Raw genomic sequence first — 57,671 nt, forward strand, 5'->3', positions numbered from 1 at the left:
GCAATGGCGCTAAATTATGCTTTGAACAAACCCTGTGGACAGCAGCGGATAAACTACGCGGTCTTATGGATGCGGTCGAATACAAGCACGTTGTTCTGGGGTTAATATTCCTCAAGTATATTTCCGATGCGTTTCAGGAACAATATCAGTTTCTGAGTGTGTAAATTCCGGGGGCGCTTGTCGCCCCCGGAACCCCTCAACTCAAGCGAGGAAAGATGCTAGCAACACCTTAAAAAGGAAGACGAATACGGCGAATTCTGTCAACAGTATCAAGTGCCCGATTCACCGTGTTTAAGGTATTGTTGATGTCGTCAATTTTATCGCGGGAGTCTGGTTTACCACTCGCTTGATAAGGTGCCCCTAATTCTGGTGCTGGGGAATTCTCCACTTTTACACCTAGAAAAATGCCAGCTTGAGGGGCAAGTTGTAAATAAGTGTTGATGGGAATAGCATAATTAAAACCAGGTTTAATTAGACTGGCAACTCTAGCTGCTGCCTCCGGACTCATTCCCTCAGAACCAGCAAGTCGTCTGGCATCTTCTGTGTCGCCTCGACCATGAATAGCAATGACGCGACCACCAGCATCAAAGACAGGTCCCCCACTCATACCTTGGCGAGTAACATTAGTGTAAATCATTTGGTAGCCATACACTGGCTCTGTTAAAAATCCGGAAATACGACCATCGGTAAATTGACGAATAAGTTGTCCACTGTGTCCTGGTGCAGGCCAACCGGAAACAAAAACATCTTGACCTTCACTGCTAAGTTCAGAATTTGCCAAGGTAGCAACCTGGTAATTTTTGTCGCTAGTGAATTCCACTAAAGCTAAATCAACATCGGGTAAAAATTTAACTTTATTAAGAGGTATTTCGTAAACTTCTTTGTCGGGGGCAACAAGTAAAGCTTTATCCAAACCATACATTACATGCACATTGGTTAATGCATAGTAGGTATTGCCATCCTTGGCAATAATTACACCAGAACCATGTCCTTGGGCGTTGCCCTGTTGTCCTACAATTAACACAGTCACAGCGCGCGCTACTTCATTGACTTGGGTGCCAGTTAGGGCTTGAGCATTTGGGGGTAAAGTAATAACAATTGCACTAGTGATGGCAGTACCAGCAAGTAAGGCAGACAATTGATGGTTAAATTTCATCTAATTTTGAGTTTACTGAAAGGAGAGATAGAATTTTGGTGTTGGCTTCCTTCTAGAAGCCATCGCCCATAATGTTATCATGTTTTACAGCGATTTGAAGCAGCTTAGATGAAGCGATCGCGATTCGGGATGAAGTCGGCTTTTTCCAAGCGATTCGAGCTGCCATGGCAAAACATACCACAACTGGAGGCAAAAGTCCAGAATATTTAGATGCCGCCGTGCGCCAAATTGTCTCCAAAGCCGTAGCATCAGAACAAGTCATCGATTTATTCGCCGCCACGACGCCTCAGAGAATGAGCATCAGCGCTTCTGTCAAAGTTGTGGCTCACAATTGCTGCTGAATAGATTCCTCCTATTTTTTCGCACATCCTTACTCATTGAAGTGATCGCGGGCGATCGCTTCGATAGCGGCTTCAAGGTTTGATAAATCCCGTGTGACGACATCCCAGACTGTATCAGTATCAATTTCCATATACTGATGTGCCAAAAAATTACGAAACGATTTGATTCCATTCCAATCGACTTCAGGATGTTCATCTTTCCAAGCCTGGGGTAATAGACTGGTGGATTCTGCCAAGGTTTGTAGATTGTACAATGTTGCTTTGATCAGAACAATATTTTTCTTAAATTCCGTTTCTCCTTGGAGCGTCCACTGGCGAATTTCCGAGATAGCATTGCGAATGTAGATAAGATGGTTGACGGCTCTACTCATGCTTTACATTCATTTATAATTCGATCGCCTCTTGGAATACATTCTCAGCAATTAGTGGACTTAAACCCCGAACAGTTGTAATGTCCACCTTACTGTTCAAGAAAGACTCTAAATCATTGATTAATCCCCCTGGAAACCAAGCACTCGTGCAGTTTCGATCATAATCAATCAAAAAATCAATATCGCTCTTATCGGTTGCTTCTCCCCGTGCGACAGAACCAAATACCCGTACACTATGAGCGCCATGTTTGGCAAAAATGGCAAGTAATTCATCCCGGCGTTCTTGTAAGTCTTGAATCGTTCGGATTGCGGTTGAGCAGCCCATATTCACTCCTTATCGTAATCTGTAAGGGTACGGCAATGCCCATTAGTGTCAACTTAAGGTAGAAAACCAATGCTGGCAAGGTTTTAAACCGTGTCTAAGCTTTTATGCATTTAAATTGGGTATTAGTAGCGAGCAAGATGCTCGCACTACAAGGATTTCACCATTATTGACATTAAGGTTTAAATGCCGAACAGCTTATCTACTCCTCAACATTTTCCCCCTCATCCCCTAACCCCTTCTCCCACCGTGGGGAGAAGGGGAACCAGACTCTCTTACTCCCCTCTCCCCTGCCATAAAAGCGAAGCATCCTTAGTCATCCCCCCTCTTGTAGGGGGGAACGAGGGGGGTTGGGAGAGGGGCTGGGGGTGAGGGGTTGAGCTTAAGTTGACACAGGTGAGCAATGCCATACCCCTACATCAATGGTACGCTGTGGGACAGATAGCGGCGGGTTCCCCCGGCTGTTGAATCGTAAACGGTGAGGGGTTAAACCCGATTCATTTATAGTGAGATAGGTAGACTGTCGCTATTCTATCGCCACCTATGCCCCTTTGCATTAACCCCACCTGTCCAAAACCTGACACCTCCGAGAATGAGCATCAGCGCTTCTGTCAAAGCTGCGGTTCAGAGTTGCTGCTGAATGGGCGTTATCGGGTGATGCGCCTGATTAGTGATAAGAGTGGCTTTGGCAATATCTACGAAGTCTACGAAGGAAGTACACCTAAAATCCTGAAAGTTCTCAAGGATCATCTTAACAGTGACGCCAAGGCGGTGGAACTGTTTGAACAAGAGGCGGTGGTGTTAGGGCGACTGAACCATCCTGGTATTCCGCAAGTGGATAGTTCGTTCCTCTATCAGACGCGGAATGGGTTGGGGTTGCACTGCTTAGTGATGGAAAAGATAGAGGGACCCACCTTAGAGCAGTGGTTAGAACAACAGCACAATCGACCCATTTCTGAAGCGCAAGCGATCGCGTGGTTAAAACAGCTTGGGATTATTCTACAGCTTATTCATGATCAGCAGTACCTGCATCGGGATATTAAACCCTCTAATATTATGCTCCGCCCTGATGGGCAGTTGGTGTTAATTGATTTTGGTACAGCGCGGGAAGTTACCCGCACCTATCTGGCGAAAGTGGGCGCAGGTGGCGGGATTACAGCGATTATTTCATCTGGGTATACCGCCCCCGAACAAATCAATGGGGAAGCGGTAAGACAATCGGATTTCTTTGCTTTGGGACGTACTTTCGTCTTTTTGTTAACCGGACATCATCCCAGCCAGTTGTATGATGCTCAAACGGATACACTAAACTGGCGTAATCACACCACCGGGATTTCCCCAAACCTATTGCAGTTAATCGATGAGTTGATGGCGCGACAGGTTCGCGATCGCCCGCCAACTGCCCAAGCTATTTTACAACGCCTAGACGCCTTAGAGCATCAACCCGCCACATTGACCGAAACCCTGAAAGTGGGAGTCGCTCCCCTCCCTCAATCCGAACCCACCCCAGAACGCCACTCTGGGCGCTGGCAAGTGGTGATTTTAGTGTTAGCAATACTGGTTATTTTAGGGATTGGAATTATCGGTTCAGGCGGGTTAAATTCTCAATGGGTTTGGATATTTACCCCAGCGCAAGCACCGCAACGAAAGGGAGATGTGGATTATTTTCCTTACGTGGAGGGAGCCGATAGTGAAGGGAGAACGGCTGAATTTAGTGTAGCCGTACTGTCGCGGGAATATAAATGGAAACTGGGGAGTACGTTTCAAGTTAACTATAATCAGCAGATGATCCCTATTGATGCGTTACGGTCAAATTTGGAGGAGGAAGGGATACAGAGTCTGATGGAAAATCCCAGTGAAATTATTTCGGTGGGAACTGCTTCCTGTGAAGGAACTCCCGTGGGAGAAGAACAGCGAGCCTTTCAACGCGCCGAGCAAATCCAACTGTTAGCCAAAAAGTTATTTCGGGATGTAGCCTCAGTCGAAAATTATCGCCTATTAAATTTGGGTCAATTTAACGGAGACAATTGTCAGCCGGATCAAGATGCCACGTCTTACCAACGGAGTATGATTATTATCGGCGTGAAAAATAAAACCCCTGGTGTGATTGTCGATGAAGCCTTGCGATCGCGCTTGGAACAGACACCCTTTGGGGATTTTCGCCTAGAGGATTACTCCCTGGGTTCGCCTGAGCGGTTTCAAACCATATCCAGTCAGCTAGAGAATCCGGAAACGCCGGAAACGCCAGATACACCAGATACACCAGATACACCAGATACGCCGGAAAACCAGGAGACACTGGAAACACCAGAGACACCGGAAACGCCAGAGACACCGGAAATACCAAAAACGCCAGAATTGTAGGCGTGATAAGTAGCTAAGACAGGTTAGGAAATTCTTGACTGTTAAGAGTTGACTAACTGATGTCCTGTCCGTACCTCGTAGTGCTATAAAGGCGGATTTGGTATAAACTCCAGTTCCAAGCCACAACGCCAAAAAAAAATAGTACACAAAAAAATAGTAGAGGCGTTAACTGTAACGCCTCTACCTTTAATCTTTTAATACCCCCAAGGGAATTCGAATCCCTGTCGCCTCCGTGAAAGGGAGGTGTCCTAGGCCTCTAGACGATGGGGGCTTGTTTCTCAGACCTTAATAAATATAACGAACATTTTTGGGCTTGTCAACTCCTGAGCCAAAAAATTAATCGGGAAAATTTATTTCTCCAACTGAGTGACCAGATGAATCAACTCTGGTAGAATAAGCTTCTCCATGGCAAGAGTGACCGCTCCCGTAGAACCAGGAAGGGAGAAAACTAGCTTACGGCGATACACTCCAGCGACAGCCCGTGACGCGATCGCGCGTGAGCCAATCTCTTGGTAACTGAGCCAACGAAAGACCTCACCAAATCCGGGTAAGGTCTTCTCTAATAAACTCGCTAAGGCATCATAGGTGGTATCTCGCGCCGCAATCCCTGTACCCCCGTTAACCACAACCGCCTGAATATCCGAACGCTGGGCGAGGACTTGCAGATACGTCTGAATCTGGTTCGGTTCATCCTTCAGAATCTCATAAGCGACAACCGCATGACCCGCATCACGCAGCAATTGCTGGATGCAGGAACCACTGCGATCAGAGTCGGGCGATCGCGTATCACTAACAGTTACCACCGCACAAGCGATCGATCTTGAGCCTATATTGGGATGAGGCTGATGAGTCATATCACATCCTCTATTTTCCCTAGAGGGACGGGTTTAGTACAGTTATCAGTTTTTCCCCCAGTGTTATCGGTGAAACCCGCCCCGAAAAAACGGGTGGAAAACTTCTGTCGTGGCTACTGGAGAATCAAGATTTACTGAATCCTAAACCATTCTCCTCAGCATAGCGCTCCATGAAACGCATAAAACGATCCCATTCGTCTTGCGATTTCATGATCACAATTGCTTCTAATGCCGTCGGTTGTCCATTGACAAATTTGCCTTTAACCTCTCGGCTAACTAGCTCTCCTTCTTCGTCCATCAGGTATATACCTGTTATTTCTTCACCATAGTTGCCATTAAGCGCCTTGGGATTATCAAAATAAAATGTTGCCGTACCATTGCTGCCATCACGAGAGCGAGTCAGGCGCACATCAGGTACAACTTCTTCGTCAATGCCTTTAATAAATTGAATTTTAGCCATGAGCCGTTCAATCAAAATTTAAGAAGGTTATCACCAATTGAATAATCAGCCGTGCTTGCCATTTGCACAACGACTGGAGTTGGAAATTTCCTCAAGGTGTGAATCCAGTTCTACGTCCAACCCCGAGGAACTGCTGCGTCTTGAGCTTCCAGACACTGATCACCGATTGTTTAATCTCCGCCCATCTAGTCCTACCTGAGAACAGCAAGCGATTTTGGCGTTTAGATTTCATAAGTGATTTTAGCAAAAACTTTACAATTAACAAAAAAATACCGTTTTCCTGCCATAACGACCGAGGTAATGGCAAAATTGATAGAGCAGATCATCAAAAAATTATCAATCGCCTCCTCATTGGCGTTAGCGTAGCTCGGTAAATCCTGGCTCACCTTACCCCCCTTAGAGGATACGGTTTTTCAGGTTCCTGCCAAAAATCTGCACCGTTTCACGGCGATTCCTCCAGCGCTTGACCCGAAAGCAGGTACAAGCCTGGGACTATCGCCACCTTTGCTCTTCCAAATCCTTAACCAATATCAATGGGCAAAAAGCGCGTTCTCTCTGGAGTTCAACCAACTGGCAATCTTCATCTGGGTAACTATCTCGGAGCAATCCGTAATTGGGTAGAAGCCCAGAGTCAGTATGAAAATTTCTTTTGCGTCGTCGATTTACACGCGATTACGGTTCCCCATAATCCAGCAACTCTAGCCACCGATACCTACACCATCGCGGCGCTATATCTAGCCTGTGGCGTGGATTTGAACGATTCAACGATCTTTGTTCAATCTCACATCCCCGCTCACTGTGAACTCACCTGGCTGTTTAACTGCGTCACGCCTATAAATTGGCTGGAACGGATGATTCAGTTTAAAGAAAAGGCGGTGAAGCAGGGCGAAAATGTTAGTACGGGTTTACTAGACTACCCGGTGCTGATGGCAGCCGATATTTTGCTGTATGATGCCGATTTAGTACCCGTAGGAGAAGACCAAAAGCAACATATCGAACTGACTCGTGATATAGTGATTCGGATTAATGACCAGTATGGCAGCAAGAAAAAGCCTGTGCTGAAACTGCCCGAACCCTTAATCCGCAAAGAAGGAGCGCGGGTGATGAGTCTCACCGATGGCACTAAAAAAATGTCCAAATCTGACCCCTCGGAAATGAGTCGGATTAATCTGCTGGATTCTCCAGAGGAGATTCAAAAGAAAATTAAGCGCTGTAAAACTGATCCGATTAAGGGGCTAGAATTTGATAATCCAGAACGTCCAGAGTGTCATAACTTGCTCACGCTTTATACCCTGCTTTCGGATAAAACCCAGGAAGCTGTCGCCGCCGAATGTCAGGATATGGGGTGGGGACAGTTCAAAACGGTGTTAAGTGAGGCAACGATTGAAGCTCTTAAACCGATTCAGCAAAATTATCAAGCCGTGATCGAAGATAAGGGTTATCTAGAGTCAGTCTTACGTCAAGGGCGGGAGAAAGCAGAAGCGATCGCTCTCTCAACCCTATCCAGAGTCAAGGCAGCTATGGGCTATTCTACACCTCTGTAGAGACGTGCCATGGCGCGTCTGGGAGATGAGGGGAATGAGGGGGATGAGGGAGCAACGAATGACAAATGACGAATGACGAATGACAAATGACGAATGACGAATGACAAATGACAAATGACGAATGACGAATGACAAATAACAAATGACAAACCTTACTCAACCCTCGTTCCGAGACGCGGTTAAATCAGGGGAATTCTTAATTACGGCAGAGGTTAGCCCCCCCAAGGGAGGTGACGCTAGCCAGATGATTAACTTGGCAAAACCACTGAAGAATCGTGTCCATGCCGTTAATCTTACCGATGGATCTAGGGCAGTGTTGCGGATGTCTTCTTTAGCCGCTGCCGCTATTTTAGTCCAACATGGGATAGAACCGATCTGTCAGATGGCTTGCCGCGATCGCAATCGATTGGGGTTACAGGCGGATCTGATGGGGGCGCAGGCTTTGGGTATTCGTAACATTCTTGCCCTCACGGGTGATCCGGTAAAAGTCGGTGATCATCCTGACGCCAAGCCCGTTTTTGATCTAGAATCAGTACGTTTGCTCCAGCTAATCAGTAAACTCAATAACGGTTTCGATGCTAATGACAAGCCATTGTCGGATGGAAAGACAGAGTTATTTGCTGGAGCCGCCGTTGACCCTCAGTTAAAAAGTTGGTCTGGATTACAACGTCGGTTTGAGCGTAAACTAGAAGCGGGTGCCCAGTTTTTCCAGAGTCAACTGATTGCTGATTTCCAGCGGCTGGAAATGTTTATGGATAAGATTGCGGCTGACACCGATAAGCCGATTTTAGCGGGGATATTTTTGATTAAATCGGCGAAAAATGCTCGATTTCTGAATAAATACGTTCCCGGTGTTAATATCCCCCAATCAATTATCGATCGACTGGCAGAAGCCGCCGATCCACTGCAAGAAGGGATGAAAATTGCCGCTGAACAAATCAAACTCGCGCAACAATTGTGTCAGGGTGTGCATATTATGGTGATTAAGCGAGAAGATTTGATTCCCCAGATTCTGGATTTAGCGGAAATCCAACCTCTGAATCGGTAAAATGAATTTCATAGACCGAAATGTTTTCGGTTGCGATCGCGATTTTCTAGATGTGCCATGGCACGTCTGGGAGTAGGGAAAGAGACAGTAATCGTGATTAAGAGTAGGTCTTTCAGCATTCGTCAGGAGATATTGGCTGATAGAGTGGGCAATGGCTCACCTTCCAGGCAATGTCCTGATTGACCGACTGGGAATAAGGATAAATCAGGTGTAGCTAAAACGTCAAAAATCATCCATTGAACAGCAAGGGTGTTGACGTTTAATTTTTGGGTTTATATTCAAGCTCTGAACTAAGGTTAGGGGCTTGATTTGAGGACAAAGGAACGGATGAATAAGACGGTAGATACCGAAATTTGTAACGTTACAGTGTATGATAACCAGGCGCTAGTCACGCGCCGAGGGGTTGTGCAGCTAACGGGTGAGGAACGGGAACTGGTGATTGCTAATTTGCCCGTAACCCTGCTGAGTGAGTCCGTTCAGGTGTCGAGTACGGGTCATGCAGGGGGGCGATTATTGGAGGTACGGACGGAAAAAAACAGCACTCGTGAAGGGACTCATCCCAAAGTTAGCCAACTGTCTGAAGAAATTGGTCAGTTAGAAGATCAAAGACGTCAGGGACAAGATATGCTGACGTTGCTGAATTTACAGCGGAATTTTATCAAAAATTTAGGCAATCAGTATCTAGAACGCTTGACAAAATCCCAAAATCCTGAACCGTTAAACTTGACTCAAATCGGGGAATTGCTGGATTTTGTCGGAGAACGGTGGCAGAATTTATCGGGTGCGATCGCGCAACAGGATCAGGAGCAGAAACAGGTTAACACTCAGTTGCAGGCGGTGCGAGGGCAGTTTCAGCAGCTCTCTACTCCCCAGATTCATGACAGTTTTAATATCATTGTCACCCTAGAACCAGTGGGGGCGGGTGAATTGGCGATGGAGGTTTCTTATAGGGTTAAGGGAGCAAGTTGGGAACCTGTCTATGATGTCCATTGGCAAGATAGCCAGCAAACCGCCCGACTCAGTTACCTGGCTCAAATTACCCAAAACACAGGTGAGGATTGGTTAGGTGTAGCGCTTACCCTTTCCACCGCTCAACCGGGGGTAGGGCGGCAAATTCCCCCAATTACGCCTTGGTATATTGATCTGCAACAGCCTAGCGCTTTGGCAAATCGGACAACAACCAACCCAAAGGAGCATAACGCACCTCGCCCCACATTGGTGAATATGCCCTTTGCGGGGATAGCGCCAGAACCTGAACCGACGATAGATGACGAGTTAGAGCGGTTGAGAGCCCAAAAGGAACTGGAGGAAAGTCCGGGACAAAAGGGTATTGTGACGTTTACCCTTGACAGTAAAGCAACGATTCCCAGTGATGGGGTGAGTCACAAGGTTGCCATTTTCCACAGAGATGATTATCCCTGTAGGGCTGAGTATGTGGCGATGTCGCGCCAACTTAATTTTGCTTACCTGAAAGCAACGGTGATGAATCCCTTGAATGGCGTTACTTTATTACCGGGACAGATAACTATCTTTCGCGATAATACGTTTATTGGTACTAGCAAAATCCCAAATATTGCCCCCGGTCAAGAGTTTCAAATCGATTTAGGTGTGGACGATGGGTTGAAAATTGAGCGGTATTTGGTGGAACGACAGATGGATAAGAAGCTGATTGGCAATCAGCAGCGGGAAGCGGTGACGTATGGGTATCGGTTAACGGTGGCGAATTTACGGGAGCAAGATGTCCAGGTTAAGGTGATGGAACAACTCCCAGTAAGTTGTCATTCTCAACTCAAAGTTCGGCTCACTGATGCTAATCCTCATCTGGAAATCGGTGAGTTGGGCGTGTTGGAATGGTGGCTGACTTTGCCTTCCCTTTCGTGTCAGGAGTTGTCCTATCAGTTTACAGTGGAGTATTTGCCAGAATTTAGGGTGATCGGATTGGATGTTTAGCAATTTTTGTCAGCCACTTAATCACTCCCTAGCACTCTAAGGATCAATTATACGTGTGAATTTGGGGATAGTTTTGGAATACGAAGAAAGCACAATGATTATAAAGAAATATTTATGCCAAGCGAGTTAACTGCTGAGATTCTAAGACAACATTCTGTCAAGGAGCGGAAAGCCCTAATTTTAGAACACGCCTCTTTAATTGATGCTACTCACATAACAGATGAAAAGTTGCGTAAAGCCTACAAATTAGGGACAATTATTTCCTCATTATCAAAAGATTATTTTTACTACCAAATTGAACAAAACAATCAATTAGAACAACAATCTCAACTCATTCAAACGAAAACAGATGATTTTGCCACAAATTTTATTGACTGGTTAGAAAAAGACTTTGAAAATAAAAAACAAATACTTGATCGGCATCCTAACCCACGCAATCTATTTGAGCTATGCGGAGCAAAATTACTGGTGACAAGCAATTCTGTCACCAGAAGTCTCAGCACAAAAATGGGACGTCTTTGGGAAGAAATATCCAACATTAGTCCTTACGTCATTGTACCAGAGTTTGAATTTAATATTAAAATCACTGGTATTGATATCGTCATTTTTTCAAACGAAACAGTTTATCTTGCACAGTTAAAAACTCTAAAAGGTACATTAACAGGCTCCCAAAAAACCAGAGCTGAAAAGGAGTTAAGTATTCATGAAAACCCCCTATTTATAGCTGCCTTTGATTTGGGTCAATGGACATTCTCAAATAGCAGTCAAATTCCTCGAATCGCAGGTTCAGAATTTTGGCAGAAAATTTGTATGGATTATAATTTTGTTGAAAACCATGTCAGAACTATGTTGCAGAGAATTGACAAGGCTTTCTCTCAATTGGCTGCCAGCGAAACTTCAAATAATTCTTAACTTGATTAATCAGTGCAATGAGCTGATACAAAAGCTAATCTTATACCAAGTTGCAGTCTAAGGTAGAATCTGTCATGCTGAGCATAACGCAGTGAAACGGAGTGACGCGAAGCATCTGTCCAGATTCTTCGCTTCGCTCAGAATGACATGATAGAACGCAACTTTGTATTAGCCTTTTTTAATCACTGCTCTGTAAATGAAATGGCATAAATTTTATAAAGGGAAAAGTGAGAGTTGTTCAACGAGTTCTTTCCCTGGCGGTTTATCTCCTTGAATCAAACTGTAAAGATAAGTCCCAATGGCTTTTGCTAATCCAACAGGTACAGCATTCCCAATTTGTTTATACTTAGACGTTATTGAACCATGAAAAATCCAGTCGTCAGGAAAGGTTTGGACTATAGCACACTCTCGCACAGTCAAAGGACGCAGTTCGACAGGGTGACACATATCTGTGGCTTTTTGCTGTGGACTTGTCGTCACAGTAGGTGAAGGCTTATCCCAGGACAATCGCCTGTAAAATCCGACTTTACCACCCCCTGACTTGTAAGCGCCCCCCATTGCTTCTTCTTTCAAATTTTCGGGTAAATATCTCCAGTTTTGTCCTGATTTGAGGAGTCTCAAATACTTTAAGCGCTTTTCTGAGTAAGGTGTAAACTCTGGATTTTGTTCAACTAAATTTGTTAACGCATCTCGTAAAGTACGCCACTTGGGTAAATCTCTACCGCATTGAGAATGGGTAGCCAAAGGAAATGTAATAGATTCACTATCTCTGGAACCAATAAACACAACACGCTCTCTATTTTGGGGAACCCCATAATCGGCAGCTTGTAAAAGGTTGTACACCACCTTGTATCCAAGTTCGTGCATTTCTGCCAGTACCACCTGAAGGGCTGCACCTCTCATTTCGTCCGGTTCTAAAGGTGGATAATCTGCGCCCCGTTGGTTAATGGGTCGGTGACGAATAGCAGCAGAAAGTAACCCTTTCACATTCTCCATCACGAAAAATCGGGGTTGAATGTCTCGAACAACACGGACAAACTCCATAAATAAACTGCCACGAGGGTCTAAGACTGAAGCCCTTTTTCCTGCTGTGCTAAAAGGCTGACAAGGTGCGCCACCTACCACCAAATCCACCTCATTCGGGCGTAATGCTCTCTCCTTACCTAAAACTCGACCCCCTTCTAAAAGTAAATCTTGGGTACTGATTGTTTCAATTGCTCTTGGGATAGCACTTTCATGAAGATAGGGTCGGTTAAGGGCTATGGTTTTTACCGAATCACGGTCTTTCTCAACCACGCTTACGGTATGAAATCCGGCTAGCTCTAAACCTAGGTCTAAACCAAAAGCTCCTGAAAACAGAGAAATAGAAATAGCTTTGCCATCTATCATGGCTGTCACTCCTACGCTAAATTACCCTTCTTTTTTTACGCCTTATCGTCTCCCTGGGCGCTTTGTCGTTGTAGTTATTGTATTGTAATGGTTTCAGGCATTTTTATTCAGAGGCGACTAGATAAGCTGTCATGCATATAAATTAGGTATAGGTAGGGGCTGCTGAATAAGTCTTGTGGTGGGGAGGCTCGCACTACAAGGATTTCACCATTATTGACATTAAGGTTTAAATGCCGAACAGCTTAAGACTTCTAGTCCATTTTAATGGACTTAAGCTATTAGCCCGGAGTTTGAACTCCGGGCTTTTGCTTTATTGAGACATTACTATTGACAATCCGACGCTTGATCCGCTCGTTTAACTGAGGCGCGATCGCTTGAGCATCGGCTGGATCAATAAGCTGAAGAAAGAGACGCTGGGCATCAATGCTGGAGTTCTCCACCGTTAGCTTTTATTGTGTCCACCTACTTATTGTAAACTTAGGGTTAGCATTGTCTACCCTAAGTTGATCAGTAGCGTTGAAATGAATAATTCGAGAACAGTGTTCGATCAAACAGAAATGGTTTCCGGAGTTGGAGTCCTCTGAACCCGCTGACTTGTAACCACCAATTGCACATCAGTGGGGGCTGAAACTAATCCTCGACGTACAGGACGCACGGGACGGTTATTCGCTAGCGCTAATTCACAACTGGACAAAATCTTGGCGAGTACTATTTTCATTTCAAATTGAGCAAACGCCATACCAATACAACGCCGTGCGCCACCGCCAAACGGCAAATATTCATAAGGAGAAAAATGATGTTCGAGAAAACGTTCTGGCTTGAATTGTTTCGGTTCAGGGTATAAATCCTGCCGTTGATGGGTCAAATAGATGCAGCCCACCAAGACTGTATCGGGTTCAAGTTGATACCCCATTAACTCCACAGGCGATCGCACCACCCGTGGGAAGGTCAACATACCCACTGGGTAAATCCGCAGGGTTTCTGAGCAAACGGCATTTAAATAGGGCAAGCGAAACAGGGTACTGGGGTCTGGGTTATCTAAACTATCCAGTTCCTCTAACAGCTTCTGGCGTACTTCTGGCAGCTTGTGAATCCAGTACAACGCCCACGTTAGAGCCGTCGCTGTGGTTTCGTGACCTGCGACTAACAACGTCATTAATTCATCTCGTAACTCCGTATCAGTCATGGGTTGTCCCGCTTCATCACGGGCAGACATGAGCATACTCAAGATGTCTGTACGAGAGTCGTCCGGTTGGTCTCGACGTTCATTGATTTCATCATAGATGAGTTGGTCAATTTGCTGTCGTTGGCGCAAAAAGCGTCCCCAAGGACTCCATGCCCCTAAATCTTGTCGCAGGATGGGAAAATAAAGCGCACTGACCCTGCCAGGGGTACTGCTTTGGTCAAGCATCATACTTAGAAGTTGCTCAAGTTTATGGTAACGCTCTCCCTCATATAAGCCGAACACAGCCTGTAATATCACCCGTAGTGAGATTTGCTGCATGAACGAACGAACAGAGAAGGATTTCCCAACTTCCCACTGGTGTAAAACTTGCTCTGTGATCTCGGCAATTAATTCTCCATAAGCTTTCATTCGTTCTCCATGAAAGGGAGGCATCATGAGCTGACGCTGACGGCGATGAGACTTCCCACTTAAGGTGATCACCGATTGGTTACCCAACATGGGTTCAAATAGCTCATTGTACTCTCCAGAAGCATCAAACTCTTTTGTCTCGCTGGTTAAAATCTGCTGAAGCGCTTGGGGATTGCTAACAAAGACAAGAGGGGTAAATTTCTTGCCCAGCGGAACTGTAAAAATGTCGCCATAGTTTTGATTACAGGCTTCCATATAGGAAAATGGCTTGGCGATCCAGTGGATCATCTGTAACATAGCTGGAGCCTGCGGACCGTCTGGGAGTTGCATAGTAGCTTTTCCTTAGAGATTTTCTTCTTAAGATATCAGAGGTGCAACAAATTTGAATGGCACGACTAGAAGCGATCGCGCCAAGGTGTTAATCTCCAGAGTACTCTAGTTAATAGCGATCGCAATAATTATAGGGGTTATGAATGAAACTGTTTGTGCCAGGTCGCCTTTGTCTGTTTGGTGAACACAGCGATTGGGCGGGAGGCTACCGCCGCCTGAATCCTCAGCTTGAAAAAGGCTACACCATTATCACAGGAACCAACCAGGGACTCTATGCCAACGTCAAGCCCCACCCTAATCATTTCATTCTTCACGCTTCCCTGAGTGATGGTATTCGTCCAGAACCCATTCAGTTACCCATGGAACGCTCTGTTCTCCTTGCTGAAGCCCAAAAGGGAGGATTTTGCAGTTATGCGGCTGGCGTCGCTTATCATTTTCTTACCTATTTCCAAGTAGGTGGCGTAGAAATCGATAACTATCGCACTGATTTACCCATACAGAAAGGGTTATCATCCAGTGCCGCTATTTGCGTTTTAGTCGCACGCGCCTTTAATCATTTATATGATCTGAAAATGAATCGGCGAGGCGAAATGGAATATGCTTATCTGGGTGAGACAACTACACCCTCTCGCTGCGGACGTATGGATCAAGCCTGCGCTTATGGGAATCAACCAATTGCCATGATTTTTGATGGCGCATCGGCGGATATTATCGAGCTAAATGTTCCAAAAGATTTGTTTTTTGTCATTGTTGATCTGGGCGCGAGTAAAAATACCCAAGAAATTCTCAGTCGGCTGAATCAGTGTTATCCCTTTGGTACTGATAACGTACAGAAGAATGTACAGCACTATCTCGGCACTATTAGTTATCAAATTACTCAAGAAGCTGTTGAAGCACTGCAAGCAGGAGATGCTCCCAATCTGGGTCAGTTGATGACAAAGGCTCAAGCTGAATTTGATCGCTATCTCATCCCCGCTTGTTCCCAACAATTGATGGCTCCCGTTTTGCACCAACTGCTCAATTATGAGCCGATTCAACCTTATATTTTAGGGGGGAAGGGTGTAGGTTCTCAAGGTGATGGCACTGCCCAATTTATTGTAAAAAATAAGACTAATCAACAAAAAGTTATCCGAATTATTCAGCAAGACTTTCCCCAAATGCATCCCTTGACGCTAACTATTCATGCCAATTCCGAGTAGTCTTGACCCTTCACTTTGCTAGTTGGGCATTCTGATCATGAAAAAATATAAAAAATTACAACAAACGATTTAAGGTTCATTTAGTGCAAGCAATAAGCCTTGATAGGTAAAAAACTGACACAATAGCGAGCGAGACGCAAAGCCTGCGGCATGGCTTCGCTTAACGCACTACAACAACCTCTCCCTGTTCCTTGTTCTCTCCCCTCACCCCCATACTGATTCAGCAACCCTTAACTAGAGTTCACCCTAGTTATTAGATTCCAGGAATCCTTGTTCAATGAGAAACTCTTTCGCTACCTCACCCGGTTCCCGTTGTTTCCCAGTTACCTGGTAATTGAGACGTTGCATTGTCTCATCTGTAATTGTTGCCGAAAGCTTGTTGAGTATCGTGGCAATTTCTGGGTTTTCTTCTAGGACTTCCTGACGCACAACGGGCGCAACTTCATAAGGAGGAAAGAAGTTTTTGTCATCTTTAATTCTGACCAAATTGAGAGCGCTGACTTCTCCATCTGTAGCAAATCCAACGGCAATATCAGCTTGATCTTGAGCCAAGGCTTGATACCTCAATGCGGCATTCACGGCTTTATACTCTGCTAGTTTAAAATCACCGTACACTTGCTTCAGCCCGGATAATCCATCGGGACGCCCTTGGAACTCATAGGTGCCAACCATCTTCAGTTCATTAGCTTGAGGCACTATATCAGAAATCGTTTCAATTCCATACTGTTGGGCATCATCGGGCGTCATAAACAGCGTGTATGTATTATTCATGGGAGCGGGTTCCAGCCATTCTAAATTAAACTGTTCCGCATACTCCTGGGAAACGATTTCATAGACTTCTTGGGAATCGCTATTCCGGGGACGCTTCAAAATTGTGATCAATCCAGTCCCTGTATATTCTGGATATAAATCAATTTCTCCCGATTTGAGACTCTCATGAGTCACCTGAGTCCCCCCTAAGTTAAGTTTGCGTTCTACGGGAAAGCCTTCCTCTTCTAATACCAGCGCATACATTTCTCCTAAGATAAATTGTTCAGCAAAATCTTTTGAGCCAACTCGAATCGCTCCTGATTCTGCACTATTACCACCGCAACTGCTGAGGGTGGCGATCGCGAAAAGAGTTAGTAATGGTAGAATTACCAATTGACGGATTTTTTGCATTATGCAGGTTTTCTGGGTTTTCTTCCAAGGGTTTAGCCAACACAATTCTAGCTGTAGAGACGCGCCATGGCGCGTCTCTACAATACAATGAGGACCAATGATGATTCAATTACTGAATCTCTAAGGGCATTTGCCCAGATAGTAAGGCTTTGGTCGAAGACTCACCTGCTTTTTTCAACTGTCGCGTTAGTTGCAGATTCAACAAGACTAAAGCCAGGGATTGACCAACGAGGGCGAATAATACTGATGTTCCCGCCGTATATTCGATGCTAGCCCAAGGAAACGCCGAAAATAGCCATACCGCAGGTTTTACTAATGGGGACATGGACAAGACTTCCAGAATAATTGGCGGTAAGATAATCAGTCCACCAACCACCGTTGCAGCCCAAACCGCCCGCTTCGGTGTTTTCATCAACAGCATAAGCTGTCCAATTGAAGCATAGAAAACGATGAGACTGACAGTTACTAATAGTCCCAAAATCGCGGGTGTCTTGTATTCACTGGGCGACCACAGCAGAATCCATGGCAGTAAAATAGCAGACGCGATCGCTAAATTCAAGAAAATCGCCACAGGCGCTGGACTGGTTCTGCCCCAGATTAAGTCTGCCATAATTCCAGCCTTGCGGGACGAGCGTTTGGCATGGCGGTAACGCGCCCAATCTTGCATCGTTTGACGATGGGGACTCAACGCTGCAATTAACCCTAAAAATAGGATCAAGTTAAACACCAGCAGGATTTCTAGATTCTCAAACAATCCTTCAGCATAACTTTTCCATTCATGTACCTGAGGATTTAGGGCAAATCCGAGAATCATCACTTCAAAGCAAGCCGTTAACCGATAACTTTGTCGCTTACTCAGTAAGGTAGCCGTGGGATTGTGAAAATTTCGATTTAATCCCTGCCAAATCCAGTAACTCCATAAACCCGCATTGAGAATGGCAAATCCTGCCATCATCCAGATTGTCTGTCCGAGAGAGAGATAAAACCAACCCAAGTCCCAAAAATCACCGTTTGGATATGTATTAACGACATTGAGAGAACTCGAATCAATCAGGTACGGTAACAAAATTGCCGGATTAAATAAGGTCAGCCAATCCGTGGGGTCATGGTTCATACCCCCGTCAATAACGCTGGTGCTAATCGACAGGAATAGGAGAATTGCGCCACCCCCCAACCACGCTTGAAAACCGCCCAACCAATTACCGACTAAGCCAAAAAGTAACGCCCCACTGAAAAAGAATAGGCAACTAGCACCTAGAACCGTGTAGAACGCTAGAATTTGACTCAAAGCAATGTGACCTGCCAAACCCGCCACCAGATGCAAGGGCAAGGCGAGGGCGGCGACTAGATAAAGTAACAGGGGGACTCCCAATAATTTGCCGCCTAAAATACTCAGCGTTGAACCCGGAGTCAACCGTAGAAAATTCAGCGTACCCCGACGTTCTTCCTGAGACAAATCACTAATCAGCATATAAGTGCCCACGACTAACAGGGCAAAAATACCGATTAGGCTGAGTCCCAAAAATACATCCTGCCACCAGAGTGACCAATTGATCACAAATCCACCCAAACCATCGGATAGACAGGCGGGAATTGTAGAATATTCCTCAGTTGAACCTGTACAATAACGGTTGTAAACCATCATGGTATCTTTAGCTACGGGTAATTTACCCGCGAAAGCCATCAGCAGCAGTAACTGTCCCAGGAAAGACATGGGGACGGCAATTAAAATATTGCGGGGTTTAAGCCGTCCTTTGATTTCCCGAAATAACTGGGGATTCCATTCGCCCAGTTGGTTAACTAAATTCAGTGCCATCGTAATCTCAGTCTCCGTAGGTAAAAGCTTATAGTGTTCTAACTCGATAAGTTTTGTGCGTCCTCCAGTTCGTTCCCGATGAGCGAATACTCAACAACTCATCATTACAAGTCGTTCTTCTCCTTCTCAATTAATCACCTCTCCCCCAATCCCTAATCCCCATCTTCCCGACAAAATTCCAAAATTGAAACATTGATTCCGGTCAGGGGGGTCAATTAGCCGTTATCATAAGAGACTGCCTGGTCAGTCATAAGGTTCAGGTGTCCACGTTTTGAAATTGTCCCCAAGATTACACGATAAGTTATGGCACAGCAGCACTACCGCATTACCCTTTTGCCCGGTGATGGCATTGGTCCAGAAATTATGGCAGTCGCGGTAGATGTGTTAAAGGTGATTGGCGCACAGTTCGACCTTAGCTTTGAGTTCACTGAAGCCTTAATCGGAGGGGCGGCAATTGATGCTACTGGGGAACCCCTACCGACTGACACCCTGGAAAAATGTCGCCATAGCGACGCTGTTTTACTGGCTGCCATCGGCGGTTATCAATGGGATAACCTGCCGCGCCATCAACGCCCGGAAACGGGTTTGTTGGGATTACGAGCAGGATTAGGTTTATTTGCCAATTTGCGACCTGCCACCATATTACCCCAACTCATTGATGCCTCAACCTTGAAACGGGAGGTGGTTGACGGGGTGGATATTATGGTGGTGCGAGAATTGACAGGCGGGGTTTATTTCGGTCAGCCGAAGGGTATCTTTACCACTGAAACGGGGGAAAAGCGCGGTGTAAATACGATGGCGTATACCGAAGCCGAAATTGACCGCATTGGACGAGTGGCATTTGAAACCGCTCGCAAACGCCAGGGTAAACTGTGTTCGGTTGATAAAGCCAATGTTCTCGAGGTATCTCAATTATGGCGCGATCGCATGACTCAATTAGCGGCTGAGTATCCGGATGTGGAGTTATCTCATCTGTATGTTGACAATGCTGCCATGCAGTTAGTCAGGGCACCTAAGCAGTTTGATACGATTGTCACGGGCAATTTATTCGGAGACGTGCTTTCTGATGCGGCGGCGATGCTCACTGGAAGTATTGGCATGTTACCCTCTGCCAGTTTAGGGGAAAAAGAACCCGGCGTTTTTGAACCCGTTCACGGTTCCGCCCCGGATATTGCTGGACAAAATAAGGCAAATCCCTTGGCTCAAGTCTTGAGTACGGCAATGATGCTACGCTATGGGTTGAATCAACCAACGGCGGCTGACCAAATCGAGCAAGCCGTTTTTAAAGTTTTAGAGAAAGGTAACCGTACAGGGGATATTATGTCAGCAGGAATGACCCTTGTCGGTTGTCAGGAGATGGGAAATGCTTTGATTGAGATTCTCAAACAGCCATAAGTTAAATCAACCAGGAGCGCAGCGACTCGCTCTACAGCGAAACGTCCGACAAGAATCATGGTGGTGAATTAAACAATAGGGTTAGGCGGGTGGTATACACATCACAGCAATGGCAAGAAGAGTATCAAGACACTCGGACAGGGTTACCGATGTTGTTAGACCCGGGTCTTCTCAGAGCCGCTCGGCAGATATACCATACCTATTATGAAGTCCATCCCCATCTAACCCAACGTCCCATGGGTGTGGCAATTGACCGTTTTACCTATCGTGGCAAGTTGATTTTTCGGGCGAAACCGATTCTTTTACCGCAAGAGTGTTTTGTACCACTGAGTCAGCTTGAGGCGGAAATGTATTAGTCATTTGTCATTTGTCATTTGTCATTGGCAACCAGTGAAATGGTGCTTGACACTGCCGAAACGGTATGACCTGTTTTCCAACCTAAAACGATCATACCGTGAGAAATGTGAAGCCTCGCGTCTTAAGACCGAGGCGTAACATCAGCTCAGAATCCACTCTCTTTTAAGGAGTGGAGATGTCAACCGACAATGGCAGTTGCTAGGAACATGACTCCCACCGAGCAAATTGCCAAGCCGAAAACCCGCAGGATAGCCAATGCATTCTCACTCCATCGCTTGAGGATAAGTTGACTTGCCATCATCGCGCCGAAAGCAATAATCCCTTGAATGAGCGTAAATCCCAGCAGGTATGCCGCTATCGGATTCATCTCGGCACCAATAATGGCTTCTCCATAAGCATAACCATGAAACAATCCCGCGATCGCAGCCAGTCCAGTTAACACTTTATAATCTAGACGGTATTGCCCTATCAGCATTGCCCCAAACAAAACCACCGAAGCGGCAATTGCCAGTTCAGTCATCGGCAAATCAATCGCTAACAGGTGAATCCCTGTACCTACCATTGCCGTTAACAAAAAGGCAACCGGAATAAAACCACCCCGAACAAGATTCGCGGCTAATAAACCCACAGCCACAACAAACGCCAAATGGTCAAATCCGATAACTGGGTGCGCGAATCCAGAGAGCAACCCTTCCCAGACATTGGCAGGGGTTCTACCCCCAACCGGGTGGTGAGCGGCGGCACGTTCAGCCGCCCCTAAGACACCAATCCAAACCAACAGAGCAATCTGAACCCAGTCAAATCCTGGTTTTTTTAGAGTAGAGCGTTTTAACGGATAGTGCCGCATAGTAGACTGTTTAAACTTCAATCGTTCACACCTCATCAATGACATATTTGGGAAAGGCGGATTTATTATAGCGGTTCTCAGTGTCGGGGCGGGTTTAGTTTCATCTGGGATTAAGGATAGCTGGGGAAGCTGGAGGAGATGAGGGTGTCGCAACACTCAACACTCAAAACTAAGTCAGGGCGGGTTTTGCACAAACGTTACCACCAATAGCCAAGCTGAAAATCCCTAAACCCGCCCCTACACACTCAAAACTTCCTCATCCCTGATTTGCCATCACAAAATTAGAAAAACTGAGTTGATTTACCTGATGCCATTGGTAAATCTGTTCGCGAAAGCCCTTCCACTGCTCGTAAACCTCTTTAAACGTACTATCTTGAGCAGCATTCTCCTCATATATCTCAAAGGATGCCTTCTGAGCCGCTTGCATAATCTCTTGAGAATAGGGCGTCAGCTTCACCCCAGCCTCCAGCAGTTTTCCTAGGGCTTGTTGATTTAAGGCATCATACTGTGCCAGCATATTTAGGTTGGCGTCCATGGCTGCCGTTTTGAAGACTTCCTGATACTCTTTGGGCAATTTATCCCACTCTGCCTTATTCACTTGCACTTCTAAGGTTGCTCCTGGCTCCCACCAACCGGGATAGTAGTAAAATTGAGCCGCATCCTGCAAGCCCAGCTTCTCATCGTCATAAGGACCCACCCATTCAGCCGCGTCAATTGCCCCCCGTTCTAGTGCCAGGTAAATCTCGCCACCGGGTAAAACTTGGGCATTGACTCCTAACCGGGACATCACGTCACCCCCTAATCCAGGAATCCGCATGGTCAAACCCTGGAGTTCCGCCACTGAGTTAACTTCCCGCTTAAACCAGCCGCCCATCTGAGTTCCCGTATTCCCAGCCGGAAAGTTAATCACGCCGAAGTCACTATAAAGCTTGTGCATCGCCTCTAAACCACCACCATGGTATAACCAGGCATTCTGTTGTTGGGCGTCTAAACCAAAGGGAACAGCCGTGCCAAATGCCAAGGCGGGATTTTTGCCGATGTAATAATAGCTAGCGGTGTGACCACATTGCACCGTGCCAGTTTGTACTGCATCTAGCACCTGTAATCCGGGTACAATTTCACCAGCAGCAAAGGGCTTAATCGTGAACCGTCCATTGGTCATTTCACTGACACGCTGGCTGATGGTTTGGGCGCCGCCAAAAATAGTATCCAACGATTGGGGCCAACTCGTTGCCATGCGCCATCGAATTCTGGGTTGGCTAACGCTTTGCGCCCCTGAATTAGTGGCGGTTGGGCGACACCCCGCTAAGGCGGCGGTGCCTGTTGCACCAATAACAGCATTCCCGATAAATTTTCTGCGTTTCATATTCGTTATTTGTCATTTGTCATTTGTCATTTGTCCTTTGTCCTTCGTCATCCTCAAGGGAGCGCCAAGCAAGTTATATCATGTCCGGTTGAATACTCACATTTAGGTGGAGACAAGGCAGAAGGCAGAGGGCAGAGGGCTACCCGGTTTTCCAGACGTTCCGCCGGAACGTCTCTACCATAAGATGTGTTGTAAGCTGTCCTTAAAATTGCCTTTGCCCTAGAAATCCTCAAACTCCTAGCCGAACCACCGAGCAAGCGCCAGGATTGAGAGTATGTCGCGATCGCTCTAACCAACCGATTTGTTAACCTGGACAAGAAGAGACACTCATTCTATGATGTGAATAAGCTGATTTTTGGCGGGACGAAGCGGGGGCGCATAACCCCTACTCAGGTCAATTTGCTCGAAATACCCTTCGATACGGGCAAACAAAGCGGGGCTTTCTTCGATATCGATCTCGATAGTGTTAGTTTGGGTAAGAGTCGGGGAACAATATTGCGTTTTTTGTTCCTCACTCAAACCCTTCTCAGAGAGTCGCTGTAGGCGATCGCGATATTCTGCCAAGGTATTCTGACTGTTAGGATAATCTAGTATTGCATTGTCGAGAATCGCGATCGCGCCGTCCCAATCCTCGATACAAATAGCTTGATTCAATTGTCCCGTGGTATCTTGGGCTTGACTGGGTAAGCCAATCAAACTCGCCAGACTTCCCAGTAAAATACCGCTACAGAGTTGTTTCCAGTTCATTATTGTGTTTTTTAGTAATTGATAGTTTTGCCAGCTACAATCGCGAAAAAGTCAATTCCGCGATCGCGTCTGGGTTTGCCAATAGAGTATTTAAGTATCACTCACTATTGTTATCTATCGTCGTATAAGCAGCCAGCCTGGTGGAGTGATACACGATCGTTGTTTAAAGTAAGTTCAACCATCTCACTTTTAACGTTGCTAAAAGAAACGTTCAGCGTGCAATTATTAGGATCGGGATCGGTTGCTTCTGCAAACTGCCACTCATAATTAACCCAGTCTGTCTGCATTTCGGGTTCTCCTAATTCCTGCAAAAGCTGTTCTAAAACGGCTCGATCGTTCATACCTTTTTCAAAACGGACTGCAATCTCTTTAAACTCAGTCGCAGGAACAGGAGTGGTAATATCAACAGCGACACAGCGAGGATTGTTGTCTTCACAGTCCCTAATCTCATCAACATTCAAATTATCCAACTGGTCGTCAGAAAACTTGGCAGAGAGGAAATTGCCATGCTCATCTCTCCATATATATGAGGAATAAAGCCTATTTATTTTCCCCGGACGACCGATAATTGTAGCGACTTCAGCGTAGCTCATGCCAACGTCAATTTGCTGGGCATAGCCTTCTACACGATCGCTCAGAGGTGTTTCTTCAGTCTTGGGGAGCGATTCGTTAGTACAGTCATAATCTAATTGATGTACATCGCTTAACCCTGTTTCAGAAAGTTGTTGGAGGCGATCGCGATATTCTCCTAATGTAGTTTGACTGTTAGGATAATCTGAGATTAAATCGTCGAGCAGGGCGATCGCGCCGTCCCAATCCTCCATACAAATCGCCTGATTGAGTTGATCAGTTGTGTCGTGGGCTTGACTTGGCGATTCCTGACAACCCAGGAGTCCTGCGATTAAAATTCCCGTAAGGTAAGGTTTCCAGTTCATCATTGCGTTTTTAGTAATTGATAGTTTTTCTAGCTACAATTGCGAAAAAGTTAGTTCCGCTAATTTAACGATGTTCCCAAGAGGTTAATAACAATTAATAATTGAGCCCGTCGCGTGTAATCCATACCCTGACCTGCATTTCCCTTTTTGCCCTCGTTCGTTTTATTGCGATCGTTTATTGTGACTTGATATAACTCGTTTTCCAACCGCCTCGCAATAACAAACCCCGTCTTATTGAAAAATGGCGAAGGTATTGTTGGAGAAACCGGGTTTCTGGCGAAGGATTTGGGTTCAGACCTCGATCGCCTCCAAATACTCCGACAAAAAATCAATCAGGTCCATCGATTCAGCGATAAAGCCCATCGCATCGCTAAATTTGGGGACTTGAACCAGGGAGGAAAAATGAGCGATCGCCTCCTGTTGTTTGGCTTTCTGGAGATACTGGAGATATTTCAACAGATTCTTCCGGGCATTATCCGCCTTTTTTTCCGGGCAATGCCCAGAATTGAGCCAGAGCAAAACCCGTTCGTTCAAACTGGCAAAGTCCTGAATTTCCATGTCTTTAAGCTGTTTGGAATGCTTAGAATATTGCAACAGGAGTTGCTCCGGCCCCAGACCCCGTTGGGTCGCGAGGCTTTGGCGAAAGGCTAAACTGGCGCGAGTCCCCACCATACCGGCAATCAGTTTGAAGTGAATCTCCTCCAACTGTTTATGGTTGCGAACAAAATCCGCAACTTTCACCCAAGCGCGGCGATCGGGCCACCAGTAGGGGGGTAAAAAAACCGATCGCCCCGTTTTCTCATCTTTGTGCAGCAAGCCAATCAAATCCCCCGGATCGCTCATCTGACCCAAGAAGAACGGGATGACGGGCAGTTTCTGGCGCTGACGGTAGAAATGGCTAATAATTTCTGATTTGCCAATCCCATGCTTGCCCACCAGGAGGATATTTTGCTCCGGTGGGGTCAGTTCCAAAACTTGATAAAGTTCGCGAGCATCAATACGAATCATTTTCTTCGATACGCATATTCAATTCAAGAGTTAGCAAAAATCTAGAATAATCATAATTTAACAGATTTTTAATTGAAATTCATTCGATTCCATAATGCCATAAAGCGATCGTCAGTCCGAGTCTTTTTATCAATTTGTGTGCGGGTCAAGTTGATGTCATTTCCACAAACACCTAATTTAGCACCCCGCAAGTCCGCATCCGTCAAATTTGGAGAACCTAAACTTCCCAAATCCATCTGCATTTTGCGTAAATCTGCCCCCGTTAGATCGGCATAACTAAATCGACTCATGGACAACCGAGCCGATTGAAAAATTGCCTTTTGCATCGTACTATTGTGAAAATCAACATTCTGAATTAATGCTTCATAAAAATCAGCATCGGTAAAGTTTGCCGCCGATATCTTGGCGATATTTTCCAAGGAAGCATTTTGAAAGTTGGCACGGGTAAAATTGGCGCGATCGAGGTTTGTCCGGCTTAAAAATGCCCCGGTTAAATCCGCATCCGTCAAGTCTGACTGACTGAGATTTGTATTCTTCAAACCAGCTTGAACTAACTTTGTTCCTCGTAAATCACAACCAGATAAATCAATATTGCTTAATTGCAGTACGCTCAAATCTTGTCCGACTAAATCGGTTTTGGGATTCAAACCTGCCAATTTTAACTGTTCTAATAAACCGGGCGATCGCGATTCTCGGAAGGTTTGAATAATTTCTTCAATGGAAGGGGACATGCGATCGCCAAACTTAGCATCTCGGGTTTTTGCAGAACTCAAATTTGCCCCTTCCAACTGCGCTCCTAATAACTGCGCTCCTGTCAAATTCGCCTCAGTTAAATCGGCATTTCGTAAATCCGCACCATTCAAATTCGCTTGCGTCAAATTTGCTTGTACCAAGTTAGTCTGATTTAAGTTAGCATTCTCTAAATTAGCCCCTTCTAAATTAGCACCGCCTAATATCGCCCCTGCCAAATTCGTCGATTGTAAATTGATGCCCTGCCAATCCACCCTCACCAAATATGCACCTGCCAAATCTTGCCCCTGTAAATCAACGCGGCGGTTTTGATTGGCAATTTCCCAAATCACCTGATATTTTTCATCCCACTGAGTCGAATCATCAATCTGACAATCTGCAAAATGGGCTCCCTGTAAATTAGCACCCCGTAAATCAACGCCACTGAGGTTGACACCTTGCCAATAACTTCGAGATAAATTTAAGCCCCGAAAGTTAGCACCCTGCAAATTTGCACCCCGCAATGCCACCTCAACAAATTGCGCCACTTTTGACAAATCTGCACCTTGTAAATTCGCCCCTTGAAGCTCTACATTGTCTAACTTTGCACCCGTCCAATTGATATTTTTTAGATTGGCATTACTCAAATAACAACCCTGTAAATTCGCTCCCTCCAAATCAGCATTTTCTAAATCAGCTTCTTCTAAATTCGTTCCATCATCACTCCAATCAAAGGTGACGTGACAAAGCCTCGCATCTCGCAGACAGGCTCCCTGTAAATATGCACCGTTAAAAGTCCCATGACTGAGGTTTGCACCCGTTAAATTAGCTTCAGAAAAGCTGCTATCTTCAAATTCTGCATAGCTCAAATCTGCACCGACAAAATTGGCACCGCAAAAATTAGCATAGTTGCCTTCAAGCTGTTTTAGATTTGCACCGTTTAGATTGGCATTTTCTAGATTTGCTTCTTCTAAATTTGCCCCTTCCAAATTGGCATTTTCTAAGTTGGCGTTTTCCAAGTTTGCGGCTGTCAAGTTGGCGTGACTGAAATTGCATCCCCGCAAATCCATCCCAGCAAAATTTGCGTTTTCCAAATTGGCATTTTGGTAATCTTTTCGATCCGAAGATGGGTTGGCAGTTTCCCACAGTTCCCGGACGCGATCGCTCACATTTAACGCCCCAGAAATCGCTGTTCCAATCAAATTTGCTTCTTCCAGGTTCGCCCCTTCTAAATTGGCATTTTCTAAATTTGCATGACTTAAATCGGCTTGTTCTAAATTCGCATTAGTGAAATTGACACCCGTTAAATTTGCACCGCTTAACTGACATCTTTCCAAGTATGCTTCACTGAGATCGGCATTCGTCAAATCTGCTGCAAAATCCTCTTGATTAAGAAGTTGCCAAACCAACCGCCATTTCGGATCGAGTTGGGTGTTTTGATTGATTGTCGTTCGGGTTAAATTGACTTGATTGAGATTGGCATCTCGCAGATCGGCATCATTCAGATTTGCGCCTGCTAAGTCTGCACCAGTGAGGTTTGCATGACTAAGATTTGCACCGAATAAATCAAATAACTTGTGATTCTGAAGATTGGCATGACTGAGGTTTGCTTGTCGGCATGATAATGGCAAATAGCCTATCACTTTCTCTAACTCGCCCCTCATTTTCTCTAAATTGGCACGGCTGAGATCGGCGCGATCGAAGTTTGTTTTGAATAGATAAGTCCCTTTTAAATTTGCCCCAACCAAACTCGCGCCTACAAAATTACAGTTGCTCAAATTAGCATTTTCTAAGTTCGCACCATCCCAGTTAACTCCTTGGAAATCCTGATCTCTCAAATCCATTCCCTGGAGATCCTGTCCCGAATAACTTTCGTTTTGTAATTCCCACAAAATCTGTCCCATGCGATCGAATTGAGTTTGGTTATCGATCGCCGCATTTTTGAGATTGGTTCTGCACAGATTCGCACCCCGAAGATCGGCACCGCACAGACTTGAATGACCAAAATCCGAGTGTCCTAAATCGGCATTTTGGAAGTTGACACGGTTACAAATTGCCTCTCGAAAATTCCCTTGTGGCAGTTTGGCGCGATCGCAATTTGCACCCGATAGATTGGCTTGGCTGAAATTTGCATCCGTAAAATTAACGTTTTGAAAATTGGCATTTTGTAAGCTAATTTGACTGAAATTAACTTGATGACAGGAAATGAGGGAAAAATTAGCGCGATCGCAGGTTGTACCCTGCAAAATTGCCCCCGTAATGGCTACCATTTCTAAGTTAGCATCCTGTAAATTTGCCCCCGTAAGATCGCTGCGATTCAGGTTGGCTTGGCTTAAATTCGCCCCCGATAAATCTGCATGACTTAAATTTGCTTCTCGTAAATTAGCTTCGCTGAGATTCTGATTGCGTAAATTTTGGGAACTGAGATTGCCGTTACAAAGGTAAACTTTGACGAGTGTTGCTCCCTGCAAGTTCATCTCGTGCAAATCTGCACCGGACATCTCTGCATCCGTCAAGTTTGCACCCGAAAAATTGATTGAATTAAATTTTGTTCCTGTAAAATCAACAGATTCTAGATCGGCTTGACTAAAATCAATTCGAGTTAAAGTTGAACTGTTAAAACTCCCTTTTTTTAGATTCGCACCACTAAAGTTAACATCGGTTAATTCGAGGGCGATTAATTTTAATCCCTGCAAATCTTGTTCCTGGAGTTCGAGGTTTTGGGTATCTTGATTTGCTAATTGCCAAAACAATTTCCATTTCGGATCGAATTGGGTATTTTCATCAATAACGCTGAGTCTCAGATCGGCTCCCGTCAGGTTCGCGCCGAGGAAATTAGCACCCCGCAAGTCGGCACCATTGAGGCTGACATTTTCCAGGTTTGCATCGCTGAAATTGCAATTTCTGAGCTTGGTTTTACAGAGAGCGGCATTGCTGAAATTATAGCCTCGAAAGTCGCGATCGCTCAGATCTCCATTTTGGAACCACAATCCCTGTAAATTGCCCTCGGCATGGGTGGGGTTGAAGAGTTTCCACAGCGCCAAACCTCGCGCATCTAAACGGGTGCGATCGTCAATTAAAACATCTTCCAAACAAGAATTCTCTAAACGAGTACCACTCAAATTTGCGCCCCGAAAGTCTGCTCCTTTAAAATTGGAGTTTTGCAAGAATGTGTGTGATAAATCAGCATTTTGAAAGTTTGCTATCGAAAAGTCGCAGCGATCGCAATTAATTCCATTTAATTTTGCTTCATTAAAATTGGCTTCCTTAAAACTCGCTTTCATCCCAAAAACTTGCGTTAAATTGGCATCTTGAAAGTTAGAACCGCTTAAATTTGAACTGGTGAGGCTACATTTCGTGAAATTTGCTCCAGAAAAATTAATGTTTTGTAAATCGGATTCATCTAAATTCGCCAAGGATAAATCAGCATCGGAACAGTTCCGATTCTCATTTCTCAAATTCACCAACTCCCAAACCAATTTCCACTTGGGATCGAGGCGGGTATTTTCATTAATTTGACTATCCTGAAGATGAGCCCGTTTCAGATCGGCACCCGTCAAATCAACATCTTCTAAATTTGTCCCCCGCAAAACAGCAGAACTTAAAGAAACACCTTGTAAATTTTTTCCTTTTAAGTTGCGATCGCTCAAAATTGTACTCGATAAATCTGCCCCTGGTTGGAGTTGTTCATCGGTGACGGGTGGGCGGCTGCTGTTAAACCTTTGATTCCGCTTCGGTTGAAGGTTCTGATTCGGTAGTTCCCGACTACTCCGGCGACGACGACGGGGCGGGTTTCCAGTATTTTCACGTTCCGACATGGTAAATCTCTCCCCTTGGAATATCCGACTTCTATTGTATGGCGCTGGGCGCTGGAGTGTGAGGATGCTTGGAGAAAATTGTGTGATGACTCTTGACAATGGGTGCGATGTCCTTATGGGTACTGACCTCCATTAAAATGGAATGGGCGATCGCTCCAAGAAAAGTTGATTATACTGAATCATTCCAGCTAACCACCCATATCAAATAATTAGGCGGACAATTTTCTACTTAATCACCCCAAATTGGGGGATTAGACTGAAATATTTCTACCTAATCCGCTGTATTGGAGGATTAGGCAGAAGTTTCCCTTGTGGCGTTCAGACCATTTGACAACTTGATTAGGAGGACACCAACGTGACTGATGAACAACATTCTCTGCTGAAAGCTTCAGACATCAATTCAATGGAGGCGTTTGAGTTTCGTCATCCGCTTAACCCCAATTCAGAAATTTATTTACGCTTCCTTGGGCGTGCTGTCGGTCTTAAACGCATTGGCGTGACGATCGCTCGTGTACCTCCAGGTAAAGAATCTTTCATTTACCATGCTCACCAGAATGAAGAAGAATGGGTTTACATCTTGTCAGGTCGAGGGATTGCGGAAATTGGAGATAGGGAATATGAAGTCGAGCCAGGAGACTTTATGGGCTTTGGGCTACCTCAACAACCCCATCATCTTCGTAACCCATTCGATGAAGACCTTGTGTATCTGATTGGTGGAGAAGCAGGGCGCTTAGATATTGCAATTTTTCCTCGGATGGGTAAACGAGTAATTCGAGATGGTGAGTCGGCTTACATCTTTGATGAGTCAGCGCTTCAACTTTTTTGGAGCAGCAAGCAATCTACTGAGGATTGATATTTACTGCGGTGGTTGCTGCATAACAACCGTGTTGCAGCGGACTGCATTCAGACCTGTTGAAGATGCAAAAGCTCCTTGGAGCCGCTGAACACGAACGTTAGGACGTTCTGGGCTAAGGCTGTAGAAGCTGCGATCGCCCCACAACTTTTCCAACAATTCCAACCGGCTGCACTGCATCTGGGTGACTCGCGGCAAACAACCAGAGCGATCGCTCACCGTGGCTTTGAAGGTGTCCCAGTCGGCGGGGGAATTGCCCTTATCGGCAGAGATCTCTATTACAACAGTGGAAGGGGCGATCGCCCCCCTAACCTGTAGTCGAGGATAATTCAATGACCCATGACCCCAACGCTACCCAGCGATACCCGGTTCCCTTCATTGCCTTGATTCCCTTTTTGCTAATGACCTTTGGCTTTGCCTGGGGAATTTTGGCATTATACATTCTGCTTCCCAGCCCAATGGCTTGGCATTACCCCTGCTGCAACGGCGATTTGCCCCCATTTGGGCAGCACTAATTTTGGGCGGCATCTGGGGTCTGTGGCATCTGCCTGCCTTTCTGATGAGCGGCACACCACAAAGCGCTTGGTCATTTACGCCATTTGTACTCGGCTCGATCGCCCTCAGCCTCATCGTCACCCCGTTATTCAATGCATCCCAGGGGAGCATCCTGCTGTCCTTCCTCTTTCACTTGCAGCTTATTAATCCGATTTGGCCAGATGGGCAGCCCTACGACACCGTTTTCTTCTGGATCGCAGCCCTGGTCATTATTGTGATCAATCGCAAAACCATGTTCCGCAAAACCCATGCCGTCACGCGGGTCATTCCCCCAGCGATGCCGATGGGAATACCGGGCAGTCTCAGCGAGGAAAGTGACCTATGAGTTTACCTATGTTGCGGCGCAAGGGCAGATTCTGGCGAGGTCAGCAGATGGATTCCAGGCGCTGTCCCCGGTTCTTGAAGAAGCGACGGTTAACACAGCCGCTGCTCTGGTTGGTGGTGCTTTGTGTGGGAGCGTTCCTCCTTACAGCCCAATCCGGCACGATGGCAGCCACGGATGATCTCAATCAGGCTGTTCAAGCCGTCCTAGAAGACGCTCAACAGCAATACGGCTTTCCTGGGGCAACGGCGGCTTATGTTTTGCCAGATGGCACCGTGGGTGTCGCCGCCACGGGTGTCGCCGATCTTGAAGCCGGAACACCGATGACCGGGCGATCGCGGATGTTAGCCGCCAGTATTGGCAAAACCTTTGTGGGTGCCACTGCGATCGCGCTTGATCAGGAAAATGTGCTGGATTTGGATGCGCCCATCGCCCAGTGGTTGAGCGAAAAAGCCTGGTTTTCCCGACTGCCCAACCACCAAAACATCACCCTGCGCCAACTGCTCACGCACAGTTCGGGGCTACCGGATCACGTCTATTCGGAATCCTTTGCCGCCGCTGTTTCGCAGCACTGGCAGGAACCCGGCAATCCCTTCCCGCCAGAATCCTTAATCGAATTTGTGTTGGATCAACCGCCCTTATTTGCAGCCGGAGCAGGCTGGGCCTATACCGACACCGGATACATCTTAGCTGGACTCGTGATTGAAGCTGCCACAGGTAGAGACTATTACGACGAACTGCAAGACCGTTTTTTGCACCCCCTAGAGCTAACGCAAACGTCCCCCTCCAACCGTCGGTGTCTCCCAGACTTAGCGGCGGGGTACATGGCTATCGATAATCCCTTCGGACTGCCGAGCAAAACAACCACCGCAGACGGAGTTCTGGCATGGCATCCCGGCTTTGAATGGACAGGCGGTGGATTAGTCAGCACCTCTGCGGATTTGGCGAGGTGGGGAGCCGCATTATTTGGCGGTAACGCCATGTCTGGTTCTTATCTAAATGATTTGCTGAATGCCGTCTCGATTAGCCCCGACGGGGATATCCAATATGGAAGCGGGGTTGGCATCTATCGCACCAGTCCCTTTGGCCCCATTTATGGTCATGGCGGCTGGATTCCCGGATACAGTTCCAGCCTCCGTTACTATCCCGATCATGATGTTGCGATCGCGTTCCAAATCAACACAGATATCGGCATTGTTGATGACACAACGCCCGTCGTGCAAGATATCGAACAGCGCTTAATTGAAACGGTTCTTTCGGTTGAGTAAGCCGCAAACAACCAGAGCGATCGCGCACCGTGGCTTTGAGGGTGTCCCCGTCGGTGGGGGCGGTGTCTGAATCTCTATTATAATGTTAAGCTCTGGCTAGGACTGTTCTTACATGATGCCTCTAAATAGCAAAGGCAAATTAGGAAGGTTCGACTATCAAGCATATTGACTTTATTAGAGTAGGTTCCATGCATCCTGAGACGAAACAAGTTTCAAAACATATGAAAGAATTTGGATTTCATGTGATTGGTAGGGCTGTATATGATGCCACTTTTAGTGAGATGATGAGTCCATTTTCCCATGTTTTGTCAGTAGTTCATGCAGCGCATGGAGCAGAAATAATCTTAAAAGCACGAATTGCCGAAGAGCACCCGCTTTTAATCTTTAAGTCTTATCCTAAATCTAGTACTACCACTGGTATGTTGAGTATTAAGGAGCTTTTTAAGCATGGTCGGACATTGATGTACTCGGAGCTACCAGAAGTTCTTTGGGCTTCAACAGGATATAGAATCAAGCAATTGGATAAATATCAGGAGTTTGGTCAATTGCGAAACATGATTGTCCATTTTGCCGCTCCAGCTTTTGATACTTCTACCGAGACCTTGAAATTTGCCTTTGAAGTTCTTGACCCAATAGTTCGTGACGTTTGGGGAGAAAGCTTCGTTGAATACTCAAGCTATTGGGATGAGGTGATTATTTCTGATGGATATCTACGAGAACAGCTTGAAACACAAAGCATTCAAGTTCATCCAGAAACGCAGAAATTAATGGAAAGCCCATGACTCCTTGAAAGCCCGGGGCTACGATGATCTGGAAAGTAAATGGAGGGGCGTATGCCAGTCCAACTAACTTCTCTTCCAACTTCCAGGGGTTTACTGCCTTATTATCGCTCTTCTGTCACTTTCGGAAGGGCGAAGCCTGAAACCAGCTAACGCGCCAAATTGGGATGCTCCCATCAAAAATGACGAGTTTCATAGATTGTCAATCTTCAAGACACTTAAATTGAATGGCACTGACTGCTATGCTGGTGGGCAATGCCCACCCTACGATATATTCAGGTTTCGTCGATCTAAAAATGCTTATTTCAGTGCCATTACACTTAAATTGTCGATGACTTGGTTTATATTTGCTACCCTAACCGCTGTTTTTGAATCGCTCAAGGATGTCACTAGCAAACATGGTTTAAAAACCATTAATGTTTATATTGTCTCGTGGTCGTTAATTGTCTTCACACTTCCCTTATTGCTGCCTCTTTTATTTTTTATTAACACCCCTGAACTGGGAAATCGGTTTGGACTTGCCTTGCTCGTTGGCGGCAGTCTCAATGTGATTTCGATGATTTTATATATTAAGGCGATCAAGGTATCTGATTTATCGATCACAGTTCCTTTAATTACGTTTACTCCCCTGTTTTTATTAGTCACCTCTCCGCTGATTGTTCAAGAATATCCGACAATCATGGATGCCATCGGCATGGTTTTGATTGTCGCCGGTTCTTATATTTTGAACTTGAAGGAAAAAAAGCAGGGTTACTTGGCTCCTTTCAAATCTCTGTTCCGGGAAAAGGGACCGAAGCTGATGATCCTGGTGGCGTTTATTTGGAGTATCACCTCTAACGTTGACAAGGTTGGGGTGCAAAATTCCTCACCAACTTTTTGGGCGATCGCGAATTATTCGTTTATTGCAACAGCGATGACACCAATCATGTTGTATAAGGCTTATGATCGCTTAACCCAAATCCGCCAAAATTTCATCTCCTTGGTACCTATTGGACTCTTTCACGGTGCAGCCGTCCTCTTCCAAATGCAGGCGATTGATATGACACTGGTGGCTCATGTCATTTCGGTGAAGCGTATGAGCGCCTTACTCAGTGTAGTCATGGGTCATTTAATTTTTCAAGAAAAAGGTATAAAAGAACGAGCAATTGGTGCTGGAATCATGATTTTGGGGGTTGTGTTGATCACACTCTGACTACAAATTAATAGAGGCATTGTCTGTAATTTTTTTGTCGCGGTAGAGTTCCAATCGGGTGATTTTTATGACGTTCAAATAAGATACCCCGTTCCTGGATATTGGGTCAACCACTGAAAATCAATAACTATTGGCTCAATACTTTAGGGGGATAGTCTATTGGCTATCAAATTGTCACAAACTCTAGTCACCAGAAAAAAAGCGATGGTAGCCACAAATAAAAATATAGTTTACGATCAATGTATAGGTTTGTAAATAGACCAAAAAAATTAGCCTTTCGGTAGATACCTGCCTGTCTATCCGGATATAACAGAAGTAAAGGTTTAAAGAGGGTGTACTCAACGACAACCATCAAGAGTCTAAGCTAATACACATTTCAATGTCTGTCTTGACATCCTGGCTGTTTGCAGGGTAAAGACGGGGTCAGTTGATTCCGCAAAAACGGACAAAACCCATAACTATAGCAGATAAAATGTATAACCGCTTAGTGGGACTAGTGAATCCAAACTTAGGGTCACCAATTGCCGGAAAAAATCTTGATGGGAGTAATTTAGGCAGCACGAAACGTTGTAGCAGTCTAGGGAATCACCAGTTGTGAAAATAGCATTGCTGATTGGGGTAAGTGAGTACGGCTATGGTTTTCACCCCGTACCCGGAGCCGTTAACGCTGTTGAAGCGATGCAACGTGTTTTGCAGTATTCTTTTGACGAGATAGAAACGCTGATTAATCCGAATCCTCCCGTGATGCGGGAAACCATCGAAACGCTATTGAGTAAGCGTGACGAGGAAGATGTCGTGTTGTTGTTTTTCTCAGGTCAATGTATCCAAGATTATAATGATACCGTATATTTAGGAACTGGCATCACCGCCACTCGCATGACTGATGACAATTCCCTCAAAGAATTAGTCAAGGCAACCGTTGTTCCCGCTGGTTTAATCCAAGATCTACTTAGCAACAGTCCCTGTCCGCAGAATATTGTGATTATCGACGGTTACTGTAGCAATATTTTGGATTGGGAAATAACGGCAAATGACTATAATCAGGTTGGGTTAAAACAACAAATGACGGGTGAGAAATGGGCGCTTCTGAGTTGTTTTAGTTCCATTCCCTATTTCAATCAATCCGAGCCATCTCAACCCTCGGATTACACTCGTTACTTAATCGAAGGACTAGCAACAGGACTCGCCGATCGCAATCATGATGATTGGATTTGTGTCAAGGAACTTCATGACTATGTTTCTCAGCAGCTTAAAATCGTTGCTCCCGCTTTAAAACCTAGATTATATGCTAGCGAACCTTACCAAGCGATCGCACTGAGTCAAGTTCCCCTGAATCGCCTCACCTTGAAGTATCGTAAAGAAGCACAGCGCTGGATCAGAGGGGGTGAAATTTCTGTTGGCGGTCGTTCGGCTCTGGATACATTAGCCCAAAGTCTACATCTCACTCCAGCCGATTGTGCGGCAATAGAAGCCCAAGTTTTAACTCCCTATCGCGAGTATCAGGAAAAATTACAGCGATATAAAAAAGCGTTTCGGGAAGTTTTCCGAGCCGATAATTCACTCAACCCCAAGTCTCGTAAACTCTTAAAAGATTTGCAACAGTCTTTAGGATTGAAAGATCAAGATATTAAAGACACCGAACAAATAATTCTATACCAAAAGCAATCCCGCCAAACGTCCCAGTCGAATCCCGATAGTAATCGGGACGTCGAGAGAACAGGAGGAACAGAGATTAGAGAATCTCTAAGTCGGCGTTCTGTTTCACTCATTCGAGATCAACGAGATCAAGAAGAAACCACCGACGTATCCACACCCATGGAGGTGTCACCCCAATCAGTTGAGCCTACAGAACCCACTGTTTCAGCTTCTGCACCTGGGGAGGTGTCACCTCCAGCCGAGGAGAGTCTCCCACCGACTCAACCCGTTGATTCCCCAGCACCCCCTATCCCGCCATCCACGCCGACAGAGGAATCACCCCAACTAGAAGATACTTTCCCACCCAATCAACCCGTTGATTCCCCAGCACCACCCGTCTCCGCCTCCACACCGCCAGAGGTTCCATCGCCACAACAGGAGAGTGCGATCGCGCCCTCATCCACCTTTGACTCGATTAATCCTGAACAAACCCAAGAATCAACGGCATCCAATGGCAATCAACCCGATCGACTCCCATTAAAACCCAATTCTATCCCCGAATGGTATATGCAAACGCCAGAGGAACCGGAAACCGAACCGACTTCTGGCGTCCAAGTATCATCAAATCTTAGCAATTTCTTAAATCCTGAACCCGCCGTTTCTAAATCCTCCAATAAACTCCTCCTTTGGGCAGGAATTGGTGGCGGTTTAGCTACATTAGCCCTACTGATTAGTTTATTTAATCGTGCCGCCGTCCAACCGTCAACCGATGCAACCGATACCGTTGTATCATCATCAACACCCTCTCCCACAACGACAAAATCCCCCAACGGCGCTAATTCCAGTCGCTCCCCATCTCCCTCTCCCTCTCCTGAACCTAAACCATCGCCAGAACCTGCCACTTGTTCAGTGATTGTTACCGGAAATGTTCGTTCTGATCCCGCATCATTTCGCGATAATGTGATTACCTATTTAACTAGAGAACAAGTCCCGATCACAGGAAAACAAACCAAAGGCGGCTGGATAGAAATAAAACTTTCCAATCAAGGTTTAGCTTGGGCGCATCGGGAGGTAATCTTAGACGAAGAGGATATAGATTCTTGCATGTTTGAACAAGGAATGACGATTGAACTGGTTCCCGATATTCCACCGCCGCCCGATTTCGTTTATGACGATGACGACGATTAACAACGGTAGAGACGTTTCCAGGGAACGTCTCCAAGACCTGACATCTTATTTCTCTTTAGTTAAACTAAAATGAAATAATCCCATCTAAACCCTGAGTGCTAACCTGTGGATGTCAGGAACCCCACGGCTATAGGTTCCGGAGGCTTGGAATTTAGCCCCTACCTGACCAGCCTAAGTGGATGGTGCACTACGTTATACCCAAGAGTTCAAGTTCGTACATGAAAGCCAGCTACACCCTAAGTCAATCGTTAATTGCCGCAGACAGTCCCTCGACGGTAGACTTACTGATTACCTTTCAAGGATCAGAGTCGAGTCAGCAGACATCCTCGCGTCGTCCGCTGAATCTCAGCTTAGTCCTAGATCGTTCGGGTTCAATGGCGGGAGCTCCCCTACGATATGCCATTCAAGCCGCCCAAAATCTGATTGATTATCTCACCGCTGATGATTTTGTTTCGGTGGTGATTTATGATGACACCGCCGAGGTGATTATTCCCCCACAATTAGTTGGTGATCAAGCCGCCCTTAAAGCAAAAATTGGTAAAATTCGCGCCAGGGGCTGCACCAATTTAAGTGGCGGATGGTTGTTGGGATGTAGTCAAGTTCAAGCTAACCAAAGTCCGGAACGAATTAATCGCGTCTTACTTTTAACCGATGGATTGGCAAATTATGGGATTAAAGATCCGCAAGTGCTGACGAAAACAGCCTTAGAAAAAGCAGAAGCGGATATTGTCACCACAACTTTAGGGTTTGGTAATTATTTTAACGAAGATTTGCTGATTAACATGGCAAATGCCGCCCGAGGAAATTTCTACTTTATTCAGTCTCCTGATGACGCCTCCCAAGTGTTTGAAATTGAGATGGAAAGTTTAGTCTCGGTTGTGGCGCAAAATCTCAGGGTGAGGCTACAACCGGAAGAATTTGTTAAGGTTGGTGAGATTCTTAATAACTATCGGTTTTCCCAGGTAGGTAATACGATAGAGGTTGTCTTGGGGGATGTGTATGGCGTTGAACAAAAGCCCTTAGCAATTCCCTTAACCGTATCGCCGCGATCGCAATCCGGAATGACGACGATTACTACTGTGACCTATGACTATCAAACCATTGTCGAAGGCAGTATCCAAGACATTAGCAATCAGTTTTCCATTACCTTAACCGTCGGTTCAGAAGCAGAAGCCAAAAACATCCAGCCTGATCCGCAAGTCTTGGAACAAACCTCTCAGTTAAGAATTGCTAAATTAAAAGATGAAGCCGTTTCCCTGGCGGACAAAGGAGACTTTCAACAAGCAGTGGTTAAGCTGCGGGAAACGATCGAGGAACTCAAACGCAAGACATTAGATGAATTCTTTGACATTGCCGAAGAAATAGCCCAACTGGACTACTATGCCCAATGTTTAGAAAATCGACGATTTGACCGGGCAATTCGCAAAGAAATGCGGGATCAATCTTATCAAACCCAAACCCGCGATCGCGAAGATTTAAAATTCCGTGGAACCACAACAGGTGCAGCCAGTGGGTTAGAGGTAACAACGAATCCCGACAGTGGTGTTTTAGTCAAATGTGAACGGGTTGGGGGTAAGCTACGAGTGCGGGTCATTTCTGAGGGATATAATCCGGATTTAAACGTGCAGTTTCCCCGCAGTATCCGCGAACAAGGTGTCACTTATGTCGTGGATGAAATTACCCCATCTGCTAATGGCACATTTTATCGCGCCTCAGGCAACATTCGCCGCCTAGTTAAACCCGGTGAAGAAAAAGCATCCACTCAAAAAACCCGCCAAGCTAAACAATTACAAACCGCTAAAGCCCAAGGAACGGCGGCTGATTTAGAAACCACAGATACGGTGGGAGATGGGGTTTTAGTTCAGTGTATCAAGGACGGGAAAAAACTGCGAGCCAGAGTTGTTTCTGATGGCTATAATCCTGACTATAATATCCGTTTTCCTCGCACTATTCGAGAGGAAGGTATATTATATGTAGTGGATGAAGTTAAGGAAAATCCCCAGGGAGGTTCCTATATTGCTTATGGTAAAATTCGCAAATTAGTTCAGTAGTTGTGGGGGGATTAGATAGATCATTAAAACTCAGAGTTTGCTAAACTAGCACGATTAGGCTGAATACTCAAATAGCCGCAAAATCCCTATGGTTAGAACATTAACCCACTGGACTGTCGCAGATTATCATCAGATGATTGAAAGTGGCATTTTGGCAGGTCGGCACGTTGAACTCATCAATGGACAAATTATCGATATGGCTCCAGAACTCCCGATTCATCGGGTTACCTATCGACGCGGTGTGAAGTACCTAGAAGCTCTTTTAGGGACTCAAGCAGTTGTCTTTGCCACAGCCCCAGTTACATTACCCAGTAATAGTGAGCCACAACCGGATATTTGTATCGCCATACCCCCGGAATCGCGTTATGATCAGCGTCATCCGCAACCCAATGATATTTATTGGCTCATTGAGGTATCCAATTCAACCCTTTCCTATGACTTAAACGAGAAGGCTCAGATTTATGCGCGGCATCAAATAGTAGACTATTGGGTGATTGATATTCCAGGGAGTCAGTTGTGGGTGCATCGTGAACCTAACCAAGGAATATATCAATCTGTGGTTAAGTATTCGACGGGTATAATTATGCCATTAGCATTACCGCACGTCGAAGTGGACGTGCTTAGATTACTGCAGTGATGGCGAGACATTAAGCCAAAGGAGACTGATGATAGTTATCGAGTAAATCCGCCGGATTTTGATACACTTTCATACAGCCTGCTTCTTTTAACTCAGCTTCTGAGAAACCACCGCAAAGCACGCCAATGACATCTAGATTTATTTTACAGGCGGCTTGAGCATCATAAGGACTATCCCCCACCACAATCGCGTCTTGGGGAGTCACTCCATCCAGCTTATCTAATGCGGCTTGAAAGATGTCGGGATGGGGTTTTGACTTTTCAACATCGTCTGTAGAGGTTGCACCGTCTACTAAGTCTTCAATCTCTAATAGTTTTTTGTAGTGAGTCAGGGTTTCGGTTCTAGCTGAGGATGCCACGACTACTTTTTTGCCATCTAATTTGAGGCGTTCAAATAGTTGGCGCACTCCCTCAAATGGACGCACTTGGGATAGGAGGTTTTCTTGATAGAATTCTTTGCGATAAGTGGCAATATCCTCACCGATGCGTTCAAACTCTGCTTGAGGAATAAAGACAGGGATGATATAGTTACTCCCCTTACCGATTTGATGACGGATTTTATCGTAAGGCACATCATAGCCAAACTGTTTAAACGCTTTAACCCACGCCTGGGCGTGCAGATCAACGGAATCAACTAAGGTACCGTCTACATCAAAAATAACAGCCTTTGGCATCACAGGTTCTCCTTTTGTTTCTCTTCATTATGCCGATGCCATTCTGGGAAATCAATCTAGCTTGAGAGAGATAAACTGTCACGCATTTAAATTGGGAATGGGTAGCGAGCAAGATGCAAAGCCTGCGGCATGGCTTCGCTAAAGCCTGCGGCATGGCTTCGCTAAACGCACTACAAGGATTTCGCAATTCTTGACATTATGGTTTAAATGCCGAACAGCTTAATACTCACATCTTTCTTGAAAATGTTTAGGGAGAGGGAGAGAAGACTGGATATTCCCCTAAATCCCCCATGGAACAAAAAGTGAAGACTCCTCTGGCTTACCCCATGGAACAAAAAGCGAAACCTCCTTTAGCTTCCCCCTTTTGAAGGGGGACGGGAGGGGGATCTATTCACTGCCTTTTTTTAGCCTTAAATAAGACACCAAAACCAAACGCCACAGCCGAACCCAAAATAGTCATGGGTTCAGGTACAGGTGTAGCCTGAGACGGATCAAGATTTAAGGGTTGATCGAGTTGGACTAGGATAAATTCGTTATTATCCGATTGGCCAGGACTACGCCCCTTAGAAAATGGGTAATTATTATCGTTCATCACCAGTAGAGTTTTCTCATCCACAGGCAATACGCTTTCAATCGTAACAAAGGGGAACGTAAATACTCCATCTGTTGTACCATTACCGCCCAAATTATTGGGATCGGAAATATTCAGCAAATCCACTACTAATTCTTTTTGGACAAAACCGTTACTATCTATCTGATTGATGTCGATTTTGTAAATCCGTTTAAATTCAGCAGGTCTAGTAAAATCGGGATTATTGGGATCGCCTTGTCTGTTATCGCGCTCAATGACCAGAAATTCATGGTCATTAATTGCCGTCAAGTCACCAATCGCTCGACCTAGGGGATCTCGTTGATAGAAAAACGTTTTACCTGTATACTGTTGGCTAGCTAAATCAAACTCATTAATTAGCAGGCGATCGCGTTGATCATCAGGTTGCAATGCCCCTTCTAACATAGCGTAGAGTTTGCTGCCACTGCTATTAAGTGCCAGCCCTTCAAATCCTTGGGAACCCCGCAAATTTGCTGTACCGTCTAATTGGGGATTATCAGGAGACTGAACCAGGGGATTATCACCTAAACCCAGAAAATTGGGCAGTGGAATTGGCGAATCCAGAACTTGACCCTCTGCCGAAACATGGAAGAGAAATGGACCAAATTCATCACCAAACCAGTAGGTTCCATCACTCGCTTGACGAAAGGATTCAATGTCAAAATCAGCACCCGTTAACCAGCGATTGGATTGAATCATTGGGTCTACAGGAATGGTGGTGTCTGGATAAAATGATTGTTCAGCAATAATCGGAAAGTCTATCTGATTATCCCGATCATGTAACTGTAAAAAACTTTCCTGGCTAAAGCGAGTCAGGCGTTCCCCCGTTTGGAAATTAACGGGAAAAACTTGACCTGTGGTAAAATCGGGTTCGACAGCATAAACCCGGAGCAGAAAATCAGCCGAATTGCTTTTACGACCAAAACCGTTATCTGTCATCACCCGAAAGGTTCCGGGTTTAGGTCCCGGTAAAACAGCCGAAAAGCCCTGCACGGGTTGTTGATCAGTAAAGGAGATGGGAAATTGTTGTCCTGACGTGGGACCTGGGGCGAATGTATCTGCCCCAAGAATAGCACGTCCGGTCAGTTGAACGGCAGCGGCTGGAGACGTGAAAATTAAGGGTATAATCAGGGAGGTGAGACTCCTGAACAATAGATAAGAAGGCTTGCACATTTGTGGGAATGAAATAATATTCTAGGTAATTAAAATTATATAAGTGTAGTGAATCATTATTCTCTGACTTCATTGAAACTTCATAAAGGTTAGATAAGTATAAAGATAATATAAATTATTGGTTAATTTTTGTTTAAGCCAATCTAAAAATAGGAACATCGTTACTGTTGTAGGTTGGGTTTCGACTTCGCTCAACTCACCCTACGGTATATCAAGGTTTTGTTGATCCAAAAATGCTGCCTGGAGCGTACCATTGATGTTAAATTAGGCATATAAGTGTCAAACCCTGACCAATGACAAAGGACAAAGAACCAATGACTAATGACAAAGATTTAGTCCTTATTGGCGGCGGTCATAGCCACGCGATCGCACTGCGGATGTTGGGGATGAATTCCTTACCCGGAGTACGCTTGACGCTGATCACGAATGTGTCTCATACCCCCTATTCCGGGATGTTACCGGGTCATGTTGCTGGCTTCTATACCTTTGATGAATGTCATATTGATTTGCGGCGTCTTGCTCAATTTGCTGGCGCTCAATTGTATATCGATAAAGCCGTGGGTTTAGATTTAAACTCGAATAAAGTTATCTGTGCCAATCGTCCTCCTGTTGCCTTTGATGTCTTGTCAATTGATATTGGTAGTACCCCGGCTAAAGAATCGGTTTCTGGCGTAGCTAAATACGCGATTCCGGCTAAACCCGTTCCCCAATTTTTAAAGCGATGGAATCGAATTATTGAAACTCTTGCACAACATCCTAAACAATCTCTGAGTTTAGGCATTGTTGGCGGTGGTGCAGGTGGAGTAGAACTGGCAATGACAATGCAACGGCGTATTAATCATGTAGAGACGCGCCATGGCACCTCTGTAAAAATTCATTTATTTCATCGGGGTAATCAACTATTACCAGGTCATAATTCCTGGGCGCGGCGATATGTTCAGAAGCTGCTAAGGAAACGGGGAATTCAGGTGCATTTAGGGGAAACGGTTTCTCAGATATTATCCGATAAAATTTGCTGTGAGTCGGGTTTAGTTGTCGATTGCGATTACAGTTTCTGGGTAACCCAAGCCTCGGCACCGAGTTGGATTGCGGAATCTGGATTGCATACCACTTCAAAGGGTTTTATTTCAGTTGGCGATACGTTACAATCCCTCTCTCATCCTCATATTTTTGCTGCTGGTGATATCGCTACCATGGTGAATCATCTTCGTCCCAAAGCCGGGGTGTTTGCGGTGCGTCAAGGGAAGCCTTTAGTGGAAAATTTGCGTCGCTTTGTACAAGGAAAAGCCCTACATCCTTACAAACCTCAACGGCGATATTTGAGTTTAATTGGTACAGGTGATGGAAGCGCGATCGCATCCTGGGGTTCCTTTGGCTGGCATTCCCGACTATTATGGCGTTGGAAGGATCATATTGACCGCAAATTTATGTGGCAATTTAGGGATTTGCCAGAGATGGAATCGGCTAATCCTGTTCCAGAGAAAACACCGAACTTGACTAAATTACCCCGTTTAGGGACACCAAAAAACACCCCGCCAATGTATTGCGCTGGCTGTGGTTCTAAAGTGGGTAGCACTACCCTAGAACGAGTGTTAAAACGGGTGCAGGATGAGTATCATTTCTCCACACCAGATGATATTATTCTCGGATTGGGAACGCCCGATGATGCAGCGGTGCTAAAAGTTCCCGCCGATAAACTATTAGTGCAAACGATTGATTATTTTCGCACTTTAATCAATGATCCCTTTATCTTTGGACAAGTTAGCACCCATCACTGTCTCAGCGATTTATTTGCCATGGGTGCAACACCTCAGAGTGTTTTGGCAATGGTAACAGTACCTTATGGGACAGCAGAAAAACAGGAGGAAACCCTCTATCAATTGTTATCCGGGGCGATGAAGGTATTATCCCAAGTACAAGCGCCGTTGGTGGGAGGACATACAACGGAAGGGACAGAATTAGCCTTTGGTTTATCCTGTAATGGATTAGTGTATCCTCAGCAACTGATTAAAAAAAGTGGGATGAAACTAGGCGATCGCATAATTCTAACTAAAGCCTTGGGAACCGGGATTTTATTTGCTGCACATCAACGTTTACAAGCAAAAGGGCGCTGGATTGATCAGGCGGTTGAGTCGATGCTGTTATCCAATCAGGAAGCAGTTAAAGTATTTCGAGATCATGGTGTCACGGCTTGTACTGATGTGACAGGTTTTGGATTCGTGGGACATTTAGTAGAAATGGTGCAAGCATCGGGAGTGGCGGTGGAATTAGAGTGGGAGAGAATTCCCCTGCTGGAGGGGGTGACGGAACTTGTGCAACAGGGAATTGCCAGTTCGCTGTATCCCCAGAATGTCCAAGCAGCAAGGTTTATCAGGAATCAAGAAGAGATTTGCGATCGCGCTAATTATCCGGTACTTTTTGATCCACAAACCTCTGGCGGGTTATTAGCGACGATTCCTGGGGATAAAGCAGCGAATTGTGAGCAGGTTCTGCAAGCATTAGGATATAAAGATAGTCACATTATTGGTCAGGTAATTTCAGCTAGTTCAGACGTTCCCCCATTAAGATTCTTATAAGAAATGCCCTTTTTGCGATGGCGACTAGAAGTCGCTGCTACACAAACAAAGTCCGCCTACGCGGACTAAATTATCAAGGGGGTGGCTAACCCGCATTTAATATCAATTAATGATACAGCGTCTTAGCAAGATGCTCGCACTACTACGGCAAGGCTTTCGCCATTATTGACATTAAGGTTTAAATGTCGAACAGCTTATTTTAGCAGTTAAAGCGTATCAAGAACGTTGTCCGATAATCTGTAGGGGTGAATTAAGCAAAGAGACGGGTAATTTTGTGTTAAAGAATGTTCGGGATTTGATGTTTGATGAATCCTGGGATCATTAATATATATTTGTATTCGACTAGACCACCAGTCGAATACAAGATTGCCATACTGGTGGCTATAACCTGAATTGAGCCAAGAGGTAAGTAAATATAAAAGATTGCTTAGGATTGGTTTTTAAGTAGTTGATGGCGTCCCATTCAAATTGATTTTTGGGTCCCCCTTCGTCACGTCGCCAAGGAAATGGATAATCGCTGTAGAGTCGAACGGACATGTCAGTTTTCTTTTCTCGAATTTCACGACTCAGTTCTAGTAAGTAGGTTGCAGGTAGAGGAATCCCACCCTCTTGATTCAAATAGTTATGAGTCACGCTGATCCCATCCACCATTTCGGCTCGACTCACGATTTCTGAGCTATAAAGGGTTCGGGCTTTCTTCATCAGTTGTGCATAAACTTTAGCATTCTGGAGTGCCTGTGATTCGACCAGTTCAAAGGAAAGATGGGACATGCTTAATAAAGCTCCCACAACGCCAACGCAAAATAGAATGGTTAAAATCGGAATAATTCGTTTATAAACAAGTAAACTCAATTTATTCCACAGTTTTCGCCATACCTGACTCATCGTTTACTCCTGGGGTTGCCCGGTATCAAATAGAAGGATACTGTTTACTGTAGCGCTTCTCTTAGAATCCGGGTTAACTACACCCTTGGAGTTGGAAAGGGGATGACTTCATCGGATTGGGTATCAGCCCTTAAATGGCTAATAAAAAAACCTGCTGATGCAGGTTCGTGGCAATGACACTTAAGACTATTGAAGTGATTAGCGACGATGTCCAAACCATTTTGAGGCAATTGCCCCCATAACCGCCCCCACTAAGGGATTGCTGAGGAATTTGACAATGGCAGGTTGATCGGCTAAAACGTCCTGAAAGATATCCGGATGAGAATGATAGGTAAACGCAGCGAGTTTAGCCACATCATCCTCCGTCATCCGACTGGCGTGATGAGTGGAAAGTCCCAGTTGCTTTTCCAAGTCGCGATCGCTCAATCCGCGTTTCTTGAGTTGCTTGAAAAACTCACGCGCTACATCATCCCGTTCCTTGGGCTTAATGTGAGCGATCGCCTGTCGCAGTTCAGGTTCCATCTGACTGGGAGGTATGCGATCGGGATGCAGGGATCTGCCAAATAATTGACGTCGTTCATCTCGCGAAGAACGTTGAGCAAAGTCATCAAAGTTTTGATACTCTTGTTCTGGTGTTTCTGGAACAGGTTCCAGAGATTCGGTATTACCACCCGCCAAATCCTTCATGATCTGACGTTTATACTGGTCGCTCGTTGCCATCCTTTATTATCTCCTTTTTTTTATTGATACGTAACTTGATTGGACTGATTATTGTAATTCGCTGTTACAATAAGTTCTTTATCCGGGGCGTATACCAATACTTTCAGATCTCGATTCGGAAAATTTTGGTGGAACCCTTGAACTAAAGATCGGGCTAAATCCTTAACCTCTGGCGGACGAACTTGAGGGGTAATTACAATCCCTAACTTATTGTTATCGCGCACGTAGGCATCACTAATTAATCCCTTTGCCGTTTGCACCACCCAATTGCCAAACTCTTGACCGGATGCCGTATTGCCTCGTTCTAATTGTTGATAGGTTACACTGGGATTCAATGCCGTTGGCGCTTTTGCTTTGGTTTGGTTTGCTTGGCAAGCCGATGTGGTCGCTAGGACTAAAATTAAAGCCAAAGCCGTGAAAAACTGGCGAGTTTTTTTACCTAAACTCACAGCAACCTCCTGATGAAACTATTAGTGGATTTTCAATAAATAACCAGAAGGTCTAGATCAAGACTGCCTAGACCTTCTGATTCTAGTAAGGCAGGTAGAAGTTAATCAGCCGACTCAAATCAGATACGGCTTTTTTGGCGTTCCCAATCGCGCAAAATGATTAACCTGCTTACTATTCCTGACAAGACAATTAATCGATTATTTCTTTAGCTTTGTCTTTCACGTCTTCAACAGCGTGTCGAGCTTCAGCTTCATTTTGCTTTGCCTTACCTTCTGCCTTATCTTCAGGATCACCCGTGACGTTACTCATGGCTTCCTGTGCCTTACCTTCTATGTTTTTGGCAGTGGCTTTAGCTCTATCTTCAGTACTCATATTTTGAGATTCTCCAAATTATGATGATTATGAATTCGTCCCTAAACTAAAGAATGAATAATCTTTGGGACAATTTCTTTTCCGTTGATGTCCACTATATCTGTATTTTTCATTAAAATCGTCAATCTACAGGTAGATTAGTCTGCTCCCCGCTTTATGTCTAAAGTAGGAATGGGTTATACCTTCTCTGGGTTGACGACTCATTTTTTAGAGACTTCCATACAAAATTGTAGATACGTTGCACACGTATCTACAACCTAGACGATAGATTTTTACTAACAGTTAATCCAGATAACCCATTATTTCATCAGCTTCTTCCATGACATTGGAAGCGATGGGACGGTTTCCCAGAATCATTTCTGTGTTCTCAAGATGCAGGGTACTCACAGAAATCGGACGATTTCCAGACACAACCATGACATCTCGGATTTGCATATTACTCGCTGTGATCGGGCGCTCACCCATAGATGAAAGTGTGCCAACAATTTGTAACTCGCTGGTATCAATAGGACGTATCCCCCTTATTGAACCTTGATCACTCACTTTTAGCGAACTGGTGGCTATGGGACGATTTCCCGGTAGAGGGATTGAAGGTTCAACCAGAGAAATTTTTCCAGCTTGCGGCTTTTGAATAGATAGCTTTGTTGATTGCGTTTCCTTATCTTTTGCCATGGGTGTTTCCTCGCTTTTTTTTGGGGTACGGCTATTCGTTTTACTATTAGCTTTTCTTTGGCTAATGGCGTTATTTGCCATAAACAATTCCTTTAAATTTCTAACGGCATTGGCTAGGGCGTAGGAGACTTAACCCCCTTTGGGGCATTATCACTACTCTGACTCAGATTTTTAGAATTATTATAAACGTATATCTATCTTAACGAATAGGTATAAAACAATACAAACTTGTAAAGATTTGCAAAGATAGAGAGAAATCGACTGTGACCATTGAGGCTTGCGTCAGTTCTGTATCCTATCTGATGCGTCGGGGCGACTAAGAACCTACGCGATACCGCGAAATGGTTAGCTTAGGACGATCTCCACCGTTAGCTTTTATTGTGTCCACCTACTTATCACCCAGGTTACTTCTATGACTGATCCCAAAGCGGTTAAATTCATCATTCAACAAGGAATGCGCTGTTTGCAGGGGGGAGACTTTGACGCCGCCGTCGCTCTTTTCCAAGATGCGGTAAAGCTTACCCCTGAAAATGGGGAGGCTTGGACAGGGCTAGGACTCGCCCTAGGACATCTACAGCGCTATGAAGAGGCGATCGCGAGTTTTGACCAAGCGGGGGTGTTAAATCCCCAGGATGCGAGTATATGGCTGAATCGTGGTATCGTTCTGTCAGACTGGGGAAAGCATGAAGCCGCGATCGCGAGTTTTGATCAAGTGATCGAACGAGAACCTACTCATCCCGAAGCCTGGAACTCTCGCGGAACCTCCCTAATGATTTTGGGACGCAACAAAGAAGCCCTCGCCAGTTTCGATCAAGCGATCGCCTGTAATCCTAATTATGATAAAGCCTGGAGTAATCGCGGTAACGTCTTAACCAATCTCGGACGCCACAAAGCCGCCCTCAAGAGTTTTGACAAAGCCCTGCACATTAGTCCTAATCACCCGGAAATCTGGTACAACCAAGGCTGTCTGTTGATGCAACTCCAGAAACGAGACGATGCGATCGCGTCTTTTAACAAAGCCCTAGAACTCAAGCCGGATCATATCGGCAGTTGGATTAATAAAGGGATCGTCATTTCAGAAATGGGTCGTGAGAAAGAGGCATTACTCTACTACGAGAAAGCGTTAGAATTCGACCCCAACGAAACTCATTGCTGGAATAATCGAGGACTTACTATGCGGCGATTGGGACGTTTACAAGATGCTGTCGCTAGCTATGATCGGGCGTTAGAATGTATGCCTGAAAATTATGAAGCGTGGGACAATCGCGGCTATGCTTTAGTCAAGATGGGACGCTATCGGGAAGCGATGGCAAGTTTTGACAAGGCTTTAGAAGTGAATCCTGATCATGTGAATGCGATTTATAACAAGGGGTATTGTTATGCCGCCCAGGGTAAGGTGACGTTAGCGGTGAATTATATTGAACAGGCGATTAAGGTGAATCCACAGAAATATCTGCCCGTGGCGAAAACTGACCCGGATTTGGAACGGTTGCGGAAAAATAAGCGATTCCAGAAGATGATTGGAGGTGGTAAGTAAGCCGGGAACTCAAGTTCCGGCTTAAAGCTAAAACCCGTTTCAACGGGTTTTAATTAAACGGTATGAAGAAGCACTTAAAACAAGCCATTAATCTAAATCCTAAAAAATAACAATATCAAGCCGAATTGGATCAAGAGAATGAGCTGAATGACAATCTTTAGCATGTGTATGCCGCTTTTGTCAAGTTATTAACTGATCCGGATTTAAGGGAGTTGGGGAAGAATAAGCAAATAAAGGCGTTGATTAAACAAGTGAGGAGACAACCCTAAGCCGTGAACGATCGCGGTTCTGATTGCTAACCCTAAACCCTAAACCCCACATTCTTTACTGACTCCTTTATGTATTGCACTCAATCGAGAATCGTCAAGAACGTTCCCCCTCAACGCTACAACCTGTAAACCCAGGTTAAAAGCCTCTCATAGCAGAAAATATGTCGATGAGTACTCTCCTTCTAGAAAACCCTCAAGCCGCAAACGTTAGCTACAACCGTCCCTTGGAAGTCACAACCCATGAAGCTTGGTATAACTTGGGTATTATACTAATCCAGTCTGGACAGTTTGAAGAAGCGATCGCGACAGTTGACCAAGTTTTAGAACGTGAACCCGACTTATATCAACTGTGGTATAACCGGGGAATTGCGCTGGATAAGGCGGGACGCCATGAAGAGGCGATCGCCAGCTATGACAAGGCTGTAAAATTGCAACCAGACTTTTATCCGGCTTGGTATAATCGGGGCAATGCATTGGTGAATTTAAAACAATATGAAGCGGCAAAACTTAGCTATGATCAGGCTCTAAATCTTAAACCGAACCTGCATCAAGCTTGGTACAACCGAGGTAATGTTCTGTTTAGCTTACAACGCTTTCTCGAAGCCATCACTAGCTATCAAGACGCCCTAAAAATTAAGCCAGATAAATACGAAGCTTGGTACAATCAAGGACATGCTTGGGTACACTTAAAACAGTTCCAAGAAGCCATCGCTAGCTATGATGAAGCCCTAAAAATTAAACCCGATGCTCACGAAGCTTGGAATAACCGAGGAGGGGCGCTGTATCGCCTTGACCGTTTTCCAGAAGCCGTAGCGAGTTATAATGAAGCCCTGAAACTTAAGTATCAACAACCCAGTTCTTGGTATTATCGGGGCAATGCCCTTGTGAATTTAAGATACTTTCAAGATGCTGTAGCGAGTTACGACGAAGCCCTGAAAATTAAGCCCGACAAATATGAGGCTTGGTATAATCGAGGGTATGCGCTTTTGCAATTGGGAGACTACCCAGGAGCCTTGGCTAGTTTCGACAAAACCATAGAGTTTAAATCCGACAATGCTAATGCTTTTTACAACAAAGCTTGCTGTTATGCTTTGCAGGGCAATGTTGACCTAGCTATCGAAAATCTGCAAAAAACCCTCAATCTGAATCCTGATCAATATCGAGAGTTAGCCACAAATGACTCTGATTTGGCTAGTATTCGCCATGATCAGCGGTTTCATAAATTAATCTATTGATAAGTAGTCGGACAAAAGAAAACGGTACTGTATTAAGTTTTGTAAATCGCCCTCAAACCCTTACTGTTCCCTAATCTCAACCGTTAACTTTAATTGTGTCCACCTACTTAAGCTGTTCGGCATTTAAACCTTAATATCAATAATGGCGCAATCCTTGTAGTGCGTTTAGCGAAGCCATGCCGCAGGCTTTGCATCTTGCTCGCTACTAATACCCAATTTAAATGCATGACAGCTTATCATCCCTGAGAATCAAGAGGTTGTCTAAAAAAGGGCGAGACTCTTGTTGCACCTGACCCTCCATGACAGCATTTTGCAAATTCATGAACGCTTGGAGGTCTTGTGAGTCGTATTTGCTTCTAAGTAGCTGTCGCAGTTGGTCTTCGGCTTCTCTGGTGAGATAGCGTGTCTTTAGTGCCTGTTGAACAATCTCACGAATCAACATGATTCTAGTCCCCAGCTTACCCTTTCATTAGGTTCTCAAGTTCAGCAGGTGAGTTTTATGCAAAAGTCGGATATTTGTTACAAATCTTTACATAAGTCATTGGTCATTGGTCATTGGTCATTTGTCCTTGGCTACCCCATCTTCCTCATCTCCCAGCTCCCCCAGCTACCCCGGCTTCGCACCTCCATACCGCCGCTTTTGTTAAACTTTTGTAAAGATTTGTTCTACCTTGCATAAAATCGCCCCTGAGTTCGTGAGACCTCTATGAACAGAGTTAAGGCGGTGTATCAACGCAATCCCATGTAACTGATGTACCAACCCTACCGCTATCGATGAATGTCATAGACCAACAGTTAAAGCAACTGGCACAAGAAGCACAGCAGCATCCTCCCCGTAGTAAACAACGACAGCAAGCTTTAGCCAAGCTATTGGGTGCCATTCAGCAGTCAGGTAAACTGACTCGTCCCTATCCCGGACAATTCCATGGATTTTATGAGGATATTTATGATGAAGCCAAGCAACGCCTATTTTGTTATATTTGCGAAAGGATTGACGACTATAATCCCAGTTTTGAAGTTTTACAATGGGTGAACTTTCTGCTCAAGCAGCGATTTTTCATGGAAGCCAGTCGTTCTATGATGCCAACCGTGCATAAAGGAATCGATGCTAAACGAGTCAAGCGTTTAACCTTGGATGACTTAGAGAAAAACAATCCAGCCGAAGTTAATCCGCAGTTGACGCCTTCTCTGTCCCAAGAAATTATTCATTATCTAGAAACTGACCCCGAAGGACTCTTTAATCAAACCTATACGTCAAATCAACCTGCCGCCAACTTCCAATTTTTAGCTTTGAAACTTTTATCCGGTTATTCCTGGAAAGAAATTTCTGAAGAACTAGGCATTAAGATTTCAACCTTAAGCAGTTTCTACCAACGTTGCTTAACTAAATTTAGTCCCAAGTTAAGAGAATACTTATCATCATAATCCCTGAGGCACAGAATACAATGTTCCACACCCCGAATGAACCCCTAATGCTGACCGTACCCCTAACGTTAGAAGCCCATCAAATCGCTCAACAGTTTCACCAAAAGCATTGCCCCAAAAAGGCAAAACAAGTTTACCTAAATACGTTAGCCGTTTATGCGGTCAAGACCTCTCTACAATGCTTAGAAATTCCGACAAACTGGCAGGCGAGTGATAGTTGGAATCCAATTATGCAAACCCTGACTAATACAGCCGACTTATTGATTAAAGATCTGGGCAAATTAGAATGCCGTCCCGTCTTACCCAATGCCGCTAGCTGTCATATCCCCGCAGAAGTGTGGTCTGACCGGATTGGTTATGTAGCCGTTGAATTGAATCAAGCCTTAACTGAAGCCAAATTACTGGGATTTTTACCCAGCGTTAAAGCCGAGGAAGTTCCCCTAACTCAACTTATATCACTGGAACATTTATTAGACCATCTTAACCCATCTAAACAACCAATACAACTTGGTCAATGGCTACAAAATATTTTTGATGCTGGTTGGCAGACTGTCGAAACATTATTCGATTCCTCGCCAACAGAACTCGCTTTTAATTTTAGAACGTATACGCAAATAGCCACCCACTTATCCGAACCATCCGATCTGAAAATTACACGCGGTAAGCGGCTGACATTAGGACGACGATATGATGATGAACAAGTCATATTAGTCATGAATTTGACACCAACCTCCGTATCAGAACTCGATATTTCGGTTGAAATATATCCAACGAACGGTCAAACCTATCTGCCTAAAAATTTGCGACTGATGATTCTCGATGACACGGGGGAAACCGTGATGCAAGCTGAAGCCAGAAGCACTAAGCAAATTCAATTACAGTTTAGTGGAGAACCCGGAGAATGCTTCAAAGTTAGGGTAGCGTTAGCTGATATCAGCATGACGGAAACCTTTATCATTTAAACAATGAACGATGAACAATGAACGATGAACAATGAACAATGAACAATGAACACTATCCCAAAAAATTAGTAATTTTGAAACTCGATGGTGATTTTCAAAGCCATGGATTTCGGGTCACATTAGCCATTGGTTGGGATGGCGCACCCCCAGATATTGAACTCAAAGGAGTATTAGACGCAGCGCCTGAATTTGCCGATCGCATCCAGTCTCATTGGCACCATAAGTATCGGTGCATTAGCGCCCCCTATCGAATTAAACCGAAAAAAATTATCTATGATGGTTCAGTAAGCCAGCGCCTGAGAGACTGTCAAGACTCCGCCACTGAATTAGGCGATCGCTTGCGAACCTGGTTAGACGGGGAAGGGTTTCGCCCCCTGGATCGGCGGTTACGTGAATCCCTCAGTCGTCAGGATACGATTCGCTTCTTAGTCAGCACCACTGATCCGCACCTGCAAAAACTTCCTTGGCATTTGTGGGATTTTTTTGACCATTATCCGAAAGCGGAACTCGCCTTAACTGATCCTCAGTTTGAACGTCCGTCCCAATTCACCTCAAATCAGCGCACGCCTAAGGTAAAAATTTTAGCCATTCTCGGTCATAGCCAGGGAATTGATATTGAAAGCGATCGCCAGTTACTTGAAAGTTTACCCCATACCGATATTAAATTTTTAGTCGAAAAAAGCCGCCGAGAAATTAACGACCAACTTTGGGAAAAACAGTGGGACATCATTTTTTTTGCCGGACATAGTGAAACCGAAGGGGAAACCGGGCGGATTTATATTAATCAAACCGATAGCTTAACCATTGATGAACTCTGGTATGCGTTAAGAAAAGCAGTAGAACGAGGGTTAAAACTAGCTATTTTTAACTCCTGCGATGGCTTAGGATTAGCCCGACAACTGGATGATATCCAGATACCGCAAATGATTGTCATGCGGGAGTTAGTTCCCGATCGCGTGGCGCAAGAGTTCTTAAAGTATTTTCTCACTGCCTTTGCCCAAGGTCAACCCTTCTATTTAGCCGTCAGAGACGCCAGAGAACGATTACAGGGATTAGAGAGTCAATTCCCTTGTGCTAGTTGGTTACCCGTAATTGTCCAGAATCCCACCCAAGTTCCACCCAGTTGGAACGACTGGATTAGCGACACTACCGCCAAACCCGTTAAGCGGAGACGGCGAGGTTGGCAATTGGTACTGGGTGCGAGTGTCATGGTTACCAGTTTAGTCATGGGAGTGCGATCGCTAGGCTGGTTACAATTGACTGAACAGCAAGCCTTTGATCAACTCTTGGAAATGCGTCCCACGCCATCCCTTGATCCTCGGTTATTGATGGTTGAAGTTACGGCTGGGGATATCAAACAGTTAGGCGGTGAATATCCGCTACACGATCGCACCCTGCTAAAACTATTACAAAAACTAGAAACCTATCAACCCCGCGCCATCGGCTTAGATATCTTTCGCGATCGCCCAGAGGGGGAAGGGCGGGATGAATTGGTACAATATCTGCAAACGAGCGATCGCGTGATTCCCATCTGTGTTATCCCCTCTCCCCACATTCCGGAAGGGGTTGCGTCTCCCCCTGGACTTCCCAAGGAACGCTTAGGATTTGCTGATATTGTTGTTGATCCAGATGGGATTGTTCGGCGTCATCTCATCGCCATGAAACCGCCAGCCGTATCCTCTTGTTCCACCTTCTATTCCCTGAGTTTTCAATTAGCCCTACACTATCTGCAAGCCGAGGGAATCTCACCTGAATTTATTTCAGAAGATCGCTGGCAATTGGGTTCAGTTACATTAACAAATTTAAATGCAAACCCCGGATTTTACCAGCGTGGTGTCGGATTGGAAGGGTTTCAAGTCTTACTCAATTACCGTTCTCCAGAATTTGCCAAAACGATGGTAGAACGAGTAACCTTGAGTGATATTTGGGCAAATCGCGTGAATTCTGATTTTTTGCAGGATAAAATTATTTTAATTGGCATAACTGATCCCACAATTAAAGATGAATTCCAAACGCCGGGTAATCATGAAATGCGGGGGCTATTCCTGCATAGTCAGATGGTCAGTCAGATTATTAGTGCGGCTGTGGGAGAACGCCCCTTGCTGGCGTTTTTCCCTTTATGGGGGGATCTCGTCTGTGTTGGGATTGGGTCAGTTATTGGAGGTGCGATCGCATGGCACTATCGAGAGTCCCTGTTACGCCTGGGATTAGCAGTGGGAGTCTCTATGATAACGATTAATGGTATTGGCTGGTTTATTTTCATTCAAACTGGGAGTATATTACCCATGGTTCCAGTAATGCTAGCTGTAGTTGCCACAAGTGTAAGTCTTGGGGCTTACCAGGCATTTAGAACTTCGCGATCCGATGAAACCCCTTAAACCTATGATTGCACGCAAACTTGCTTTAATCCTGGCTATAACCGTTCTTGAATTGACAATTCATCGACCATTTGTTCAAGCACATCCGATTCAAAAATTAGCAAGTCTTAAACAAGATCCACCCGTTCGGGATAGACCGAATGATGATCGCAAACCTGCCGGAACTCGTGGACCTTGTGAACAGACTGAACAACCGTTTACACCGTTATTACCCATTACCAACTCTGACTACAAGTTTTCTGGCTTTACCTTAAAAGCTTACCCCACATTTTGGTTTTATATTCCCTATCCGAGTAACACAATTAATCGAGGATCATTCGTTATCAAAGATTCACAGAATGAGACTCGAAACTATCAGGTTAGTTTCCAGCTTCCAGAAACACCAGGTTTTGTCAAAATTAGCTTGCCGATTACTGCCATTCCCCTAGAATTGAATAAACAATATCGTTGGCAGTTCACCCTATATTGTACATCCAATGATCCGACGGATTTATCTCAAAGCATTTGGCATAACGGCTCAATTGAACGCCTTGATCCTCAGCGTTTAGAACCTCAGACAGCAACAGCGTTGGTAATGGATCAGATGAAGTTTTATCAAGATAATCGTCTTTGGTACGATATCTCAGCCGATTTAGTCCAAATCTATGACTTTCCTCTAGCTTGGCGTTATTTATTAAGAACGATAGATTTAGAGGAACTCAAAAAAGAACCGATCGCAGGTTCCGTACAGCCTATTGGTGATTCTAATGAAATCTTAGGAAACCGGGAATAGGGAATCTGGGGGAGTCATGTAGAGACGCGCCATGGCACGTCTAGAAACAAGGACAGCTTGTGCTATCCGTTAGCGAACAATACAAACACCCCCGACTTGTACGGTACAAGCTTCTGGTTTTTTAACAGGTTCTAAACTCTGAGTACTGGCGTTGTAAGTATATTCACCCGCCGGAAAAACTCGGTTAGGATCGGCACAATAGCGATAGCTTTGTCCACCTTCGGGATAGGAGATAACGACTAAAGAACTGGTTGCTGGAGGACAGGTATCGAGTACATTTAATCCATACTCGTCTTCCAATTTTTCTTGGCGAGGATCGGTTGTTTGATTGGCGGCGGTTTGAGTTCCCGGGCGTCCCGGCTTTAAGGTTTCCGTACTCATGTCGTAGGTATATTGTCCCGCTTCTAGAAAACGGTTAGGATTGGCACAATAGGTATAGGTTTGATCCGATTCCGGAAACGACACAACC

The 57,671-nt window shown here is 45.1% G+C and carries 50 protein-coding genes, 1 tRNA gene and 2 pseudogenes (1 of these 53 running past the window's edge); 26 read left to right on the forward strand and 27 right to left on the reverse strand.

The genetic code is table 11. From position 1 onward, the window contains the following. Nucleotides 1-155 (forward strand): annotated as a pseudogene (locus RH949_RS05980) (type I restriction-modification system subunit M N-terminal domain-containing protein); the annotation flags it as partial. A gap of 74 nt (nt 156-229) precedes the next feature. On the opposite strand, the gene RH949_RS05985 reads toward RH949_RS05980, so the two are convergent. Continuing rightward, on the reverse strand, nt 230-1,156 hold the full coding sequence (locus tag RH949_RS05985; RefSeq protein ID WP_446352218.1) for a S1 family peptidase: 927 nt from the start codon (nt 1,154-1,156) through the stop codon (nt 230-232). Between the two features lie 98 nt (nt 1,157-1,254). Here RH949_RS05985 and RH949_RS05990 point away from each other — a divergent pair. Further along, nucleotides 1,255-1,461 (forward strand): annotated as a pseudogene (locus RH949_RS05990) (type I restriction enzyme endonuclease domain-containing protein); the annotation flags it as partial. Nucleotides 1,462-1,526: 65 nt separating this feature from the next. On the opposite strand, the gene RH949_RS05995 reads toward RH949_RS05990, so the two are convergent. Together RH949_RS05995 and RH949_RS06000 are read right to left on the reverse strand one after the other, a co-directional pair. Then, nucleotides 1,527-1,868 carry a HepT-like ribonuclease domain-containing protein gene (locus tag RH949_RS05995; RefSeq protein WP_006105708.1) on the reverse strand — a complete coding sequence of 114 codons (342 nt, stop codon included), beginning with the start codon at nt 1,866-1,868 and terminating at the stop codon, nt 1,527-1,529. Nucleotides 1,869-1,881: 13 nt separating this feature from the next. Beyond that, nucleotides 1,882-2,193 (reverse strand): nucleotidyltransferase family protein, encoded by a 312-nt coding sequence (locus RH949_RS06000; protein ID WP_446352219.1) that lies wholly within the window; start codon nt 2,191-2,193, stop codon nt 1,882-1,884. A 540-nt stretch (nt 2,194-2,733) separates the two neighbouring features. On the opposite strand from RH949_RS06000, the gene RH949_RS06005 reads away from it, so the two are divergent. Next, nucleotides 2,734-4,554, forward strand: a complete 1,821-nt coding sequence (locus RH949_RS06005; RefSeq protein ID WP_446352220.1) for a serine/threonine protein kinase — start codon at nt 2,734-2,736, stop codon at nt 4,552-4,554. A 198-nt stretch (nt 4,555-4,752) separates the two neighbouring features. On the opposite strand, the gene RH949_RS06010 is transcribed toward RH949_RS06005, so the two are convergent. The 3 genes from RH949_RS06010 to psb28 all read right to left on the reverse strand — a co-directional run bounded on the left by RH949_RS06010 (nt 4,753) and on the right by psb28 (nt 5,868). Then, nucleotides 4,753-4,825, reverse strand: a tRNA-Glu gene (locus RH949_RS06010). Between the two features lie 79 nt (nt 4,826-4,904). Beyond that, nucleotides 4,905-5,408 (reverse strand): MogA/MoaB family molybdenum cofactor biosynthesis protein, encoded by a 504-nt coding sequence (locus RH949_RS06015; RefSeq protein ID WP_044210816.1) that lies wholly within the window; start codon nt 5,406-5,408, stop codon nt 4,905-4,907. 124 nt (nt 5,409-5,532) lie between these two features. After that, nucleotides 5,533-5,868 carry a photosystem II reaction center protein Psb28 gene (gene psb28, locus RH949_RS06020; protein WP_446352221.1) on the reverse strand — a complete coding sequence of 112 codons (336 nt, stop codon included), beginning with the start codon at nt 5,866-5,868 and terminating at the stop codon, nt 5,533-5,535. A 533-nt stretch (nt 5,869-6,401) separates the two neighbouring features. Here psb28 and trpS point away from each other — a divergent pair. The 4 genes from trpS (at nt 6,402) to RH949_RS06040 (ending at nt 11,322) form a co-directional block, all read left to right on the forward strand. Then, entirely contained in the window at nt 6,402-7,412 is a 1,011-nt protein-coding gene (gene trpS / locus RH949_RS06025; RefSeq protein ID WP_446352222.1) for a tryptophan--tRNA ligase, read from the forward strand. 142 nt (nt 7,413-7,554) lie between these two features. Next, the gene (locus tag RH949_RS06030; protein WP_446352223.1) at nt 7,555-8,460 is read left to right on the forward strand and encodes a methylenetetrahydrofolate reductase; all 906 of its coding nucleotides are present in this window, start codon (nt 7,555-7,557) and stop codon (nt 8,458-8,460) included. Nucleotides 8,461-8,787: 327 nt separating this feature from the next. After that, entirely contained in the window at nt 8,788-10,410 is a 1,623-nt protein-coding gene (locus tag RH949_RS06035) for a mucoidy inhibitor MuiA family protein (RefSeq protein WP_446352224.1), read from the forward strand. A gap of 114 nt (nt 10,411-10,524) precedes the next feature. After that, entirely contained in the window at nt 10,525-11,322 is a 798-nt protein-coding gene (locus RH949_RS06040; protein ID WP_446352225.1) for a hypothetical protein, read from the forward strand. A gap of 213 nt (nt 11,323-11,535) precedes the next feature. Here the strand turns inward: RH949_RS06040 and RH949_RS06045 are convergent, their stop codons facing one another. From RH949_RS06045 to RH949_RS06055, 3 genes are all read right to left on the reverse strand, one after another. Further along, a complete protein-coding gene (locus tag RH949_RS06045; protein WP_446352226.1) occupies nt 11,536-12,711 on the reverse strand; it encodes a DNA cytosine methyltransferase in 1,176 nt (391 codons plus the stop codon). A 278-nt stretch (nt 12,712-12,989) separates the two neighbouring features. Continuing rightward, the gene (locus RH949_RS06050) at nt 12,990-13,151 is read right to left on the reverse strand and encodes a hypothetical protein (RefSeq protein WP_006105698.1); all 162 of its coding nucleotides are present in this window, start codon (nt 13,149-13,151) and stop codon (nt 12,990-12,992) included. Between the two features lie 107 nt (nt 13,152-13,258). Beyond that, entirely contained in the window at nt 13,259-14,635 is a 1,377-nt protein-coding gene (locus tag RH949_RS06055; RefSeq protein ID WP_446352227.1) for a cytochrome P450, read from the reverse strand. Nucleotides 14,636-14,778: 143 nt separating this feature from the next. On the opposite strand from RH949_RS06055, the gene RH949_RS06060 reads away from it, so the two are divergent. Continuing rightward, nucleotides 14,779-15,834 carry a GHMP family kinase ATP-binding protein gene (locus RH949_RS06060; protein ID WP_446352228.1) on the forward strand — a complete coding sequence of 352 codons (1,056 nt, stop codon included), beginning with the start codon at nt 14,779-14,781 and terminating at the stop codon, nt 15,832-15,834. 246 nt (nt 15,835-16,080) lie between these two features. Here RH949_RS06060 and RH949_RS06065 read toward each other — a convergent pair whose 3' ends face one another. Then, entirely contained in the window at nt 16,081-16,995 is a 915-nt protein-coding gene (locus RH949_RS06065) for a glycine betaine ABC transporter substrate-binding protein (protein ID WP_446352229.1), read from the reverse strand. 109 nt (nt 16,996-17,104) lie between these two features. Then, nucleotides 17,105-18,811, reverse strand: coding sequence for an ABC transporter permease (locus tag RH949_RS06070; protein ID WP_446352230.1), 1,707 nt, complete (start codon nt 18,809-18,811; stop codon nt 17,105-17,107). A gap of 303 nt (nt 18,812-19,114) precedes the next feature. Between RH949_RS06070 and leuB the strand changes: the two genes are divergently transcribed. Both leuB and RH949_RS06080 read left to right on the forward strand, forming a co-directional pair. After that, the gene (leuB, locus tag RH949_RS06075; RefSeq protein WP_006105770.1) at nt 19,115-20,206 is read left to right on the forward strand and encodes a 3-isopropylmalate dehydrogenase; all 1,092 of its coding nucleotides are present in this window, start codon (nt 19,115-19,117) and stop codon (nt 20,204-20,206) included. Between the two features lie 89 nt (nt 20,207-20,295). Beyond that, nucleotides 20,296-20,562, forward strand: a complete 267-nt coding sequence (locus tag RH949_RS06080; protein ID WP_044210808.1) for a hypothetical protein — start codon at nt 20,296-20,298, stop codon at nt 20,560-20,562. 179 nt (nt 20,563-20,741) lie between these two features. Here the strand turns inward: RH949_RS06080 and RH949_RS06085 are convergent, their stop codons facing one another. From RH949_RS06085 to RH949_RS06115, 7 genes are all read right to left on the reverse strand, one after another. Continuing rightward, nucleotides 20,742-21,410: a HupE/UreJ family protein gene (locus tag RH949_RS06085; RefSeq protein WP_052307579.1), complete on the reverse strand. Its 669-nt coding sequence runs from the start codon at nt 21,408-21,410 to the stop codon at nt 20,742-20,744. Nucleotides 21,411-21,666: 256 nt separating this feature from the next. Further along, a complete protein-coding gene (locus RH949_RS06090; RefSeq protein WP_006105717.1) occupies nt 21,667-22,776 on the reverse strand; it encodes a TRAP transporter substrate-binding protein in 1,110 nt (369 codons plus the stop codon). 53 nt (nt 22,777-22,829) lie between these two features. Beyond that, the gene (locus tag RH949_RS06095) at nt 22,830-23,093 is read right to left on the reverse strand and encodes a hypothetical protein (RefSeq protein WP_446352231.1); all 264 of its coding nucleotides are present in this window, start codon (nt 23,091-23,093) and stop codon (nt 22,830-22,832) included. 10 nt (nt 23,094-23,103) lie between these two features. Beyond that, on the reverse strand, nt 23,104-23,523 hold the full coding sequence (locus RH949_RS06100; RefSeq protein ID WP_446352232.1) for a hypothetical protein: 420 nt from the start codon (nt 23,521-23,523) through the stop codon (nt 23,104-23,106). A gap of 110 nt (nt 23,524-23,633) precedes the next feature. Next, nucleotides 23,634-24,461, reverse strand: coding sequence for a tetratricopeptide repeat protein (locus RH949_RS06105; protein ID WP_446352233.1), 828 nt, complete (start codon nt 24,459-24,461; stop codon nt 23,634-23,636). A 288-nt stretch (nt 24,462-24,749) separates the two neighbouring features. Then, nucleotides 24,750-25,466 carry a hypothetical protein gene (locus tag RH949_RS06110; protein WP_006105727.1) on the reverse strand — a complete coding sequence of 239 codons (717 nt, stop codon included), beginning with the start codon at nt 25,464-25,466 and terminating at the stop codon, nt 24,750-24,752. Nucleotides 25,467-25,534: 68 nt separating this feature from the next. After that, nucleotides 25,535-30,013: a pentapeptide repeat-containing protein gene (locus tag RH949_RS06115; RefSeq protein ID WP_446352234.1), complete on the reverse strand. Its 4,479-nt coding sequence runs from the start codon at nt 30,011-30,013 to the stop codon at nt 25,535-25,537. A gap of 355 nt (nt 30,014-30,368) precedes the next feature. Here RH949_RS06115 and RH949_RS06120 point away from each other — a divergent pair, with 355 nt between their 5' ends. The 9 genes from RH949_RS06120 to RH949_RS06160 all read left to right on the forward strand — a co-directional run bounded on the left by RH949_RS06120 (nt 30,369) and on the right by RH949_RS06160 (nt 40,493). Continuing rightward, the gene (locus RH949_RS06120; RefSeq protein ID WP_006105750.1) at nt 30,369-30,866 is read left to right on the forward strand and encodes a cupin domain-containing protein; all 498 of its coding nucleotides are present in this window, start codon (nt 30,369-30,371) and stop codon (nt 30,864-30,866) included. 78 nt (nt 30,867-30,944) lie between these two features. After that, nucleotides 30,945-31,184, forward strand: a complete 240-nt coding sequence (locus RH949_RS06125) for a hypothetical protein (protein ID WP_044210804.1) — start codon at nt 30,945-30,947, stop codon at nt 31,182-31,184. A gap of 145 nt (nt 31,185-31,329) precedes the next feature. Continuing rightward, a complete protein-coding gene (locus tag RH949_RS06130) occupies nt 31,330-31,746 on the forward strand; it encodes a CPBP family glutamic-type intramembrane protease (protein ID WP_446352235.1) in 417 nt (138 codons plus the stop codon). Next, a complete protein-coding gene (locus tag RH949_RS06135; protein WP_446352236.1) occupies nt 31,743-33,011 on the forward strand; it encodes a serine hydrolase domain-containing protein in 1,269 nt (422 codons plus the stop codon). The genes RH949_RS06130 and RH949_RS06135 overlap by 4 nt, the downstream gene beginning before the upstream one ends. 188 nt (nt 33,012-33,199) lie before the next feature. After that, a complete protein-coding gene (locus RH949_RS06140; protein ID WP_446352237.1) occupies nt 33,200-33,793 on the forward strand; it encodes a hypothetical protein in 594 nt (197 codons plus the stop codon). Between the two features lie 328 nt (nt 33,794-34,121). Further along, nucleotides 34,122-34,982: an EamA family transporter gene (locus tag RH949_RS06145; protein WP_446352238.1), complete on the forward strand. Its 861-nt coding sequence runs from the start codon at nt 34,122-34,124 to the stop codon at nt 34,980-34,982. A gap of 594 nt (nt 34,983-35,576) precedes the next feature. Further along, on the forward strand, nt 35,577-37,805 hold the full coding sequence (locus RH949_RS06150; protein ID WP_446352239.1) for a caspase family protein: 2,229 nt from the start codon (nt 35,577-35,579) through the stop codon (nt 37,803-37,805). Between the two features lie 218 nt (nt 37,806-38,023). Next, on the forward strand, nt 38,024-39,856 hold the full coding sequence (locus tag RH949_RS06155) for a VWA domain-containing protein (RefSeq protein ID WP_446352240.1): 1,833 nt from the start codon (nt 38,024-38,026) through the stop codon (nt 39,854-39,856). 88 nt (nt 39,857-39,944) lie between these two features. Continuing rightward, a complete protein-coding gene (locus RH949_RS06160) occupies nt 39,945-40,493 on the forward strand; it encodes a Uma2 family endonuclease (protein WP_446352241.1) in 549 nt (182 codons plus the stop codon). 10 nt (nt 40,494-40,503) lie between these two features. On the opposite strand, the gene RH949_RS06165 is transcribed toward RH949_RS06160, so the two are convergent. Beyond that, complete coding sequence (locus tag RH949_RS06165; protein WP_006106647.1) at nt 40,504-41,166, reverse strand: HAD family hydrolase; 663 nt, start codon at nt 41,164-41,166, stop codon at nt 40,504-40,506. Nucleotides 41,167-41,557: 391 nt separating this feature from the next. Beyond that, the gene (locus tag RH949_RS06170) at nt 41,558-42,949 is read right to left on the reverse strand and encodes a PEP-CTERM sorting domain-containing protein (RefSeq protein WP_044211409.1); all 1,392 of its coding nucleotides are present in this window, start codon (nt 42,947-42,949) and stop codon (nt 41,558-41,560) included. A 293-nt stretch (nt 42,950-43,242) separates the two neighbouring features. On the opposite strand from RH949_RS06170, the gene selD reads away from it, so the two are divergent. Then, nucleotides 43,243-45,525 carry a selenide, water dikinase SelD gene (gene selD, locus RH949_RS06175; RefSeq protein WP_446352242.1) on the forward strand — a complete coding sequence of 761 codons (2,283 nt, stop codon included), beginning with the start codon at nt 43,243-43,245 and terminating at the stop codon, nt 45,523-45,525. A gap of 381 nt (nt 45,526-45,906) precedes the next feature. Here the strand turns inward: selD and RH949_RS06180 are convergent, their stop codons facing one another. The 5 genes from RH949_RS06180 to RH949_RS06200 form a co-directional block, all read right to left on the reverse strand. Beyond that, on the reverse strand, nt 45,907-46,410 hold the full coding sequence (locus RH949_RS06180) for a c-type heme family protein (RefSeq protein WP_446352243.1): 504 nt from the start codon (nt 46,408-46,410) through the stop codon (nt 45,907-45,909). Between the two features lie 198 nt (nt 46,411-46,608). After that, nucleotides 46,609-47,130 (reverse strand): hypothetical protein, encoded by a 522-nt coding sequence (locus tag RH949_RS06185; protein WP_446352244.1) that lies wholly within the window; start codon nt 47,128-47,130, stop codon nt 46,609-46,611. Between the two features lie 20 nt (nt 47,131-47,150). Then, the gene (locus tag RH949_RS06190) at nt 47,151-47,579 is read right to left on the reverse strand and encodes a hypothetical protein (protein ID WP_446352245.1); all 429 of its coding nucleotides are present in this window, start codon (nt 47,577-47,579) and stop codon (nt 47,151-47,153) included. A gap of 190 nt (nt 47,580-47,769) precedes the next feature. Continuing rightward, entirely contained in the window at nt 47,770-47,952 is a 183-nt protein-coding gene (locus RH949_RS06195) for a CsbD family protein (RefSeq protein ID WP_006106649.1), read from the reverse strand. Nucleotides 47,953-48,234: 282 nt separating this feature from the next. Next, nucleotides 48,235-48,705, reverse strand: a complete 471-nt coding sequence (locus RH949_RS06200; protein ID WP_446352246.1) for a hypothetical protein — start codon at nt 48,703-48,705, stop codon at nt 48,235-48,237. Between the two features lie 331 nt (nt 48,706-49,036). On the opposite strand from RH949_RS06200, the gene RH949_RS06205 reads away from it, so the two are divergent. Both RH949_RS06205 and RH949_RS06210 read left to right on the forward strand, forming a co-directional pair. Further along, nucleotides 49,037-50,161 (forward strand): tetratricopeptide repeat protein, encoded by a 1,125-nt coding sequence (locus tag RH949_RS06205; RefSeq protein WP_446352247.1) that lies wholly within the window; start codon nt 49,037-49,039, stop codon nt 50,159-50,161. A 436-nt stretch (nt 50,162-50,597) separates the two neighbouring features. Next, nucleotides 50,598-51,665: a tetratricopeptide repeat protein gene (locus RH949_RS06210; RefSeq protein ID WP_006106417.1), complete on the forward strand. Its 1,068-nt coding sequence runs from the start codon at nt 50,598-50,600 to the stop codon at nt 51,663-51,665. Between the two features lie 217 nt (nt 51,666-51,882). Here RH949_RS06210 and RH949_RS06215 read toward each other — a convergent pair whose 3' ends face one another. Beyond that, entirely contained in the window at nt 51,883-52,107 is a 225-nt protein-coding gene (locus RH949_RS06215; protein WP_006106436.1) for a hypothetical protein, read from the reverse strand. Between the two features lie 332 nt (nt 52,108-52,439). Between RH949_RS06215 and RH949_RS06220 the strand changes: the two genes are divergently transcribed. From RH949_RS06220 to RH949_RS06235, 4 genes are read left to right on the forward strand one after another with little or no spacing between them, the layout of a single operon-like run. After that, nucleotides 52,440-53,090 (forward strand): sigma-70 family RNA polymerase sigma factor, encoded by a 651-nt coding sequence (locus tag RH949_RS06220; RefSeq protein ID WP_006106422.1) that lies wholly within the window; start codon nt 52,440-52,442, stop codon nt 53,088-53,090. A gap of 47 nt (nt 53,091-53,137) precedes the next feature. Continuing rightward, the gene (locus RH949_RS06225) at nt 53,138-54,052 is read left to right on the forward strand and encodes a DUF1822 family protein (protein ID WP_232231848.1); all 915 of its coding nucleotides are present in this window, start codon (nt 53,138-53,140) and stop codon (nt 54,050-54,052) included. Nucleotides 54,053-54,090: 38 nt separating this feature from the next. Beyond that, nucleotides 54,091-56,430 carry a CHASE2 domain-containing protein gene (locus RH949_RS06230; protein ID WP_446352248.1) on the forward strand — a complete coding sequence of 780 codons (2,340 nt, stop codon included), beginning with the start codon at nt 54,091-54,093 and terminating at the stop codon, nt 56,428-56,430. Nucleotides 56,431-56,434: 4 nt separating this feature from the next. Continuing rightward, the gene (locus RH949_RS06235) at nt 56,435-57,202 is read left to right on the forward strand and encodes a DUF928 domain-containing protein (RefSeq protein ID WP_198016629.1); all 768 of its coding nucleotides are present in this window, start codon (nt 56,435-56,437) and stop codon (nt 57,200-57,202) included. Nucleotides 57,203-57,271: 69 nt separating this feature from the next. On the opposite strand, the gene RH949_RS06240 is transcribed toward RH949_RS06235, so the two are convergent. Further along, nucleotides 57,272-57,671 carry the 3' end of a hypothetical protein gene (locus RH949_RS06240; protein ID WP_446352249.1) on the reverse strand. Its footprint extends 584 nt past the window's final position, so the window shows 400 of its 984 coding nt (coding positions 585-984); the start codon falls outside the window, past its right edge — the gene reads right to left on this strand; the stop codon is at nt 57,272-57,274.

Origin of the sequence: Coleofasciculus sp. A1-SPW-01 (genome assembly GCF_040217205.1) — a bacterium.
GTDB classification, from domain to species: domain Bacteria; phylum Cyanobacteriota; class Cyanobacteriia; order Cyanobacteriales; family Coleofasciculaceae; genus Coleofasciculus; species Coleofasciculus chthonoplastes_A.

Excerpts from the sequence above, each read along its gene's own strand:
- RH949_RS06090 (WP_006105717.1), bottom strand. The coding sequence starts at position 22,776 with ATGAAACGCAGAAAATTTATCGGGAATGCTGTTATTGGTGCAACAGGC.
- RH949_RS06210 (WP_006106417.1), top strand. The coding sequence starts at position 50,598 with ATGAGTACTCTCCTTCTAGAAAACCCTCAAGCCGCAAACGTTAGCTAC.
- RH949_RS06030 (WP_446352223.1), top strand. The coding sequence starts at position 7,555 with ATGACAAACCTTACTCAACCCTCGTTCCGAGACGCGGTTAAATCAGGG.
- RH949_RS06015 (WP_044210816.1), bottom strand. The coding sequence starts at position 5,408 with ATGACTCATCAGCCTCATCCCAATATAGGCTCAAGATCGATCGCTTGT.
- RH949_RS06110 (WP_006105727.1), bottom strand. The coding sequence starts at position 25,466 with ATGATTCGTATTGATGCTCGCGAACTTTATCAAGTTTTGGAACTGACC.
- RH949_RS06215 (WP_006106436.1), bottom strand. The coding sequence starts at position 52,107 with ATGTTGATTCGTGAGATTGTTCAACAGGCACTAAAGACACGCTATCTC.
- RH949_RS06140 (WP_446352237.1), top strand. The coding sequence starts at position 33,200 with ATGCATCCTGAGACGAAACAAGTTTCAAAACATATGAAAGAATTTGGA.
- RH949_RS06200 (WP_446352246.1), bottom strand. The coding sequence starts at position 48,705 with ATGGCAAATAACGCCATTAGCCAAAGAAAAGCTAATAGTAAAACGAAT.
- RH949_RS05985 (WP_446352218.1), bottom strand. The coding sequence starts at position 1,156 with ATGAAATTTAACCATCAATTGTCTGCCTTACTTGCTGGTACTGCCATC.
- RH949_RS06065 (WP_446352229.1), bottom strand. The coding sequence starts at position 16,995 with ATGCAAAAAATCCGTCAATTGGTAATTCTACCATTACTAACTCTTTTC.
- RH949_RS06225 (WP_232231848.1), top strand. The coding sequence starts at position 53,138 with ATGCTGACCGTACCCCTAACGTTAGAAGCCCATCAAATCGCTCAACAG.
- RH949_RS06155 (WP_446352240.1), top strand. The coding sequence starts at position 38,024 with ATGAAAGCCAGCTACACCCTAAGTCAATCGTTAATTGCCGCAGACAGT.
- RH949_RS06100 (WP_446352232.1), bottom strand. The coding sequence starts at position 23,523 with ATGAACTGGAAACAACTCTGTAGCGGTATTTTACTGGGAAGTCTGGCG.
- RH949_RS06160 (WP_446352241.1), top strand. The coding sequence starts at position 39,945 with ATGGTTAGAACATTAACCCACTGGACTGTCGCAGATTATCATCAGATG.
- RH949_RS06165 (WP_006106647.1), bottom strand. The coding sequence starts at position 41,166 with ATGCCAAAGGCTGTTATTTTTGATGTAGACGGTACCTTAGTTGATTCC.
- RH949_RS06060 (WP_446352228.1), top strand. The coding sequence starts at position 14,779 with ATGAAACTGTTTGTGCCAGGTCGCCTTTGTCTGTTTGGTGAACACAGC.
- RH949_RS06055 (WP_446352227.1), bottom strand. The coding sequence starts at position 14,635 with ATGCAACTCCCAGACGGTCCGCAGGCTCCAGCTATGTTACAGATGATC.
- leuB (WP_006105770.1), top strand. The coding sequence starts at position 19,115 with ATGGCACAGCAGCACTACCGCATTACCCTTTTGCCCGGTGATGGCATT.
- selD (WP_446352242.1), top strand. The coding sequence starts at position 43,243 with ATGACAAAGGACAAAGAACCAATGACTAATGACAAAGATTTAGTCCTT.
- RH949_RS06185 (WP_446352244.1), bottom strand. The coding sequence starts at position 47,130 with ATGGCAACGAGCGACCAGTATAAACGTCAGATCATGAAGGATTTGGCG.
- RH949_RS06005 (WP_446352220.1), top strand. The coding sequence starts at position 2,734 with ATGCCCCTTTGCATTAACCCCACCTGTCCAAAACCTGACACCTCCGAG.
- RH949_RS06035 (WP_446352224.1), top strand. The coding sequence starts at position 8,788 with ATGAATAAGACGGTAGATACCGAAATTTGTAACGTTACAGTGTATGAT.
- RH949_RS06145 (WP_446352238.1), top strand. The coding sequence starts at position 34,122 with ATGACTTGGTTTATATTTGCTACCCTAACCGCTGTTTTTGAATCGCTC.
- RH949_RS06045 (WP_446352226.1), bottom strand. The coding sequence starts at position 12,711 with ATGATAGATGGCAAAGCTATTTCTATTTCTCTGTTTTCAGGAGCTTTT.
- RH949_RS06085 (WP_052307579.1), bottom strand. The coding sequence starts at position 21,410 with ATGCGGCACTATCCGTTAAAACGCTCTACTCTAAAAAAACCAGGATTT.
- RH949_RS06040 (WP_446352225.1), top strand. The coding sequence starts at position 10,525 with ATGCCAAGCGAGTTAACTGCTGAGATTCTAAGACAACATTCTGTCAAG.
- RH949_RS06135 (WP_446352236.1), top strand. The coding sequence starts at position 31,743 with ATGAGTTTACCTATGTTGCGGCGCAAGGGCAGATTCTGGCGAGGTCAG.
- RH949_RS06195 (WP_006106649.1), bottom strand. The coding sequence starts at position 47,952 with ATGAGTACTGAAGATAGAGCTAAAGCCACTGCCAAAAACATAGAAGGT.
- RH949_RS06220 (WP_006106422.1), top strand. The coding sequence starts at position 52,440 with ATGAATGTCATAGACCAACAGTTAAAGCAACTGGCACAAGAAGCACAG.
- RH949_RS06180 (WP_446352243.1), bottom strand. The coding sequence starts at position 46,410 with ATGAGTCAGGTATGGCGAAAACTGTGGAATAAATTGAGTTTACTTGTT.
- RH949_RS06205 (WP_446352247.1), top strand. The coding sequence starts at position 49,037 with ATGACTGATCCCAAAGCGGTTAAATTCATCATTCAACAAGGAATGCGC.
- RH949_RS06115 (WP_446352234.1), bottom strand. The coding sequence starts at position 30,013 with ATGTCGGAACGTGAAAATACTGGAAACCCGCCCCGTCGTCGTCGCCGG.
- RH949_RS06230 (WP_446352248.1), top strand. The coding sequence starts at position 54,091 with ATGAACAATGAACACTATCCCAAAAAATTAGTAATTTTGAAACTCGAT.
- RH949_RS06000 (WP_446352219.1), bottom strand. The coding sequence starts at position 2,193 with ATGGGCTGCTCAACCGCAATCCGAACGATTCAAGACTTACAAGAACGC.
- RH949_RS06170 (WP_044211409.1), bottom strand. The coding sequence starts at position 42,949 with ATGTGCAAGCCTTCTTATCTATTGTTCAGGAGTCTCACCTCCCTGATT.
- psb28 (WP_446352221.1), bottom strand. The coding sequence starts at position 5,868 with ATGGCTAAAATTCAATTTATTAAAGGCATTGACGAAGAAGTTGTACCT.
- trpS (WP_446352222.1), top strand. The coding sequence starts at position 6,402 with ATGGGCAAAAAGCGCGTTCTCTCTGGAGTTCAACCAACTGGCAATCTT.
- RH949_RS06235 (WP_198016629.1), top strand. The coding sequence starts at position 56,435 with ATGATTGCACGCAAACTTGCTTTAATCCTGGCTATAACCGTTCTTGAA.
- RH949_RS06070 (WP_446352230.1), bottom strand. The coding sequence starts at position 18,811 with ATGGCACTGAATTTAGTTAACCAACTGGGCGAATGGAATCCCCAGTTA.
- RH949_RS05995 (WP_006105708.1), bottom strand. The coding sequence starts at position 1,868 with ATGAGTAGAGCCGTCAACCATCTTATCTACATTCGCAATGCTATCTCG.
- RH949_RS06105 (WP_446352233.1), bottom strand. The coding sequence starts at position 24,461 with ATGATGAACTGGAAACCTTACCTTACGGGAATTTTAATCGCAGGACTC.